55 protein-coding genes (1 of these 55 running past the window's edge) are annotated in these 57,671 nt (G+C 45.3%); 32 read left to right on the top strand and 23 right to left on the bottom strand.

Annotated elements, in window-relative coordinates:
- Together L865_RS0110630 and ppiC are read left to right on the top strand one after the other, a co-directional pair.
- On the top strand, window positions 1-34 hold the 3' end of the coding sequence (locus L865_RS0110630; RefSeq protein WP_028773223.1) for a hypothetical protein. The gene continues 272 nt to the left of window position 1, outside the view; the window shows 34 of its 306 coding nt (coding positions 273-306); its start codon lies beyond the left edge, outside the window; it ends in the stop codon at window positions 32-34.
- 149 nt (window positions 35-183) lie between these two features.
- A complete protein-coding gene (ppiC, locus tag L865_RS0110625; protein ID WP_028773222.1) occupies window positions 184-462 on the top strand; it encodes a peptidylprolyl isomerase PpiC in 279 nt (92 codons plus the stop codon).
- Between the two features lie 77 nt (window positions 463-539).
- Here ppiC and L865_RS23545 read toward each other — a convergent pair whose 3' ends face one another.
- The 3 genes from L865_RS23545 to rsgA all read right to left on the bottom strand — a co-directional run bounded on the left by L865_RS23545 (window position 540) and on the right by rsgA (window position 3,639).
- Window positions 540-1,319, bottom strand: coding sequence for an alpha/beta fold hydrolase (locus L865_RS23545; RefSeq protein ID WP_037470978.1), 780 nt, complete (start codon window positions 1,317-1,319; stop codon window positions 540-542).
- A gap of 24 nt (window positions 1,320-1,343) precedes the next feature.
- A complete protein-coding gene (locus L865_RS0110615; RefSeq protein WP_028773221.1) occupies window positions 1,344-2,351 on the bottom strand; it encodes a DUF2817 domain-containing protein in 1,008 nt (335 codons plus the stop codon).
- 145 nt (window positions 2,352-2,496) lie between these two features.
- Window positions 2,497-3,639 (bottom strand): ribosome small subunit-dependent GTPase A, encoded by a 1,143-nt coding sequence (gene rsgA / locus L865_RS0110610; RefSeq protein WP_084632517.1) that lies wholly within the window; start codon window positions 3,637-3,639, stop codon window positions 2,497-2,499.
- A gap of 503 nt (window positions 3,640-4,142) precedes the next feature.
- On the opposite strand from rsgA, the gene L865_RS23540 reads away from it, so the two are divergent.
- A complete protein-coding gene (locus L865_RS23540; RefSeq protein WP_051484554.1) occupies window positions 4,143-6,269 on the top strand; it encodes a GGDEF domain-containing phosphodiesterase in 2,127 nt (708 codons plus the stop codon).
- On the opposite strand, the gene L865_RS0110600 is transcribed toward L865_RS23540, so the two are convergent.
- The gene (locus L865_RS0110600; RefSeq protein WP_028773219.1) at window positions 6,266-6,631 is read right to left on the bottom strand and encodes a DoxX family protein; all 366 of its coding nucleotides are present in this window, start codon (window positions 6,629-6,631) and stop codon (window positions 6,266-6,268) included. The genes L865_RS23540 and L865_RS0110600 overlap by 4 nt on opposite strands.
- A 131-nt stretch (window positions 6,632-6,762) precedes the next feature.
- On the opposite strand from L865_RS0110600, the gene L865_RS0110595 reads away from it, so the two are divergent.
- The 8 genes from L865_RS0110595 to L865_RS0110555 all read left to right on the top strand — a co-directional run bounded on the left by L865_RS0110595 (window position 6,763) and on the right by L865_RS0110555 (window position 18,227).
- On the top strand, window positions 6,763-7,665 hold the full coding sequence (locus tag L865_RS0110595) for a LysR family transcriptional regulator (RefSeq protein ID WP_028773218.1): 903 nt from the start codon (window positions 6,763-6,765) through the stop codon (window positions 7,663-7,665).
- A gap of 86 nt (window positions 7,666-7,751) precedes the next feature.
- On the top strand, window positions 7,752-8,213 hold the full coding sequence (locus L865_RS0110590) for a DNA polymerase III subunit chi (protein WP_028773217.1): 462 nt from the start codon (window positions 7,752-7,754) through the stop codon (window positions 8,211-8,213).
- A gap of 37 nt (window positions 8,214-8,250) precedes the next feature.
- Window positions 8,251-11,112, top strand: a complete 2,862-nt coding sequence (locus L865_RS0110585; RefSeq protein WP_028773216.1) for a valine--tRNA ligase — start codon at window positions 8,251-8,253, stop codon at window positions 11,110-11,112.
- Window positions 11,113-11,560: 448 nt separating this feature from the next.
- Window positions 11,561-12,232 carry a cupredoxin domain-containing protein gene (locus L865_RS23535; protein ID WP_245608422.1) on the top strand — a complete coding sequence of 224 codons (672 nt, stop codon included), beginning with the start codon at window positions 11,561-11,563 and terminating at the stop codon, window positions 12,230-12,232.
- 47 nt (window positions 12,233-12,279) lie between these two features.
- Window positions 12,280-14,604, top strand: a complete 2,325-nt coding sequence (locus L865_RS0110570) for a GGDEF domain-containing protein (RefSeq protein WP_245608421.1) — start codon at window positions 12,280-12,282, stop codon at window positions 14,602-14,604.
- 12 nt (window positions 14,605-14,616) lie between these two features.
- Window positions 14,617-15,843 carry a hypothetical protein gene (locus L865_RS0110565; RefSeq protein ID WP_051484553.1) on the top strand — a complete coding sequence of 409 codons (1,227 nt, stop codon included), beginning with the start codon at window positions 14,617-14,619 and terminating at the stop codon, window positions 15,841-15,843.
- Between the two features lie 166 nt (window positions 15,844-16,009).
- Window positions 16,010-16,426 (top strand): hypothetical protein, encoded by a 417-nt coding sequence (locus tag L865_RS0110560; RefSeq protein WP_028773213.1) that lies wholly within the window; start codon window positions 16,010-16,012, stop codon window positions 16,424-16,426.
- Between the two features lie 268 nt (window positions 16,427-16,694).
- Complete coding sequence (locus tag L865_RS0110555; protein WP_028773212.1) at window positions 16,695-18,227, top strand: MFS transporter; 1,533 nt, start codon at window positions 16,695-16,697, stop codon at window positions 18,225-18,227.
- A 35-nt stretch (window positions 18,228-18,262) separates the two neighbouring features.
- Here L865_RS0110555 and L865_RS0110550 read toward each other — a convergent pair whose 3' ends face one another.
- The 3 genes from L865_RS0110550 to L865_RS0110540 all read right to left on the bottom strand — a co-directional run bounded on the left by L865_RS0110550 (window position 18,263) and on the right by L865_RS0110540 (window position 21,776).
- Window positions 18,263-20,302 (bottom strand): EAL domain-containing protein, encoded by a 2,040-nt coding sequence (locus L865_RS0110550; protein ID WP_028773211.1) that lies wholly within the window; start codon window positions 20,300-20,302, stop codon window positions 18,263-18,265.
- 139 nt (window positions 20,303-20,441) lie between these two features.
- Window positions 20,442-21,146: a pseudouridine synthase gene (locus tag L865_RS0110545; protein ID WP_028773210.1), complete on the bottom strand. Its 705-nt coding sequence runs from the start codon at window positions 21,144-21,146 to the stop codon at window positions 20,442-20,444.
- A gap of 3 nt (window positions 21,147-21,149) precedes the next feature.
- Window positions 21,150-21,776, bottom strand: a complete 627-nt coding sequence (locus tag L865_RS0110540; protein ID WP_028773209.1) for a helix-turn-helix transcriptional regulator — start codon at window positions 21,774-21,776, stop codon at window positions 21,150-21,152.
- 144 nt (window positions 21,777-21,920) lie between these two features.
- On the opposite strand from L865_RS0110540, the gene L865_RS0110535 reads away from it, so the two are divergent.
- Complete coding sequence (locus L865_RS0110535; RefSeq protein WP_028773208.1) at window positions 21,921-22,529, top strand: NAD(P)H-dependent oxidoreductase; 609 nt, start codon at window positions 21,921-21,923, stop codon at window positions 22,527-22,529.
- Window positions 22,530-22,553: 24 nt separating this feature from the next.
- Complete coding sequence (locus tag L865_RS0110530; RefSeq protein WP_028773207.1) at window positions 22,554-22,979, top strand: VOC family protein; 426 nt, start codon at window positions 22,554-22,556, stop codon at window positions 22,977-22,979.
- Between the two features lie 30 nt (window positions 22,980-23,009).
- On the opposite strand, the gene L865_RS0110525 is transcribed toward L865_RS0110530, so the two are convergent.
- The gene (locus tag L865_RS0110525) at window positions 23,010-23,756 is read right to left on the bottom strand and encodes an SDR family oxidoreductase (protein WP_028773206.1); all 747 of its coding nucleotides are present in this window, start codon (window positions 23,754-23,756) and stop codon (window positions 23,010-23,012) included.
- Between the two features lie 228 nt (window positions 23,757-23,984).
- On the opposite strand from L865_RS0110525, the gene L865_RS0110520 reads away from it, so the two are divergent.
- Entirely contained in the window at window positions 23,985-24,200 is a 216-nt protein-coding gene (locus tag L865_RS0110520; protein ID WP_028773205.1) for a hypothetical protein, read from the top strand.
- 62 nt (window positions 24,201-24,262) lie between these two features.
- Here the strand turns inward: L865_RS0110520 and L865_RS0110515 are convergent, their stop codons facing one another.
- Together L865_RS0110515 and L865_RS0110510 are read right to left on the bottom strand one after the other, a co-directional pair.
- The gene (locus L865_RS0110515; protein WP_028773204.1) at window positions 24,263-24,511 is read right to left on the bottom strand and encodes a hypothetical protein; all 249 of its coding nucleotides are present in this window, start codon (window positions 24,509-24,511) and stop codon (window positions 24,263-24,265) included.
- Window positions 24,512-24,626: 115 nt separating this feature from the next.
- Entirely contained in the window at window positions 24,627-24,854 is a 228-nt protein-coding gene (locus L865_RS0110510) for a hypothetical protein (protein ID WP_028773203.1), read from the bottom strand.
- 162 nt (window positions 24,855-25,016) lie between these two features.
- On the opposite strand from L865_RS0110510, the gene L865_RS0110505 reads away from it, so the two are divergent.
- From L865_RS0110505 to L865_RS0110490, 4 genes are all read left to right on the top strand, one after another.
- Complete coding sequence (locus L865_RS0110505) at window positions 25,017-25,577, top strand: YcxB family protein (RefSeq protein WP_245608420.1); 561 nt, start codon at window positions 25,017-25,019, stop codon at window positions 25,575-25,577.
- Between the two features lie 156 nt (window positions 25,578-25,733).
- The gene (locus L865_RS0110500) at window positions 25,734-28,463 is read left to right on the top strand and encodes a PAS domain-containing hybrid sensor histidine kinase/response regulator (RefSeq protein WP_028773201.1); all 2,730 of its coding nucleotides are present in this window, start codon (window positions 25,734-25,736) and stop codon (window positions 28,461-28,463) included.
- On the top strand, window positions 28,450-28,791 hold the full coding sequence (locus tag L865_RS0110495) for an Hpt domain-containing protein (RefSeq protein ID WP_028773200.1): 342 nt from the start codon (window positions 28,450-28,452) through the stop codon (window positions 28,789-28,791). Before L865_RS0110500 ends, L865_RS0110495 begins: the two co-directional genes overlap by 14 nt.
- On the top strand, window positions 28,788-29,951 hold the full coding sequence (locus L865_RS0110490; protein ID WP_028773199.1) for a response regulator: 1,164 nt from the start codon (window positions 28,788-28,790) through the stop codon (window positions 29,949-29,951). Before L865_RS0110495 ends, L865_RS0110490 begins: the two co-directional genes overlap by 4 nt.
- 29 nt (window positions 29,952-29,980) lie before the next feature.
- Here L865_RS0110490 and L865_RS0110485 read toward each other — a convergent pair whose 3' ends face one another.
- From L865_RS0110485 to L865_RS0110475, 3 genes are read right to left on the bottom strand one after another with little or no spacing between them, the layout of a single operon-like run.
- Window positions 29,981-31,078 carry an ACP S-malonyltransferase gene (locus L865_RS0110485; RefSeq protein ID WP_028773198.1) on the bottom strand — a complete coding sequence of 366 codons (1,098 nt, stop codon included), beginning with the start codon at window positions 31,076-31,078 and terminating at the stop codon, window positions 29,981-29,983.
- Complete coding sequence (locus L865_RS0110480; RefSeq protein WP_037470972.1) at window positions 31,078-33,309, bottom strand: dehydrogenase E1 component subunit alpha/beta; 2,232 nt, start codon at window positions 33,307-33,309, stop codon at window positions 31,078-31,080. The genes L865_RS0110485 and L865_RS0110480 overlap by 1 nt, the downstream gene beginning before the upstream one ends.
- 59 nt (window positions 33,310-33,368) lie before the next feature.
- Complete coding sequence (locus L865_RS0110475) at window positions 33,369-34,544, bottom strand: acyl-CoA dehydrogenase (RefSeq protein ID WP_028773196.1); 1,176 nt, start codon at window positions 34,542-34,544, stop codon at window positions 33,369-33,371.
- Window positions 34,545-34,791: 247 nt separating this feature from the next.
- Here L865_RS0110475 and L865_RS0110470 point away from each other — a divergent pair, with 247 nt between their 5' ends.
- From L865_RS0110470 to L865_RS0110450, 5 genes are all read left to right on the top strand, one after another.
- A complete protein-coding gene (locus L865_RS0110470; protein WP_028773195.1) occupies window positions 34,792-35,634 on the top strand; it encodes a LysR family transcriptional regulator in 843 nt (280 codons plus the stop codon).
- Between the two features lie 167 nt (window positions 35,635-35,801).
- Window positions 35,802-36,692 carry a MipA/OmpV family protein gene (locus L865_RS0110465; RefSeq protein ID WP_028773194.1) on the top strand — a complete coding sequence of 297 codons (891 nt, stop codon included), beginning with the start codon at window positions 35,802-35,804 and terminating at the stop codon, window positions 36,690-36,692.
- Between the two features lie 5 nt (window positions 36,693-36,697).
- Window positions 36,698-37,120: a DUF3019 domain-containing protein gene (locus tag L865_RS0110460; protein WP_245608419.1), complete on the top strand. Its 423-nt coding sequence runs from the start codon at window positions 36,698-36,700 to the stop codon at window positions 37,118-37,120.
- Complete coding sequence (locus tag L865_RS0110455; protein WP_028773192.1) at window positions 37,120-37,833, top strand: response regulator; 714 nt, start codon at window positions 37,120-37,122, stop codon at window positions 37,831-37,833. Before L865_RS0110460 ends, L865_RS0110455 begins: the two co-directional genes overlap by 1 nt.
- 21 nt (window positions 37,834-37,854) lie before the next feature.
- Window positions 37,855-39,141, top strand: coding sequence for an ATP-binding protein (locus L865_RS0110450; RefSeq protein ID WP_028773191.1), 1,287 nt, complete (start codon window positions 37,855-37,857; stop codon window positions 39,139-39,141).
- Window positions 39,142-39,158: 17 nt separating this feature from the next.
- On the opposite strand, the gene L865_RS0110445 is transcribed toward L865_RS0110450, so the two are convergent.
- Complete coding sequence (locus L865_RS0110445; protein ID WP_028773190.1) at window positions 39,159-39,434, bottom strand: DUF1289 domain-containing protein; 276 nt, start codon at window positions 39,432-39,434, stop codon at window positions 39,159-39,161.
- A 160-nt stretch (window positions 39,435-39,594) separates the two neighbouring features.
- On the opposite strand from L865_RS0110445, the gene L865_RS0110440 reads away from it, so the two are divergent.
- Complete coding sequence (locus L865_RS0110440) at window positions 39,595-40,131, top strand: DUF4136 domain-containing protein (RefSeq protein ID WP_037470970.1); 537 nt, start codon at window positions 39,595-39,597, stop codon at window positions 40,129-40,131.
- A gap of 60 nt (window positions 40,132-40,191) precedes the next feature.
- Here the strand turns inward: L865_RS0110440 and L865_RS0110435 are convergent, their stop codons facing one another.
- Both L865_RS0110435 and L865_RS0110430 read right to left on the bottom strand, forming a co-directional pair.
- Window positions 40,192-41,328 (bottom strand): HlyD family secretion protein, encoded by a 1,137-nt coding sequence (locus L865_RS0110435; RefSeq protein WP_028773188.1) that lies wholly within the window; start codon window positions 41,326-41,328, stop codon window positions 40,192-40,194.
- Window positions 41,329-41,330: 2 nt separating this feature from the next.
- Window positions 41,331-41,702, bottom strand: coding sequence for a DUF3302 domain-containing protein (locus L865_RS0110430; RefSeq protein WP_028773187.1), 372 nt, complete (start codon window positions 41,700-41,702; stop codon window positions 41,331-41,333).
- Window positions 41,703-41,977: 275 nt separating this feature from the next.
- On the opposite strand from L865_RS0110430, the gene purT reads away from it, so the two are divergent.
- Window positions 41,978-43,153: a formate-dependent phosphoribosylglycinamide formyltransferase gene (gene purT, locus L865_RS0110425; protein ID WP_028773186.1), complete on the top strand. Its 1,176-nt coding sequence runs from the start codon at window positions 41,978-41,980 to the stop codon at window positions 43,151-43,153.
- A 54-nt stretch (window positions 43,154-43,207) separates the two neighbouring features.
- On the opposite strand, the gene L865_RS0110420 is transcribed toward purT, so the two are convergent.
- From L865_RS0110420 to L865_RS0110400, 5 genes are read right to left on the bottom strand one after another with little or no spacing between them, the layout of a single operon-like run.
- Window positions 43,208-44,161, bottom strand: coding sequence for a D-2-hydroxyacid dehydrogenase (locus L865_RS0110420; protein WP_028773185.1), 954 nt, complete (start codon window positions 44,159-44,161; stop codon window positions 43,208-43,210).
- Window positions 44,162-44,176: 15 nt separating this feature from the next.
- Window positions 44,177-44,794 (bottom strand): outer membrane beta-barrel protein, encoded by a 618-nt coding sequence (locus L865_RS0110415; protein ID WP_028773184.1) that lies wholly within the window; start codon window positions 44,792-44,794, stop codon window positions 44,177-44,179.
- 33 nt (window positions 44,795-44,827) lie between these two features.
- Window positions 44,828-45,604, bottom strand: a complete 777-nt coding sequence (gene djlA, locus L865_RS0110410) for a co-chaperone DjlA (RefSeq protein WP_028773183.1) — start codon at window positions 45,602-45,604, stop codon at window positions 44,828-44,830.
- A gap of 56 nt (window positions 45,605-45,660) precedes the next feature.
- The gene (gene murU, locus L865_RS0110405; RefSeq protein ID WP_028773182.1) at window positions 45,661-46,347 is read right to left on the bottom strand and encodes an N-acetylmuramate alpha-1-phosphate uridylyltransferase MurU; all 687 of its coding nucleotides are present in this window, start codon (window positions 46,345-46,347) and stop codon (window positions 45,661-45,663) included.
- The gene (locus L865_RS0110400; protein WP_028773181.1) at window positions 46,344-47,348 is read right to left on the bottom strand and encodes an aminoglycoside phosphotransferase family protein; all 1,005 of its coding nucleotides are present in this window, start codon (window positions 47,346-47,348) and stop codon (window positions 46,344-46,346) included. The genes murU and L865_RS0110400 overlap by 4 nt, the downstream gene beginning before the upstream one ends.
- A gap of 157 nt (window positions 47,349-47,505) precedes the next feature.
- Here L865_RS0110400 and lptD point away from each other — a divergent pair, with 157 nt between their 5' ends.
- The 7 genes from lptD to L865_RS0110365 all read left to right on the top strand — a co-directional run bounded on the left by lptD (window position 47,506) and on the right by L865_RS0110365 (window position 56,477).
- The gene (gene lptD / locus L865_RS0110395) at window positions 47,506-49,827 is read left to right on the top strand and encodes an LPS assembly protein LptD (RefSeq protein WP_028773180.1); all 2,322 of its coding nucleotides are present in this window, start codon (window positions 47,506-47,508) and stop codon (window positions 49,825-49,827) included.
- A 125-nt stretch (window positions 49,828-49,952) separates the two neighbouring features.
- A complete protein-coding gene (gene surA, locus L865_RS0110390; RefSeq protein WP_028773179.1) occupies window positions 49,953-51,257 on the top strand; it encodes a peptidylprolyl isomerase SurA in 1,305 nt (434 codons plus the stop codon).
- A 5-nt stretch (window positions 51,258-51,262) separates the two neighbouring features.
- Complete coding sequence (gene pdxA, locus L865_RS0110385; RefSeq protein WP_028773178.1) at window positions 51,263-52,261, top strand: 4-hydroxythreonine-4-phosphate dehydrogenase PdxA; 999 nt, start codon at window positions 51,263-51,265, stop codon at window positions 52,259-52,261.
- Window positions 52,261-53,064, top strand: a complete 804-nt coding sequence (rsmA, locus tag L865_RS0110380) for a 16S rRNA (adenine(1518)-N(6)/adenine(1519)-N(6))-dimethyltransferase RsmA (protein ID WP_028773177.1) — start codon at window positions 52,261-52,263, stop codon at window positions 53,062-53,064. Before pdxA ends, rsmA begins: the two co-directional genes overlap by 1 nt.
- Window positions 53,065-53,116: 52 nt before the next feature.
- Entirely contained in the window at window positions 53,117-53,497 is a 381-nt protein-coding gene (gene apaG, locus L865_RS0110375) for a Co2+/Mg2+ efflux protein ApaG (protein WP_028773176.1), read from the top strand.
- Window positions 53,498-53,529: 32 nt separating this feature from the next.
- Window positions 53,530-54,354, top strand: a complete 825-nt coding sequence (locus L865_RS0110370; RefSeq protein ID WP_028773175.1) for a symmetrical bis(5'-nucleosyl)-tetraphosphatase — start codon at window positions 53,530-53,532, stop codon at window positions 54,352-54,354.
- A gap of 98 nt (window positions 54,355-54,452) precedes the next feature.
- Complete coding sequence (locus L865_RS0110365; protein WP_028773174.1) at window positions 54,453-56,477, top strand: methyl-accepting chemotaxis protein; 2,025 nt, start codon at window positions 54,453-54,455, stop codon at window positions 56,475-56,477.
- A gap of 67 nt (window positions 56,478-56,544) precedes the next feature.
- On the opposite strand, the gene L865_RS0110360 is transcribed toward L865_RS0110365, so the two are convergent.
- Window positions 56,545-56,931 carry a DUF3718 domain-containing protein gene (locus tag L865_RS0110360; RefSeq protein WP_028773173.1) on the bottom strand — a complete coding sequence of 129 codons (387 nt, stop codon included), beginning with the start codon at window positions 56,929-56,931 and terminating at the stop codon, window positions 56,545-56,547.
- Between the two features lie 99 nt (window positions 56,932-57,030).
- Window positions 57,031-57,513 carry a type 3 dihydrofolate reductase gene (gene folA, locus L865_RS0110355; protein ID WP_028773172.1) on the bottom strand — a complete coding sequence of 161 codons (483 nt, stop codon included), beginning with the start codon at window positions 57,511-57,513 and terminating at the stop codon, window positions 57,031-57,033.
- Window positions 57,514-57,671 lie beyond the last annotated feature (158 nt).

Genomic DNA, 57,671 nt, shown 5'->3' with positions numbered 1-57,671 from the left:
TTACCGTAAAACCACTTTGCGAGCTGCTAAATAGGCAGCCTAGAGCACACTGCAGCACAGTATCCTTCATACCAAGCATGTGTCTCACAGTGTGAGAAAATCCCCACCTACATCGCAGTGGTCAGCTTTTTACTGATATAATTAGCGGATCACTCACTATCGCTCAATACGGCTTTCACTATTATGGCAAGAACCGCTGCAGCATTGCATATATTGGTTAAACACAAAGAACTCGCAGAAGAGATCATTCAAAAACTCAATAAAGGCGCTAAGTTTGATGTGCTTGCCAAAAAGCACTCTAGCTGCCCGTCGGGCAAAAAGGGCGGTAGCCTAGGTGAGTTTAAAAAAGGCCAAATGGTACCGGCGTTTGATAAAGTTTGTTTTACCGGTGAGCTAATTACTCCACACCTAGTAAAGACCAAATTTGGCTGGCATGTGGTCAAGGTGCTGTATCGCACTTAAACTAGCACCATATTTATCAGCCTTAGCAATCTGTATATCTAGACTTTTTAGCAAAAATAAACAGTACATCGGCAGGATTATTGGTACTGCAGGATTTTTTGTAGCAGTAATTGCGGCTGATCTAAACTGATGTCATGGCCACAGCAGTCAATCTTTACTAGCTCGGTTTGGTAAAATTGGGCTAAGGCAGCGCTGCAACTGGGCATCACTAAGGCATCTTGGTTAGCCACCATCACATAGATTGGGCAAGAAAGTGCGTTGGGGGCATTAAATTTAGCGCAGGCGATTATCTGCCTGACACCATTAAAAAAGTGGCAATGTCGCTCGGTCCGCCACTGTGACCATTGCTGAATATAATCTATTTGATTCGCCGCTTTTAGACTGGTCAGTGCCAACACTAATCGCTCTACTGGGCTGACCTTTTTTGCACTCCCTCTAGCGTTAAGCTGTTGCATTACATGCCGCCAACACTGGGCTGCGCCAATAGCGATTAGCCGATCCAGCCGAAAGCGTTGATACCAGCCAGAGAGATTAGCGGCGCTGCTATTAAGCAGCACAACCTGCTTTATCATCTGTGGCTGCTGCTTGGCTAAACGCAGTGCAATCATCCCTCCCATTGATAGACCCACTATGGTCAGCTGAGGCACACTTTGACCTTGAAAGTGCGCCTGTATTTGCCGGGCAACTTGCTCGGCGTATTCATCAATACTCAAGGGGCTGCGCTGCTGGTAATAGTGGCCGTTACCCAGCACGTCGACACTCAAAACCTGACAACCGGCATCAATAAGCCGCTGCTCAAAACCATGCCAATGACGTTGGTCTCGCATTAGGCCACGCAGCAACACTACTTGCATCATTGTAGCTCCTAAGCACTGAGTGAATTAACGGTACCACACCCGCTGCGCATCATGATTAAGTGCCATAACTGATTGCGCAGGTAGCTTTTCCAATACGTTAGCATATGCAGATTCCATCAAGAACTGCATCAAAATCAAGTGCCGACGTAAAATACGGTCATGACGATGGGGCTTTTGTGGATTGAAATAGCCAGGGAAATTGAAAATTTGCCGTGGATTTTTGCGCACCCACGCCCACGAGCCCATCTCTAAAGTTAACGGAATAAACAAGCTATCGCTGCTGTTAGCAACACTCAGGTAGTCCCATATGTCACCATGGGTTTGATAAAAGTGATTTTGTGGCGCAAAACGATAGTAGCCGTGGTGCGGGTAACCTTTGTCAAACAGCTGCTTTAGATGGTAGATATAACCGGCATTCTCAAAGGGTTGCTTTGAATGCGCATAGGGAAACCAGATGTGATCAACCATACCAAAGCCTGAATGCACATCTAAACACACTAAGCTACTGCTGCTCTGTTGTAGGGTTTGCACATAATCGATAACCGCTTGGGTTTCCGCCTCTACTTTAGTACCGCGGTACCAAGGCAATTTGGGGGAAAATGTCTGCCCACCAACCATGAAAGTCACAGGTTGTTCAGAGTCTATGGGGGCGTTACGCATTAAGTCGACATTATTGCCATTACCACGGCTGCCACGCAAAAAACCGACCGGATTAACCACAGGTAGAAAAGCAATTCTGACATGGCGTAATAGCTGTTGTAGATGTGTATCCCAAGGCAGTCTATTAAGTAAATTATTGAGAAAAGCCAACACCACTTGTGCGCCGATTCGCTCAACGCCATGCACCCCACCGACAAACAGCACTGTAGGGCAATGATGTTGATTGCCCAGCTCTATGGCCGTTAAAGACAAAGGCGTACCACGGTAATGCAGATCCAATAAAGACTGATGCCTGAAGTGGTTTTGATGCTTAGCCACTAAACGTTTTAGCGTATCGATCTCAAATGCATGTTCAAACGAAAACTTAGCCATTATTCTCAAGACTTTATCGCCACTTTGACAATAAATCTAACTGTTCAATGAGACAGGTAAATGACAGTCCAAGAGAAAATTAGCCCCACAAGTTTAAACTTGTGGGGCTATAAAGTTGACGATAATTTGAACCCGCTAAGCGGCGTTAACCGCGCTTATGACTGCGCGCATCATCTTGAACACGGCGGTACATCTTACTTAAGCTCTTACCATGGGCACGTTTTTGCGCGATTGTGGCACCGTTAAGCGCTTGCTCTCGCAAGAGCTTTTGATAACTCACCAAACGGCGCTCATCTATTTGCCCTTGTACTATAGCCTGCTGCACGGCGCAACCTGGCTCGTTGTGGTGGCTGCAATCAGCAAAGCGGCACTGCTGAGCTAACGCCGTGATATCTGCAAAAGTATGGTTCACGCCCTGTTCACAGTCTGCCAGCTGCAACTCGCGCATCCCTGGGGTGTCGATAAGTAACCCGCCCCCTGCGGTAAAGTGTAGCGATCTACCGGTGGTGGTATGGCGGCCTTTCGCGTCATCTTCTCGAATCCCTGAGGTTTGTTGCGATGGTTTCACAAGCAAACTGTTAACTAAGGTCGACTTACCCACACCCGAAGAGCCAATTAACGCAACCGTTTTACCCCGGCTTGCATAACTGGCAAGTACAGCAACGCTTGCACTATCAAGACCATTAACCGTTTCAATAAGCAATTGACTATCGAGCTGCCTTAACTGAGTGATGTAGGCTTGCGTGTCGGCACATAAGTCTTGTTTTGTCAGCACTATCACAGGGGTAACGCCCGCCTCATTGACCAGTGCCAAATAGCGCTCAATACGGTTAAGATTAAAGTCTTGGTTGAGTGACGAGACAATAAACACCCAGTCAACATTGGCGGCAATCAATTGCTGCGCAATTTTACTGCCTGCGGCCTTACGGCTAAACAATGATTGTCGCTCAAACAGCTGTAAGAACTGCTGTTCAGAATCAAGCATCACCCAGTCACCAACCGTCATTGCAGGCAGTTGAGGATGCATGTTTAGCTTGTGGTCGCCTTGGGGAGATAACAGCTGGTAGTGTTGGCGATGATGACTAGTCACTCTGGCCAAAATACCGGTCTGAGTATCAATGCTGTTGTTTAGCTCTATCTCGGCAAGCTGAGTTTGCAACGCGCTATTCCAGCCCAATTGCTGCAATGTCAAAGCGGCACTACTTGCAGATGCTGATGTTGTTGTGGTTTTCGTTACGGTTGTTGTTTTGTTCGCGCGAATTGACGCGAAACGATCGAATTTTGTCATGGTGACCCCAGCGCAAAGCGCCTGAATATTACATTCTGGGATACTTAAATTAGGTAAGTTCCCCGGTATTAGTTATCTCAATGACCGGGCAATATGCAGCAGTTAACGACTTTGTCGACAGGACAAAACCGTGTCAATTAACGTGCGTTTGTTGCCCAGTTAAGGCTAACAACAATCATCAAATCTCCTTAATTACTTATATCAGTAAATATCATTTAGCTTAAGTTGGCGAATTTAGCAGCATACTTAGCCAATGGCTAGTCAAATTAGAAACTGCACTAAGCCTTTATGTAAACTATGTATATTCAGTCACACTTTGAAGCTTCCGCCCCAAAGCAGCAGCTACCGCTAAACATGAAGTTGCAAACAATATTTTCCACTAAGTAAAGCGAAAAGCGCAACCATAAACTAAACTCAATAATACTGTTTGATGTCATTTCAGCACGGACGCCACTGGACTTGTGTGAGTACCTTAAAGTTTTGCAGCTAAAGGATTAGTGACAATGAGAATAATCAGACCTACCCAGCCCCCAATCACCGAATTTAGCGGCATTTTAGAGTTGTTCCCCTACCCGGCTGCAATTTTAGATCTCTATGGCGTGATTGTGATGACCAATCAAAAATGGCAACAATTTGCCTGCCTTAAAGGCTTACAAGTTTCACAGTGGGTAGGCGCTAATTACTTAAACCTATTAAAACAGCAAGACAAAAACGCCGCTATTCTCCCCCAAGATGCTCACCTGCAGTTGGATCAAGTCATTGAACAAAAAGTGGATATGACTAAATACAGTTATACCTGTAAAAACAATGGCTGTGGCCACTTTTACGAAATGGTCACTAAGCGTTTTCAGTGTGAATGTCATGACTACTTGATTGTCAGTCACCAACAAAAGGAAAACCGAGACGAGTTAATCAATAGCCAACAAAGGTTGGCTATTGCCGCTGATGCGGCGCAGATTGGTATTTGGGATTACGATTTAAAACATGACCTATTGATTTGGGATGAATGGCTGTATCGAATATATGGTATCGATTCTTCTACCACCCAAGCAGTGTATGAGACCTGGGAAAATGGCGTTCACCCAGAGGATCTGCCACAAGCGATACAAGATTTCCAACGGGCAATCACCACCGGTGAGAACTTTAATAGCCAATTTAGGATCATTCGCGGTGACGGTGAAATCCGCCATATAGAAGCCTCGGCCAAAGTGATTAAAGATAACCAAGGTAAATCAACCCGCATTATTGGCTCCAATATCGATATCACCGATAGAGTCGCTTCAAATCACACAATTGAGCAGCTGTCCCACTATGACCCACTGACGAAGTTACCGAATCGACAATCATTGGAGCAAAAATTACTCCACGGCTTTACTAGCCTAGATAAACCCGGTTTTTTTGCCGCTCTACTACTGATTGATATAGACCATTTTAAAGAGGTGAATGATATTCATGGTCATCCTGTTGGTGATCAGGTGCTCATCAGTGTCGCAAAGCGCTTAAAAGCTAACATTGGCAGCGAAGACTATATTTGCCGCTTTAGCGCCGACGAATTTGTGATTTTTGTGCCGCACATCTCCGATAGTATCAACACCACCAAGCAATATTCACAAGTCTTTGCAGACAACATTCAGCACAGTTTTAGGCAGTCACTACTGACAAATCAGGGGCGCTTTAAGCTGACCTTGAGTATTGGCGTCACTTTATTTAACGAAGCACGCTCCAACACTGACGAACTGCTACAGCAAGCAGATTTAGCCTTGTATCAAGCCAAAAAAAGTGGCCGCAATAGTGTCAGTTTTTTCGCCGAGACCATGTTAGATTGCATGCTGGAAAAGAAACAGATGATGAGTGATCTGGAATATGCTTGTCGGCATCATCAATTTGAACTGCACTATCAAGGGCAGTTTTCGCAGCAACACGGGTTAATTGGCGCTGAAACACTGCTGCGCTGGCACCACAAATCAAAAGGGATGATTTCACCAGACCAGTTCGTTCCTTTACTCGAAGAGTCCGGATTAATTATCCCAACAGGAAAGTGGATACTCGAACAAGCCTGTCTGCAACTCGGAGACTGGGCAAAAGATGACAAATTTAAAAATCTCACCTTGTCTGTCAACGTGAGCGCGGTGCAGTTACTTGATGATCAATTCTGCCGAGATGTAAAACGACTGCTTGCCCTATACCATGCCCCCGCAGACAAACTTAAGCTGGAGATCACCGAAGGAATATTCATTGAAAATATCCAAGCAACCATTGCCATCATGGCGGAGTTGGCCGAGATTGGCGTCACCTTTTCACTGGACGACTTCGGTACGGGTTTCTCTAGTCTAAGCTATTTAAAAAGCTTGCCATTGTCGCAACTAAAAATAGATAAATCTTTTGTCACGGATATCTTGCACGATGACAACGATGTGGCAATCGCTGCAACCATTGTAACCTTGGCTAAGAGTTTAGGGCTTAACGTGATTGCAGAAGGCGTTGAGCTAGAACAGCAACAAGCTGTGCTGAAAAAAATTGGCTGTGAATGCTATCAAGGCTTTCTGTATCACAAGCCGTGTAGAATTGACGAGTTTAAGCAGCTCGTCAATCATTCTCTCCCTGCTCACGCAAATATGCAGCGCGCTTAAAACAGCGACAGTGATTCATTGAGCGCGAGTAGTGTGACAGACAGGCTTAAGGTCACTATTGCTGCAATGGCATTCTTGGCACTGTCATAGCGCAAATGACACGCTATCGCCCCAACTGAGACTGTCGCTATCACCATCGCGCTTATAGCGGCAATGATTGTTTGCGGCCACCACAAACCCAGTGCCGCAAGCATTTCAATTACCCCCACTAACCCCATGAACTGTCTATTAAAGCCATAACTTTTGAAAAATGCTAACTGGGTTTCAAATATCAACTTTTGCCAGCCAAACACTTTAACCGAACCGGCAAATACGAAGAAAACACTTAATAAACTGCTAAGCACTAATGCGACCGTTGTCATTGGATAACTCCCACTACTGATGAATTTGAACTCATTATAATCAAGAGTTTTTGTCGCAAATATAGGATTGATAGACTAGTATCTATTCCAAAATAGAATAGATATCAATGTAAGAAAGTGGGTAAATTGTCATGAACAAATTGGATGCTATGGTGGATTTTTCACGAGTAGTCGCCCTTGGTAGCTTTTCAGCTGTGGCGGCTGAGCGCCAAGTATCACAAAGCAGCGTCAGTAAAAAGGTCGCGGCACTTGAGCAGCATCTCGGCGTGCAGCTCCTAAACCGTACTAGTCGCCAATTAAGCCTCACCGCGGCCGGCGAAATGTACTTGAAGCAATGCCAGCAAATACTCACTAAACTGGCTGATATTGAAGCTGAGCTTCAACAAGGCAATGTCACCCCAAAGGGGCGGTTAAAGGTATCCATTCCGGTATCACTCGCCGAGTCGCTACTGGTTGAAATGCTCGCTCAGTTCGCCGCTAGCTATCCGGATATTGAATTGGCAATCTCTTTGAGCGATCACTATGTGGATTTGATTAGTGAAGATTTTGATGTGGTTATTCGCGCTGGTGAGCTAGATGATTCAAATCTAAAAGCGCGCAAGCTATTTAACAATCAAGCGGTATACGTTGGCTCAGCAAAGTATTTCGCCCAACATGGTATCCCTAAGCACCCCCAGGAACTATCTAGCCATCGCTGCATTGGCTATTCATTGTCACCTAGGTTAAGTAGCTGGCCCTTCACCCAATCTAATACCACAACTCAGGTCAGCATAAGACCAGCAATTAAGTGTGATAACGCCAATATGATCATGCAGTTGGCTATGGCAGGACAAGGGGTTGCCATGCTGCCCTATTGGATGGTTGAGCACGCGATTGCACAAGGAGCACTTCAGCAAATTTTTAGCGACTATCAAGGTTTAGCCATGCCGGTACATGCGCTTTATCTACGCAGCAGTCATACACCGTTGCGGATCCGCTGTTTTATCGATGACTTGGTGGCACATTTTAGCCATCACCCATCAAAAAGATGCTGAACTTAGCCCGCGTTTTAGTGTAAAATCCCCTCTTTCGTCAGTGGCAAAATGCCACTTAACCCAACTGATGCGATTGACACTACACTATGCCTAACGCCTTGTTTCATGTACTGCCAGCGCTAGCTCAGAATCCAACAGCCGATTCTTCAGCAGCCAAACAAGCCGTATATCGATTAGCTTGCCAGCTATCGCAACAAGCATATAGTCAGCAACAATGGGTGTATATTCACTGCCAAGATCAACAGCAGGCCTATGATATTGACGAATTATTGTGGCAATTTGAGCCCAGTGCTTTTGTACCACATAACTTAAAGGGCGAAGGCCCTACAGGCGGGGCGCCAGTTGAAATTGGCTTTGACAAGCTAGGCGCCAATAAAAATCGTCATGTTCTGATTAATCTTGCAGACCAAGCACCGCAGTTTGCGGTAAACTTTGCCCAGATTATCGATTTCGTTGCTAGTGATGATGCCCAAAAAGCGATCGCCCGTGATCGTTATCGACAATACCGCGATTTAGGTATTCAGTTGTCGACCGAAAATCATCAGTAGCACAACCATTTAATTAGTTTGAGAAGCACACGCTCCTATGGAAAAGACATACAACCCGCAATCCATTGAACAATCTCTATACCAACAATGGGAAGAGAAAGGTTACTTTAAGCCTCATGGCGATACGTCAAAGGGCAACTATTGCATCATGATTCCGCCACCAAATGTCACTGGTAGTTTGCACATGGGTCATGCTTTCCAAGACACTATCATGGATACGCTCACCCGTTACCAACGCATGAAAGGGAAAAATACCCTTTGGCAAGTGGGTACCGACCATGCGGGTATTGCGACTCAAATGCTAGTTGAGCGCAAAGTGGCGGCGGAAGAAGGGCTTAATCGTCACGATTTAGGTCGCGAAAACTTTATTGAACGCATTTGGGATTGGAAAAACCACTCAGGTGGCACCATCACTAAGCAGCTACGTCGCCTTGGCGCCTCAGTTGATTGGGATCGTGAACGTTTCACCATGGATGAAGGTATGTCTGAGGCCGTACAAGAAGTGTTTGTACGCTTGTATGAAGATGACCTTATTTACCGTGGTAAGCGTCTAGTTAACTGGGATCCTAAGCTACACACCGCGATTTCAGATCTAGAAGTCGAAAACAAAGAAAAGCAAGGCAGCATGTGGCACTTCCGCTACCCGCTAGCCGATGGCGCGTTAACAGCTGATGGTAAAGATTACCTAGAAGTTGCGACCACCCGTCCAGAAACAATGTTAGGTGACAGTGCCGTTGCCGTGCACCCAGACGATGAGCGCTATCAGTCACTTATCGGCAAGTTCATTCTACTGCCGATAGTCAATCGTCGCATTCCGGTTGTCGCTGACGACTATGTTGATATGGAGTTTGGTACAGGCTGCGTGAAAATCACCCCTGCACATGACTTTAACGATTATGAAGTCGGTAAACGCCACGCACTGCCCATGTTCAACATCTTGACCATTGATGCCGCAATTCGTAGTAGCGCTGAAGTGGTTAACACCGATGGCACCGCCAACAATGAGCTCGATAACAGTCTACCTGAGCGATACGCCGGATTAGATCGTTTTGAAGCGCGTAAGGCCATTGTTGCTGAGTTTGAAACATTAGGACTACTTGGCAAAATCGATCCCCACGGACTAAAAGTCCCTTACGGCGATCGCAGTGGTGTGGTCATCGAGCCACTACTCACAGACCAATGGTATGTGTCGGTTGCGCCAATGGCTAAAACGGCCATGGAAGCGGTGGATAACGGCGACATTAAGTTTGTACCGCAGCAGTATGAAAACATGTACAACTCTTGGATGCGTGACATTCAAGACTGGTGTATTTCACGTCAGCTTTGGTGGGGTCACAGAATTCCAGCTTGGTATGACGAAGCGGGTAAAGTCTATGTTGGCCGCGATGAAGCTGAAGTACGTGCCAAGCATAACTTAGGCAACGATGTTGTACTGCGCCAAGACGCCGATGTTTTAGATACTTGGTTTAGTTCCGCATTATGGACCTTCTCAACCTTAGGTTGGCCAGAAGACACCGAAGCACTGAAAACCTTCCACCCAACCGACGTGTTGGTTACAGGTTTTGACATTATTTTCTTCTGGGTAGCCCGCATGATCATGATGACCATGCACTTCATCAAAGATGAAAACGGTAAACCTCAGGTGCCTTTTAAAACCGTGTATGTAACAGGTCTCATCCGCGATGAAGCCGGTAACAAGATGTCGAAGTCTAAGGGTAACGTGCTTGATCCTCTCGACATGATTGACGGTATCGACCTTGAAAGCTTGGTTGAGAAGCGTACCGGCAACATGATGCAGCCTAAACTGGCGGCTAAAATTGAGAAAAGTACCCGCAAAGAGTTCAGTGAAGGGATTGAAGCCCACGGTACCGATGCATTGCGCTTTACATTAGCAGCAATGGCATCGACAGGACGTGACATCAACTGGGACATGAAGCGTCTAGACGGTTACCGCAGCTTCTGTAACAAGATTTGGAACGCCTCACGCTACGTGTTGATGAACACTGAAGAGCAAGATTGTGGTCAAGCTGGCGGCGAGATGCAACTGTCATTGGCTGACCGCTGGATCACCGGTTTGTTTAATCAGACAGTGAAGAGCTTTGATGAGCATATGGCCAGCTACCGTTTTGATTTGGCAGCCAATACCCTTTATGAGTTCACTTGGAACCAGTTCTGTGATTGGTACCTAGAGCTGACTAAACCAGTACTGCAAAATGGTACTGAAGCAGAGCAACGTGGTACGCGCCATACATTGGTGACCATCCTAGAAGCTATGCAACGCTTATTGCACCCAATGATGCCCTATATCACCGAGACCATTTGGCAGCGTGTTAAGCCGCTAGCTGGCGTTGAAGGTGATACCCTAATGTTAGCGCAGTTCCCGCAATATCAAGCGGAGCAAGTTAACAGCCAAGATATGGAAGATCTTGAGTGGGTTAAGCAAGTCATTACTGCTGTGCGTAATATTCGCGCCGAGCTTAACATCGCCCCATCTAAACCGCTTAACGCCCTACTAAAAGGTGTGAGCGCGCAAGATAAAGCACGTGTTGAAGCCAACCAAACCTTCTTTGCAACCTTAGCTAAGCTTGAGTCAATGACCATTCTTGCTGACGGTGAAGAAGCGCCAATGTCGACCACGCAACTGGTGGGAGAGATGGAACTGCTTATCCCTATGGCAGGCTTAATTGATGTGGCCAAAGAGCTGGCACGTATCGATAAGCAGCTTGAGAAAGTAACTGGCGAGTTTAAGCGTATTGAAGGCAAGCTATCTAACCAAGGTTTTGTAGCTAAAGCGCCGGCAGCCGTGATTGAAAAAGAACGTGCTAAGCAAGCTGAATATCAACGAGACATGGATAAGCTCATTGAGCAAAAAGCGGAGCTCGCTAAGCTAGAGAGCTAATTTGCTCACGCTAAATCGCTAAACATTCACTAAAAAAGCAAAACATCAGTTTTGCTTTTTTTATGTCTAGCATTTAACAAATCCATACCGCCGACATTGCAGCCACATAGACGATTCCACATAGGCCAACTTATCGCTGACGGCTCCACACTGACTACTCAACACTGACAGGCTTTCTGCTGCTGCGTAAACGCGGTCAACAAGCTGCTATCCAAAGCCACAGTGGGCAGCAGGTATAGCTTTGCCACCAAACCAGTCAGCGTTTTGAAGGTATAAATGCGTAGACCCATAGGTAGTAACAATTGATCATATTTTGCTACGCTTATAACAGCTTGAAATAATTATCATGATTCCCCGTTCTATTATCTCAAGCGGTACAGGTGAGTCACATCCAAGCTGGATAACTGACCTGATGAGGATTGGTATAACGGCATAATAAGAGGTTGTTGTGGGCAGCAAAGGTATCAAAAAATTTATCCCCCTCGTTGGCGCGATGATCGCAGCCATAGGGTTACCAGCATCAGCGACTGAAATCGTTGTACATAACGCTGACGGTGAGCCAATGTCAGGCATGGTGGTGTATTTACAAGCTGATGCCACCAACCAGGCGACCAAGGTTGACACAATCCGAGAACCGATTGAGATCCATCAGTACAACAAGCAATTCACCCCCTATATCACCGTGATTCAAAAAGGCTACCAACTGCAATTTATCAATGACGATGATATTACCCACCACATCTATTCCGCATCTGGACCAAAACGTTTTTCATTCAAGTTGAAAAAAGACAATGCCCAAAAACAGATGCTATTTGATGAAACTGGGCATATTTCTATGGGCTGTAATATCCACGATTGGATGAGTGGTCATGTGTTGGTGGTTGATACCCCCCACTTTGGTGTGACAGATGAGCAAGGTACTGTTAACTTAGAACAAGTAGCAGACGGACACTATCAAGTCGTTATTTGGCATCCACAATTACTCAGCCAAGATAACATCGCCACATCTGTTGGCCAGTGGCCATTGAGCCAAGCCATGACTATCAGTGTCGCCGCTCCCATGGCAGATATTCCGACCCAACAAAGTTTGGATGATTTTGAATTTTTGGAAGGATATTAACGTTCGATATGTTTAATCGAATTCAGACAAGGATTTTTGCGTTTTTCGTGATCTTATTGATCGCTGTGCAAGCGATCTCGTTTGCTATCACTTTTTACGCCAACAAACGCCTTGAGCAACAGCAACTGGGCAATCAACTGTCTATTGCTGAATTAGTCTTTAAATCTGAATACGACAATCGTAATTACTACCTGTCAGCGTTTGCCGAAACCGCTGCAAAAGACTTCGGTCTTAAGGAAGTCTTTATTGATAACGACCGCCGTAGCTTCTTAGTTGCCCTTAATAACCACCGTAAGCGCATCAATGCCGATCTTGCCATAGCAGTCGATAAACAAGGTAAAGTGATTGGTGAATTGCTGTTAACGCCCGCAGGCGTCGATCAAGGTAAAGTCAAAGTTGGCCCAGAGCAGGGTAACTTGTTTCGTTATCCCTTAGGCTCTGAATTTGACAACAACAGCCCACTTTACCCCTTAGGCGAACATGTCTATCAGTTAAAGTTCGCCCCCATTACTAGTGGCGCGGCTAATATCATTGGCTGGATCGGCTTTGGCTACATTATTGGAGATGAGCTGACCCACTCGCTATCGCAACAAACCGGCCTCAATACAGGCTTTATGCTAAGTGGCGATAATCAGGCTCAGCAAATCATTAGTTTATCTGCTGGCGAGCTGTCTACAAGCGACAGCCAAGTCCTCAATGACTTTATTCAGCAAGGTGTGCGTAGCGAAGAATATCAGTTATGGCAGGCTTTCTTAGGTGAAATTAAGGGCAGAAAGTTACACGCTTTTATGTACTTAAGCCGCACCGATGCACTTGAATCATCGCAAGCGCAATGGCTGCAGCAACTGATGTTGATTCTGCTGATGTTGCCGTTGTCGTTAATGGTTGCCTACATCATCGCCCGCGGCGTCACTAAACCGATTACCCAATTAATCACCCAAGCCCGATTTATTGCTAAAGGTAATTACCACACTAAAGTAGAGGTGGGTTCTAGCACTGAAATGCAAGCGCTAGCACAAGAGTTCACCGAGATGCAGCAAGCGATTTTAAGCCGCGAAAACAAGATTGCATTTCAAGCCTTCCACGATCCGCTCACCAATTTAGGCAATAAGAATGAGCTTGCAAGGGTCACCCAAGCTTGGTTTGAGCAAAAAATGCCACTGGCGTTATGTCAGATCAACATTCGCCGCATGACTGAAGTTAACGGCACCTTAGGCCATGAAGTCGGGGATAAAGTCATTGAAGAGGTGAGCCGCCGACTCAATAACTTCAACAATATTGACTTAGTGTGCCGTCTTAACGGCGACGAATTTGTCGTGGCAATCAAGCAAACCGAAGCCAAAGCGATCAGGAGCTTGATAGCGCAAATCCAGCAATCGATTGAAGCTGAGTACTGCTACCAAGATATCTCTTTGCATTTACAGCTGACTATCGGGGTTAGCTTTGTCCATTACCCAAGTGATTTAGAAACCTTATTGCGCCAAGCCGATACCGCACTGCAGCACGCCAAAAAGCATCGCTTAGATGTACAGATTTACCACCAGCAAATAGATGTAAATAGTGTCGACCGTTTGCAGCTGATCAACGAGCTAAAACCCGCTATAGCCAATGATGAATTAGTGCTTTACTACCAACCTAAGCTGAACCTATCACTGAACAAAGTCACTCATGTCGAAGCCTTAGTGCGCTGGCAACATCCCGATCGTGGCATGATCCCACCGGATACGTTTATCCCGATTGCTGAGCAGATGGGACAAATGAATGCCCTAACCCGCTGGGTCATTAATTCTGCATTAACCCAATACTTAGATTGGCAGGCACAAGGTGTGGACTTAGCAATTGCGGTGAATATCTCTGCAGAGAACCTTAAAGATCCGGATTTCTGTGACTATGTGCTAACAACTATTGCCAACAAAAAGGTGCCCATTGAGGCACTCACCCTTGAGATCACTGAAGATGCTGTGGTTGCCGATCCTGAAAATGCCATTAAGCAATTATCAGTGCTAAAACAGCACGGTTTGAAGCTGTCCATTGATGATTATGGCACCGGCTACTCTTCACTAGCCCAATTAAAACAGTTGCCCGTAGACGAGCTTAAGATTGATAAGTCATTTGTACAGAATCTGATGATCAATAATGATGACCAAATCATCGTCGCTTCCACATTGCAATTGGCCCACAACTTAGGCCTAGGCGTTGTCGCCGAAGGCATTGAAAACCAAGCCACACTCAGTTGGCTAACCGAACGTGGCTGTGAAATGGGCCAAGGGTTTTATCTATCTAAACCCATAGATGCGCAGGCATTGACCTTATGGTTGGCAAAGTCTGGCTATCAGCGTAAACGTCACAACACTGTCGTAGAACTCAATTAACAAGGGGCACGGATGAGATACTGGCTATGGATGCTATGTTTTTTAACTGCAGATATCACAGCTGCAGAACATAAGTTCAGCGGAGTACTCGATGTAAGAGCCAGTTATACCGACGGAATTGATTCCTATGTTGATGGTGGCCTAGGCAAGCTGCGATATGATGATGGTAGCCAATTTTCCATAGCGCAAGCGGGATTAACCTATCAATTGGCCCTAGACAATGGCTTAGCGGCGCACGTGACTGCTAATGGCTATTTAGACGGCGTACGAGATAGTCTAGGGATCACTGAAGCCTTCGTTAAGTATCGTGGTCTACCCTCGCAAAACGGTTTTAGAGTGCAAGCTAAATTAGGGTTAATGTATCCCAGTATTTCACTTGAAAATGTCGCCACCGCTTGGTCTTCCCCCTATACCCTCAGTTATTCAACCATCAATAGTTGGCTTGGAGAAGAATTTCGTCATATCGGTGCTGAAGTCACCCTAGAACATTTAGGGAAGTTCACTAACAGCCAGCATGATTTTGCCCTGTCAGCAGCGACCTTTCAGCACAATGATACCGCGGGGGCGATGTTGGCTTGGCATGGTTGGACAATGAGTTCGAGACAAACCTTGATTCAAGAAACTCTGCCGCTGAGTAATATGCCAAGCTTATCTGGCGGTACACTCAAAGATCAAGCAGCGGGATCAGACCCTTTTTTAGAACTCGATAGTCGTTTTGGTTACCACGTGAAAGGCAGCTGGCGCTACAAAGGCAAAGGCGAACTGTCTGCCGGCTACTACGACAATAACGCCGATACCTTAGTGTTTGAAAACGGCCAATATGCTTGGCGCACCCGTTTCTTTCATATCGACAATAAATGGCACCTCCCCTATAAAATACTGCTACTTGCTCAATATATGCGGGGCGATACTTTGATGCAGTCTCCCCAAGGCATTGACGTGGTAAACAACCAGTATCAGTCTGCTTACCTACTACTTAGCCGCCGCTGGCAGCAACATAGACTGACCTTGCGTTTCGAAAAGTTCGATGTAACAGATAACGACCTGACACCCGATGATGACAATAATGAAGACGGTTATGCCATGACGGCATCGTATCAATACCGCCTAAGTAAAGGCTGGTTTCTACAGGCTGAATACAACCGCGTTGACTCCAGTCGCGCCGCTAGAGTCGAACAAGGTTTGCCCTATGACTTGATAGAACAGCAATGGCAGCTAGCCAGTCGCTGGTATTTTTAATCGGCACGGCAATAGCGGCGCTTTACTCTACAATTCATCAAGCTCATTTCTGCCTGCGCACTATATTAGCGATCACACATTAATGCGATTAATTATCATTTAGCTTTAAAGCCAAGCAGAATATTGTTATATTGCTCTTCGCAATTGGGTTGGCTGAGGTGATATTGTGAATGCTAAAAAAGCACTAAAAAAGCTCAAAAAAAGTGGCAAAAAAGCCAACGAAAAAACCATTAAGCAACTTGATGCGTTACAGAAACGGATCATCGAGTTAGAGGTTGCTAACCTCGAATTACGCGACGAACTCAAACAGATGTCGCAACATGCCACTCAATCTACAACCAGCCAAACTTCAATGCCACAGATTGCAAGCCCTTCGGTGCCGGATAGCAATGAGCAGCGGTTAACACCCCCGCCTATTGCTAAAACTAAACCTGCGAAAATAGCAACTGTCACTCAATTGCTACCATCTGCTGCTCAAGTCCTAGTTGGCCAAGTCCCTTATAAAGCTTCACCATGTAAAAAATGCCCAGCCCTGTGCGGAGGCTTGTGCAAATGTGCAATGAAAAAACAGCGCGTCGGTTAAATAATCTTCGTTAAGCCTTTAAATTAACACTCTGTATCATAGCCCACCTACGACTTACTACGACGACTTAATTAACTTTGCCCTTAAAGATGCCGACAACATGAGATTTGCTCATTAAGTATCACAACAAGCGTACAAGTATGGATTTGGCGCTGTTCTTTTGCAGCAAATTAGGTAAAGTGTGGCAAGCACTCACAAGCGCTTAGCGTTCTGGCAAACTTGCTAGTCGCAAATAACAACAATAAACAACAAATTGTAAAGGATAACTATGAGCGACCCTAAGAACCCTTATGCGGATAATGATCTGCGTGAGGTAAAACAGCTCGGTATGTGGGCCTCCATTGCCAGTTTGAGCTATGTATTTTGGATTGTTGGCGGTATGGAGCTGGTCGAACGTATCGCATACTACGGCGTTAAAGCCAGTGCCGGTCTCTATGCTAAAGCCCCAGTATCGGAAGGTGGCCTGGGTATCAGCCTAAATGATTACGGTGTCATCATCGCAATTTGGGCATTTATGCAGACCTTTATTCCAGTTTTTACCGGCGGCATTTCTGACCGTGTAGGTTATAAAGAAACGATTTTCGCCTCAACAATCATTAAGATTGCAGGCTATTTAGTCATGGCATTTTTCCCAAGCTTTTGGGGATTCTTATTTGGGGCGATTTTGCTCGCGGGTGGTACCGGCATATTCAAACCCGGGATTCAAGGCACCTTAGTATTATCAACAGGAAGGCAAAACACCTCGATGGCTTGGGGTATCTTCTACCAAGTCGTTAATATTGGTGGTTTCCTTGGCCCGCTAGTTGCGGTACATATGCGCCAGCTATCTTGGGACAATGTGTTCTACGCCTGCGCAGCGATAATCTCTCTTAACTTCCTATTTTTGCTCGCATATAAAGAGCCGGGTAAAGAGGAGCGCTTAGAGCGTAAGCGTAAGATTCAAGCGGGTGAGATACAGCAACAAGCGCTTTGGAAAGATGCGTGGCATGAGTTGAAAAAACCTGTCGTTATCTACTATATGTTGGTGTTTTCTGGCTTCTGGTTCCTATTTAACTCACTGTTTGATGTGTTACCTATTCATATTGCTGAGTGGGTAGATACCAGTATCATTGTGACCTCATTGTTTGGTCCAGAAGGCACCTCAAACGGGGTGATCCAATTCTGGCTAGGTTTGGATAACACCGGTACCAAGGTTATGCCTGAAGGTATGCTCAACCTCAATGCAGGTATGATCATGACCTCCTGCTTCTTGGTTGCAGCACTAACCGCCAAGTATCGTATCACCACGGCCATGCTCGGTGGCTGTTTAATGAGCATCATCGCATTTTTCCTGATTGGCGCAACCAACGCAGCGTGGATGATGGTATTGGCCATCGCGATGTTCTCATTTGGTGAAATGATGATCAGCCCTAAAAAGAATGAATTTATGGGTAACATTGCCCCTGAAGGTAAAAAAGCCATGTACTTAGGCTTTGTAATGCTACCTCAGGGTATCGGCTGGACCTTAGAGGGCTACTTTGGCCCTAAGCTATACGAGATGTACGCGTCTAAAGAAATTTTCTCGCTGCAGTTACTGGCAGAGCGAGGTATGAGTGCCCAAGAGATCGAGGCGATTCCTCAAGGTGAGGCGTTTACTACGTTGGTGAGTTATACCGGCGAATCTGCACAAGCACTGACAACCTTACTATACAACACCCATGACATTGGCATGGCTTGGTATATCATTGGCGCCATTGGCACTATCTCCGCCGTTGGTATCTACCTCTACGGCAAGTGGTTACTCAAACTGCAACGAGCTTAACCACCGGATTAAAAAAGCAGCCAATGGCTGCTTTTTTATTGCTTAACCACAGCAGACGAAGTGCCAAGTTGCTGCGATAAAATCATGTAGCGCTTGGCCTCTTCTCGCGGCAACGCTTTGGCATAAAGCCATCCTTGTACATAATCGACACCCGCAAGCTTAACAAATTTGGCTTCCTCGGTCGTTTCCACACCTTCGGCAATCAGGCTAAACCCAAGGCTTTGGCACAACATACAAGTGTGCGAATAAAGCGTTCGCCCTTTAGGGTTAACAATGTTTTCTAACAGGGTTCTATCTAGCTTAATGCCATCAATTTTAACCTTGCTAAGTAAACTAATACTTGAAAAACCGGTACCGAAATCATCAAGCAAAATAACAAAGCCAGCGTCTCTTAGGCGTTTGATGCAGCTTTCAATACGTTCAAAATCAATCATGAATGCCGACTCTAGCAGCTCTATCTCAATCGATTGGGCATATTGACCGAGCTTTTCAAACAGCAAGGTTTGAATGGCTTCATCAATAATATTATTGGGATTAAGGTTGAGGCTAACCTTGGGGAAGAAATTACTGCCGTGCCATTTGAGCATATCTTCAGCCAAACGGTTTATCACAAAGGTATCAATCAAATTGGAATACCCAGCTTGGTCAAACTCCTCAATGAAATAGGGACCGACCACATTGCCTTCGCTATTTTTTAGTCGTAATAATGCTTCAAAGCCCACGGCCACATTATGTTCAACATCAACCTTAGGCTGATAATAGAGTAGCAACTCACCATTCAACACCTCTTTCATTGTCTTCTCTAAATTGCGATTGTGCTCAATGGATTGCTGCTGTTTTTGTGAGTAATTTTGCTCGGCAATTTTGTCGATATCGTGTTGAAGTTGTACCCGTTTAATCATGGTTGCATCAATGCTATTGACGCTTGAAATCAGATTAGAGCGCTTTACAAAAGGCAGGTATATCACTACACCTAAGGCGATTAATATCAGCTGCAGGATCACCACACTCAAGCCTTGGCCCGCAATAAGACCATTAAGAATAGTCGGGGTTACCCAGGGAAACCCTTGGCCGGTAAAGGCGATAAAGCCATGTTCTACAGCAAAATAGCCGATCAACATATTCAAACAAGGCACCAGTACAAAAGGCAATACTAGCCTAGGGTTAAAGATGATCGGCAGACCATAGATCAGTATTTCGTTAATATTGAACAACGAAAACGGTAATGAAATACGTGCAACGTTAATCGCATTACGATCTTCCGCTGCAATAAAAATAGCAATAAGCAAAGACAGGGTTGCCCCACTGCCGCCAAAGAGGACAAACAGATCCATAAACTGCGCGATAGTGAGCGCCGGAAACACCTGCTGCAATCCATTGTCGACGCCAACAACCAGCAGGTACGCATTATCACCATGTACCCCAAAACACCAAAGGATATGGGTGACGAGCACTCTAAAAAACACTTGGCTAAATAGGCCTGCCCCAGCCAACTGTTGTACAAAGGGCTCAAGTATATTTTGCGCTAGCTCACTCACCATCCACACACTGCTGGTCACCACAATAAAACAGATTATCAACGGCAGCAGCATATTCAAATGCTGTTTAAGGTAACCACTTAACGAGGTACTTGTCAGTATCTGTAGGCGCTCAATCGACATCACAAATTGCAGGCTATAGGCCATAACAATGGGAATTATCACGGCTCTGGGATCACCGAAAAACTGGCTAAAGCTCTCGCTGTCGATAGACACGCCGTGAACATGAATATGTAAGGCAATTAATGCGCTAATGGATAACGATGCCACGACGACGGCAGAAATATTGAGATATTTGGCAAAATGAAATGACAATGACAACATCGCCATTAACGGAAAAAATGAGGACAACACAATGCCGAACTCTCGCAGCCACGTATAAAAGGCATACTGCTGCCATTGCGGCTGCCACACATCGACTAACGCAAGAATTAACGCCATTAGCGAGTTTACAAAAAGAAATGGCAACAGAGCGATAAAGGATTCGCGAATCGCTATTAAGAATCGACGTTCTGCAACCTTTTGTGTGCCCGGCATGCTGTCCTAAAGTGTTTGTGGCTAACACTTTAAGTTAGTCTAAAAACAGCAAAATAGACAAATAACTCAATATAAACAGTGCAGAATATTGGTCGGCCTAAAAATCAGTAATATTGACCTCGATGGCACGACAACGACGCTAAATTTGGCTGACCTCGTCGGCGCTCAACATTCTGCTTTGGCCAACCTGCAAGCTGTCATCGAGGACAAGGTTGCCCACTGCAAACCGATGTAAACCAATGACTGGGTTTCTAAATCGGCCAAACATGCGCTTGATCTGATGATAACGCCCTTCGGTCAAGGTCACTATAGCGCTTGTCGTATCAATGATTTCCAATTGCGCCGGTTGAGTAACAATGTCTTCATACTCAAAATACATCCCCTGTGCGAAAGCCTCTACATAATCATCATTTAATGGATTTTGTAGTGTAACGCGATATCGTTTAGCCACCTTGTGCTCGGGCGCCATTAAACGTTTTGACCATTGTCCATCATTGGTCAATAACATTAATCCAGAGGTATTGAGATCTAATCGGCCTACGATATGCAGTTGCTGCTTGTCTTGATGGTCAATAAGGTCTAAAACGGTTTGGTGTTTATCATCAACCGTAGCGCTCACCACCCCCACCGGCTTATGCTGCATAAGGTAAACGGGCTGTTGCGCTTGCAGCACCTCATCGTGCAGACAGATATGACTAAACTGATTGATTTGCATGGCGACATCGCGAGCTACAACTCCATCGACGGTCACTGCACCTTGCGCCACAAGCAGGCGTATCTGTTTGCGCGGCAACTGTTGGTGTTGGCTAATGAATCGATCCAAGCGACTTCTATTTGATCTCATGGTTTAAGCGGTCAAGGGGGTTAATTTGTAGGCGCATCGTCTAGCACCTTCGATGATATGCTCTTCACGGCTAACACTCGCTAAGTCACCCAGTAAGCTCTGAAATAGTGCTAATTCGGAACGACAGAAATTTAGACAACCACTGGCCGCAGCACAAATAGGGCAATGATTTTCCAATAGCCAGTAGCACTGGCCATCAAACTCAACATTGGCCACATAGCCCTCTTCAGTACGAATTTGTGCTAACTCATTGAGTTTTCCTGCCAAGTCCGGGTGCGATTGCAGGCGTTGTGAATACTGCTTATAGCTTTGCTGCTCACGGTGAGCAATAAGCTGTTCTAAGCCACCGTCGCCAAAAACAGTGACCACAGACTCAATCAATTGACTGGTAAGATCATCATGTCGATCGGGAAAGAACTTATTGGTACTTGCTGTTAAAGCCCAATAACGTGTCGGTCGACCACGGGCGGCTTTTTTATCTTCAAAAACTAGCATGCCGTCGTCTTCCAATGACTGCAGGTGCTGACGCACTCCCATAGTCGTCAAAGCAAACTCGCTCGCGAGCACTTTAGCCGTCGTAGGACCATGCTGCTTAATATACTCAATAATACGTTCACTGGTTTTCTTCACATGCGTACCTGTTTCAGCCTATCGCTATAGGTCTATTATTACCTATTCACCACTTAAGTAAACTTTTTTATTTACTTTATACTTTACTTTATTAAGTAAAGCATTTACCTTATATAATATTAAGTAAATAAAAAGGATTACATAATGAACTTACTCATCATCAGTAGCAGCCAAAGAGCAGCCTCACAAAGCGACAAGGTAGGTCGATACTTAAGCGAGTCAGAGACGCAATTTGAACAAATTAACTATGTGGAATTATGTCGTTACCAAATTCCATTCTGGGATGGCAGTCAAGAAAGTAAAGCGGCATTAGGTAGTGATTGGAGTGCGCTAAATGATCTCGTTGCAGCCGCTGATGCCATGATACTCATAACGCCTGAATGGGGAGGAATGGCATCCCCCATTTTGAAGAATTTTTTATTGATGTGTGACAACCAAACCACCGCCCATAAACCGGCGTTGTTAGTGTCAGTGTCTAGCGGCATAAGCGGCGCCTACCCAATTGCAGAGCTACGAATGAACGCACTTAAAAATAATAAGATGATTGCCTTACCCGATCACCTGATCATTCGCGATGTCACCCAAATGTTAGAAGCAGATAGCAAGGATAATAGCCGCGATCAGCAACTTAGGCAGCGTATTAGCTACAGTCAGCATATGCTTTATCAGTACGCCCAAGCGTTAGCGGTTATTCGTCACAACCATCAGCACAAGCCCTACCCGAAACAACAAGAATACATTTACGGCATGTAATACCAATCAAACAAGGATAAGACTATGATTCATTTAGAGCACATTAATTTAGTAGTCAGAGACATACCAACAGCACTGAGGTTTTACCAAGCCGCCTTCCCACATTGGTCTGTGCGGGGTGGGGGAACGGGTAGCTGGTATGGGGTGGCACGTCAATGGGTACATTTTGGCGATGATTATCAGTACATTGCGTTTAATGACGATGGCGACAGTGATAACCGCGATTTAAGTGGCCATCAAGTCGGGCTAGCCCACTTTGCTTTTGTTACCGATAACTTAGATGCCATCATCGAAAGACTAGCAGCTGCCGGTTTTAACATCGACAAAGACGGTGCCGAAGATCCCTATCGCCGCAATGTCTACTTTATTGACTCAGATGGCTATGAGATTGAGTTTGTACAGTACCTAAGCGATATTCCTGCGCTGCGTAACCGCTACGATGAGTGCTAATTTAACTCAGCCTAAAAGCCATAGGTGCCGTTAACTGAATTTGCGTAGTACAGACAACGGCACAAACTTCAACAAACGATAGACTACTGACCAAGGCCAACTGGGCACATAACTATGACGTCGCTCCTGCTCTATCGCAGTGAATAGGGCTTTGCCACCGGTTTCAAGGTCGACAATAAAAGGTACTTTTTCCACTTTGGCGTTGATCTCAGTACGAATAAAGCCTGGGTGTATGCACGACACCTTAATAGGAGTGCCTAACATCTCAACCGCGAGACCTTCTGTCATTGAAGTTAATGCGGCTTTTGTTGCGCCATAAACTGTCAGAGCTCGCCTAAACCCCCTAGCGGCGCTAACTGAAGAGATAGTCACCAAATGGCCGGAGTTTTGCCTTCTAAAAATTTGCATTGCTGCTTCAGTTTGCGCTAAAGCGGCAACAAAGTTAGTCATTGCCGTTGCCTTATTGGCTTCAAATTGCCCAGTACCTATGCTGGCACCTTTGCCAATGCCGGCGTTAATAATGATCCGGTCCAGCCCGCCAAATTGCTCGGCTGCTTGCTCAAATACGCTGAAAACCGCTTGGTGATCATCAACATCAAGCTGCTGAATCAACACCTTTATACTGGGATTGATCTGCTTCAATTGGTGCTGCAACTGCTGCAAGTTATCTAGCCGTCTGGCACATAACACTAAATCACGACCATGTGCTGCGAACTCAATGGCCATCTGCTTACCAAGCCCCGAACTTGCGCCTGTTATTAGTATCCTTTTACGCATATCCATCCCAAACTGAACAATGACTCTAGAACCTAATGCTTATATAAGTAAATGTAAACCATTAAGGATTATATGACGCCAAAAAAAATTACAACTAAATATTGAGATTACAGTCGGAAATTTCGCTGAAAAGCATTATATAAAATCGTCATTAATTAAGTAATGATGGAGTTGAGTAACACTCAAAAATAACAATCAGAAATAACAACCACTACAAGGAATTAGTAAATGAATATCAAAAAAACACTCGCGTTAGCCGTCACTGCCATCGCAATCTCTACCGCAGTACAAGCTGCTTATTGGGAGTTTTCCATCTACTCATATGTCGATGACAATGGTGTTGAAGTCGGCCGAGTTTATATCCCGTGCTTTAACCGTAAAGCGGTCCTTACCGGTGTTAGAACCAGTAATAAAGTACTGGTAGAGCGCGGCGTGTGCGCATAGGGAACAAGTACCGCTAACGACGTCTGTTGGCGGTTTTTCAGTTCAAACTAAAACATAAAATGCTAGTAGAAATATATTAAGGCAGCAAACAGGACAACATAAAATACAATACCTAAAGCACAAACAGCATTAAAATCTTTACTTTTAATTCGCTTTTCTCGGCTAAAAATAGCAGGTAGATATAATGGCTTTTGTATTTTCCCAAAGGAAAATATCGCCAATAAAACCGCCCCTGTTGTATAAAACAACACGGACAAAACTAACTCCCATACAACCCAAAAAATCAGTTCTGCCGCAAACTGCGCCACCATGAGTCCTCCTTGAAATGATATTGTGTTACTGCGCAATTAAGCCAAATGGAACATTCAAACTAAAATGCACCGAAAATAAGTAAACTGAGCGTTACCTCTATCTTTAATTACCACGTTAGCCAGCCATATACTTGAGCAGCAGAAAAAATCCACCAAAGAAGCACAAACCAAATAACACCATCATGGTCAACGTCTTAGATTGGCACATCGATTTAACTAGCGCGAACAGGGTATCAGCTTCGAGTAAGTCACGACCCCAGCCACCAGCATGACTTTTGTTTCGACGCTCGATATTGGCTTGAAAACGGTGAGATTGCTTAGGTGTAGAAACGAAATTATCCATGTTTTACCTCTTCTGCTTCATTGCAAAAGCTAGCATAACCACACCAAGGTTAACCAAATAACAACAAATCATTAAACTTAATTAACAATGGGGCGAGGGACATTTGCGTTTATTTACTAAATGATGAAGTTGGCAACGATAGTCAAAGGTCTTTTGCGGCGAATGAAACACAGTATTTTGCAAGGACAAGCATTGCAGTTAAACTACAACAAACACTTTTACTCATTTTGTGTCATGACATCAGCATATCGCTATCAGCACCAATACACCCTAGATAAACACTACTACCTAGAATGCTTTGATCAATCAGTACCGACCGTTGAAGGCTATAAACCCTACACTAAAGCAATCGGATTTATTTTTGTGGGTACCGCATTGTTACTTACGGACACCAATGCCTATGCTTCTTGGTTTATTATTGGCTTGGGATTTATTGAGGGGCTCAGTGTCCGTTTCAAGCGTACATGGTGGTTATGGCGACAACTCATGAGCAAAGCGTCTGGCCACAGTGTGGATCTAACCATCGATGATGAGGGGATCACTAGCCAATCGGCCGTCATTACCCACACCATAGCATGGCAGCAGGTCAATCAAGTTATCACCACCAGCAAGGGCCTGTTGCTACAACTGGAAAAGGGCCAAACCTACTTATCAAATCAGGTGCTTGATGAGTCGGCAATTGCATTTATTCATCAAAAAGTCGCCGAGACAAAACCTGCGTAACACTTAACTATTGCCGAAGGTATTTCTTATCATTGAATTACCTTTGGCTAGATATAGTCGACATAACAGCATAAAAAAGGTGCTTATTCACAACGCAGTAAAATTTTGAACTGCTACACTTAAAGCCACACCCCTATATATGGATGTATATGGCTTATGTATCAAAAGTTCATGGATGATGACTTTCCCTTTGCCATGATGCTGTCCAGCGTTAATGGTGACATTATTGAGTGCAATCAGGCGTTCAAGTCCCAGTTTAACTATCAGTTTGATTCAGCGATAAAAACAAGTGTTACGTCGCAGCTTGTACCGCTGGGTGCAGCCTTTGCTAGCCAAGCTAGTAAACAATTTAGTGATTTGGTCCTGCAAAAAGATGGCTTGTTTATGTTCAAGCATGCCAACGGATGCACACGAGTACGAATATCAGCGCAATATGATCATCACCAGCACCACTACTTACTTCTATTTACGCCGCAGTCTTCTGATAAAGCTTGTCCACTACAACTAAATCAATTGATCGACAGTGCCAGTATTGGTTTGTGGCGATTTGACATTAAAACAGGGCAATTTAGCTGCTCGCAAAAAATGCTATCACTCCTTGGCCTCGAGCTTAACTGTCGCTATCAATGGCAAGAGTTTGTCGAACAGATTTGTCCTAATGACCGACACAAATTTGCCAGCCTAGCCGACCTAGCATCCGCCAATAGCAGCAACTGCTTTCAATTTAGTATGGAAAACAATCCTAGCAGTCTTTTCGAACTGCGCTGCAAGCACTTTAGCTATCAATCATCGTCAGAGCTCATCGGCTTAGTATTTGATAGAACTGAATCTAATGACATGCTGCAGGATTTGAAGAAACTGCACGAAGCGCGAGACTTAGCACTCGATGCGGGCAACATCGGTAATTGGCACGCCGAAATAGACCGTCAAGGTCAGTGGATGTGGAGCTGGGACAAACGTGCCAATGAGATGTGCGGTATTGCTGAGCATCGGCGCGGAGATATTAAAGCTTGGGTGGAACGTCTACATCCAGAAGATTGTGATCGGGTGTTTTCAGCAATAGAGCATTCCCTTGAAACGGGTGAAGCCTTTCACCAAGAGTATCGTGCTACCCATGACAATGGCGATATCGTCTACGTTGTCGGTAAGGGCCAAGTGGGTAAAAACGATCTCAATCAAAATAGCCGAATCGATGGGGTTTGTATCGACCAAACCCCGATTGTAGAAGCACAAAAGGCACTTCAAGAAAGCAATAACACCTTAGAGTCGCGAGTAGCGCAGCGTACAACGGAATTACAAAAGGCCAAAGAACTTGCCGAACGTGCCAGTCAGGCAAAAAGTGAGTTCCTGTCGATGATCAGTCACGAATTACGCACCCCGATGAATGCGGTAATCGGTGCACTTGAGCTGCTAGAGTTTACTGACGATTCTAAAGAGGCGGATGAACTGATCAATACGGCCTCCACTTCGGCAAACAACCTTATATACATACTCAACGATATTCTCGATATCAATAAAATTGAGTCTGGAAAGATGGATGTCGAACAAGCTGATTTTTGCATCTCAGAGGTCGTGCAAAACCTGCAACAGCTATTTGCCCCGACAGCCCATCGTCAAAATCTAGATTTTGTGATTAATGAAGACCCTGACATTCCAGCCTTGCTTGAAGGTGACAGTGTCAAAGTCAGGCAAATATTATTTAACCTGCTAAGCAATGCGATGAAGTTTACCCATTCAACTTCAGATGTAAGAGGCAAAGTTGGCCTCAAAGTATCCATTAGCGAACAAAATAGTGTGGTAACTAAGGTTCGATTCACGGTCACAGATACCGGCATTGGTATAGACAAAGACACTCAAAAACAGTTGTTTACTCCATTTACCCAAGCTCAAAAATCAACTACCCGAGAGTACGGTGGTACTGGGCTGGGCTTAGCAATTTGCGGCAAGTTGACCAATCTACTTGCAGGAGAAATTAGCTTGGAGAGCGAGCAAGGCAAGGGTTCCAGTTTCAGTGTTGAGCTGCCTTTCTGGCCAGCAAAATCAAGTGCCCCCGCCCCGGCGTTACTGCATCATCAAATAGCAGTAGTGACGTTACAGCATAATCCGCTCGATGCTCACCGAATCACCCAGTACTTAATCAATGCCGGTGCAAACGTCACCAAGGTTTCACTCGATGAGCTTTTTGATGCCGAGCAGCACTTCGACGCTGTGCTAGTGCTCAGCGGCAACTACACTGAAAGCCAGCAGGAGTTGGTGCAACTTTTTGGACAAAATGAACAAGCAGATAATCTATTGCTACTGATCCCCAATGGCGATAAAAACAAGCTGCAAAGCCTAATACCACTTGCCGTTAGCTTAAATCCTTTTCCGTTGTGTCAGGCACAGCTAATTCAAGCATTAAGCGACTCGATTAATCAGCGAGATACCATAGACTTAGATAACCTAGACTTGAGTTTTACTGACCTTAGCCAGCCGCAACAGACCACAGAAACTGCTCGTCAACATGCCGACATTTTGGTGGTAGAAGATAACCCACTCAATCAAAAGCTCATCGTAAAACAACTCAAGACATTAGGTTATCAATGTGACTTAGCTGAAGATGGTGTCGATGGCATTGCACTATGGCAAAACGATCAATACAAGCTTATTTTGACCGATTGTCATATGCCTAATTTAGATGGTTACGACATGTCTAAGAAGATTAGAAATCTTGAGTCATTAAGTAATAAGGATGCCATCCCTATTGTGGCCATTACCGGTGCAGCGATGAGCACTGAATTAGACTATTGCTATCAATCTGGCATGAATGATTTTGTCAGTAAGCCAATCCAGTTGCGCGATTTAGAAAAAGTGATGCAAAGGTGGTATAGCCATGACTCCTATTGAAAGCGTCATTTTGGATCGCAATATCCTAATCAGTCTCATTGGCGATGACCCGCAAGAAATTGCCGATTTTCAGCATCAATTTATCGCTCAGGCACAACAGAGCCTTAAAAAATTAGCAATGGATTTCAATCAAGCCGACTTTAATGGGGTAAAACAAGAAGCTCACTTCTTAAAAACATCGGCTAAAGCCATTGGCGCACTGCAAGTAAGCGATATTCTACAATCGATAGAACATGCCGCCATCGCTCACGATAAAGCGACCACTAAAAGCCTCATCTTGTCACTTAAACACGCGCTGCAAAGCTTAATTGGAGCGATTCAACAATGATGAAAAAATCCAATATTGCCAGCCGTCATCCTAAGGTGATTATGATTTATGATCACGAAGAAGACATTGTCGGTGCAGCGAGTATTATTTCGGAACAAGTACTAGACTACCGCACCCTCCCGGCAGATAGGCACATTAAAGATAGGTTGCAGGAGTTTAAGCCCAGTGTCATTTTATTTGCGATGAGTACCATTACCGACAGTATCGAGCTTTACACTAAGCTTATCGACGCTAAGGTCATTGATTTTATTCATTACAGTGTCTTGATGTGTAAAAACAAAGAATCAGGTATCGCCTTTCGTTGTTGCATCAAGAATGTGTTCGACAATTACTTTGTTTACCAACCTTTATACGAAAAATTTCGTCTCAAGGCGATAGTCCATAACGGCTTATCGATTACCCAATCCCACAGTCAATACCAGGGCCTTTCAGACGACCAGCTCGATGATATTGATGCCAGCTTAAAAACCCTCATCGATAGCGGCAGTGATTGTAGGCAGCACCTACTTGATTCAGTGGCAGAGTGTAAATCAGCACTTGCTGCCGCACCAGCAACCAACCACGGCATTAATAATGACCCGGAACAGATCATTGCGGCACTAAAAAGCCAACATATCGATCCACTGCTGGCTGATTTAGAAGACCAGATAAAGTCCGGTCTCGATGCCATGCTAGATCAAATGCTAACCAAGCAGTTAGCGTTAAAACAGAGTAATCGACGTCAGCAACCAAGGGAGAAAACCAGTAGCAACACCCTGAATGACTTGCTTGCCCCAGCGCCCATAACCAAAGCCAAGCGCCACAAAATTCTCGTCGTTGAAGACAATCACCTGTACCGAGAAATGATCGTTAAAGCCCTGCAACAAGATAAATTTGATACCGATGAAGCCAGTGACGGCATCACCGCATTGAAAAAGATTAAGGCGAATGACTACTCACTTATCCTGATGGATCTGTTCATGCCGAATTTGGATGGCATTAACACCACCAAACAAATCCGCGTGGTTAATAACGGGCAAGATATCCCGGCCATCGCGCTCACAAGCAATAATAACCGCGACTTAATTAAACGTTGGGCACAATTAGGGCTCAAAGGCTATATTCTGAAACCCTCAACCAAACAAGAGATTATTGCCGCGGTAAACACCACCATTAACTAATCGGGTGTATTGGCAGTGACAAAGTGCCTCTACGTAACAAAGTGCCGCTGCGTAATAAGATGACGATGCGCTTCATCACCCATAGAGATCAGTTGTGGCTGCTTAACTTGCGCCGTGCTAAAGCTGGCTTTATCTGCCCAAGCAAACCAATTGATATCTATCAATGACTGCGCAGTCGCGCCGCCTAAGGTGTTACCCGGCCCGAGTACAATCACTTTATCGGGTGCAAACTCCTTCACCGCTACCTGAATCGCGCGAGTAAAGTCATAGGGCTCGACCACCTGATTGCGCAGAGTATATTGATGCAACTGGCGTATATCGGTGCTGAGCGGATACCACAAGTGACCGCGACCATCGACCATCGGAATAGTGGGTGCTTGAAACAAGTGCACAGGTAACAACTCTTGACCTCGCTGCGAAATATCTTGCATCAGCGGCGTGTGAAATGCGCCATGATTATAAAGGCGCAGCGGATACTTATCGTCAATACTGGGCAACAACTCAACCGCTTGGCTCAAACCCGCTTCGTTACCAGCGATAACTTGATAACCACCTAGATTTATTGACAAATATAACTCGCAGCCGTCAATTTGGCTGACTTGGTGGATCACCTGCTCAACTGCCTTTTTCGCCTGTGAATTAACTTGCCAGTGCGCATCCATTACTGGGTAAATAATCTGCCCACCAATCAAACCATCTGCCATCATAGAGCCCATGGTGTTAATCACTTCAATCGCATTAGGCTGTGACAACGCGTCCGCGCAGGCCATCGCAATATACCAGCCCATCGAATTACCGGTCACGGCCACCACTTCATAACGGCTTTGATCGATATCCATAAAATCAGCTAAAGCACAGGCATAAATCAATGCAGAAGCATTCTCCCCAGGCGTATGCAACTTGAAACTGTATTTCTTGGCCTGATCTAATTCGCTGATAGCTGCCTGTTGTTGCTTAGCTCTAAAGTGGTCAATGCTTTCAACAAGCTGTTTTTTATCAGCATGGTACTTAACGAGGTAGCCCAGTTCAGTCTTGTTGTAGCAACCGCGTCCAGGTGCGACTACGACCACTCGCTCACGCTCAGCGCTACCATGTTTGCTCTGGTCACTATGGGGATTAAAGCTCATCAATTGGCCTCGTTCGAGTTAGAATCGGTTAACATAGCAAGCGCTTTAGTCATGATGTCGTTGCGACTTGGCAGTGGTAAGGTGGCCGCATCAGCCAGAGGAATAAAGCTGTCTTGTGCGGTGATACGTGCAAGCCTTGGCGTATCCCCCCCCAAATGCTCACGCAGTTCCGTACATATTTGCTCACTGATAGACCCGGTACGGCGACACTCATCAACAACCAATACATTAGTCGCCCCACTAATTTCAGCCGCTAACCCCTGGCTATTTAATGGTGCTAACCAGCGCAGATCAATAACGGAAACCTGCAAGCCCTGTTGCAATAGTGCTTGTTGTGCTTGGCGGCAAAGAAAGTAGCCATTACCGTAGCTGATCATGACCAATGCTTTGCCCTCACCCTCAACATGAAAATCCCCGCATCTCATCGGCACACTGGCAGCTTCGCTTTGGTAACTATGACTCCAGAGGCCATCGCCTTCTTGCAGCAAATCTCGAGTCATATAACGTGCGATAGGCTCCAGAAAAATCACCACTCGCTGCTCTTCTAGCGCTAACCGCACGCATTCACGCAACATAGCCATGGCATCAAAACCATTTGATGGACAGGCAATGATGACGCCGGGAATATCTCTAAATACCGCAAACGAGTTATCATTGTGGAAATGACCACCGAAGCCTTTTTGATAGGCAAGACCAGCAATGCGGATCACCATAGGGTTAGTAAATTGACCATTTGAGAAAAATGGCAACGTAGCGGCCTCGCCTCTAATTTGATCTTCAGCATTATGCACATATGCAAGAAATTGGATTTCAACAATCGGCAAAATACCATTGTGGGCCATGCCGATCCCCAAACCCAAAATGGAGGTTTCATCTAACAAAGTATTAATGACTCGGTTAGGACCAAAACGCTCAACCAATCTGGCAGTAACGTGGTAAACCCCACCTTTACGACCGACATCTTCACCGCATACCACGATATTTTTGTGCTTCGCCATCAATTCAGTGAGTGTTAAGTTAAGCAACTTCCCCATATGGATGGGCTTACCCAGTGATGCTTTGTCAGCTTGTAGCAACAAGCTAAGTTGCTGCTCATCTAGGTTTGGCGGTGATAGCCGATCACGCTTTGGCGGAATGATTGAGGCCATCACGTCGGCGGCACTCGTTAGTTTAGGCCGACTAACCGCAGCGTTAGCAACAGCATGGATTTGCGTTTTTAATTGCTGATACCGCTCAACAATCTGCGTCGCCGTCATCAGCCGGCTGTCAATGAGCTGCTGGGCAGTAACCAACAATGGATCTTGCGCTTCGTTGTCCAATATTTGCTGTTTGCTCATATAAGCAATTTCGGCATCACTACCCGCGTGCCCCATCAGTCTCACGGTACGAACATGTAAAAATACCGGAGTACGATGGGTACGGGCATAATCTGCGGCCGCTCGGCTAGCCTGATAGCAATCCAATATGTCACGGCCATCACAACGGATGTACTTTAATGCGGGCCGATTGGCAAAGTTTGCAGCAATCCAGCCTTGTGGCGTCGGTGTAGAAATACCTATGCCATTATCTTCACAGATAAACACTAATGGCATTGGCACATGTTGATATGCCGCCCAACAAGCCGCATTGATTGCAGTTTGTGCGCTTGCATGATTTGCCGATGCATCGCCAAAGTTACACAGCACCACGCTATCGGCAGCCATGTGAGCCGCCACAGCCACTCTTTCGGTGAGCGGAATACTCAGCGCTGCGCCTACGGCTTTAGGTAAGTGCGAGGCAATCGTTGATGTCTGCGGCGGGATATTAAGGGCTTTACTGCCAAGCACTTTATGACGACCGCCGGAGATAGGATCATCACTGGCGGCGGCAAAAGATAACAGCATGTCGTATAGTTGACTCTCACCGTCTAAATGACGACCACGCTCTAACATAAATGCGGCACTGCGATAGTGCAAAAAGGCCATATCATCGACCCGAAAAGCCAGTCCATAAGCCGCGTTGCCTTCATGGCCCGCACTGCCAATGGTGTAGAAGCCTTGATTACGACTGCGCATTTGCCGAGATTCTAAATCTAATAAGCGGCTTTTCAACTGAGATTCAAATAAGCCAATAAAGTCATGTTGACTCAAACCTAGCTTGCGATAGTCATGCCCATGGGCAATATCACTAAATTGCTGTTGATTAATGCGATCGATAAAACTGCGATCGATAGCGATAGCTCTGTCTTCCATACGAATCCATTACCTTGCTAATAAAGAGGAGCAAGGGAGCAAAGCTCCCTTGTTATCGATCACCCGAAGGCTTGAATGCCGGTTTGTGCCCGTCCTAAAATGAGTGCGTGAATGTCGTGAGTGCCCTCATAGGTATTAACAGCCTCAAGGTTCATAACATGGCGAATAACATGAAATTCATCTGAAATACCATTGCCACCATGCATATCTCTTGCAACTCGCGCAATGTCCAATGCTTTACCACAGGAGTTACGTTTTATCAGCGAGATAGCCTCAACCGGTAACTGGCCAGCATCCATTAACCGCCCAGCCTGCACACAGCTCAGTAAGCCTGTGGCTATCTCTGTTTGCATGTCTGCGAGTTTCTTTTGAATCAACTGTGTCGCCGCCAATGGTCGATTAAACTGAACTCTATCTAAACTGTATTGCCTTGCCGCATGCCAGCAAAACTCTGCGGCACCCAGTGCGCCCCATGCAATCCCATATCGGGCTTTGTTAAGACACCCAAATGGCCCCTTAAGACCGCTGACATTTGGAAGCAGGGCTGATTCGCTCACCTCGACATTGTCCATGACAATTTCACCGGTTATCGAAGCTCGCAGAGAGAATTTGCCTTCGATTTTCGGTGCACTTAATCCAGGCATGCCTTTTTCTAAAATAAAGCCCCGAATTTCACCGTCCAACTTAGCCCATACCACGAATACGTCAGCAATCGGCGAATTAGTGATCCACATTTTGGCTCCGTTTAACCGATAGCCCCCCTCAATCGCTTCCGCGCGCGTTTTCATGCCGCCGGGGTCAGAGCCAACATCAGGCTCTGTTAGACCAAAGCAACCGACCCACTCGCCTGTTGCCAATTTAGGTAGATACTTCTGTCGTTGCTCTTCGCTGCCGTATTCATGGATCGGGTGCATGACCAATGAAGATTGCACACTCATCGCCGAACGATAGCCACTATCTACCCGCTCTATCTCTCGCGCCACCAGTCCGTAACTGACATAATTTACATTCGAACACCCGTATCGCTCTGGCAGTGTCGCGCCTAACAAGCCTAATTCACCCAGCTCATTCATAATTTGCCTGTCAAAATGCTCTTGGCGATTAGCCATTAGCACCCGGCTCATCAATTTATCTTGCGCATATTCGTGCACACTATCGCGGATCATCCGCTCTTCTTCAGTTAAGAGTTGATTTAATTGCAGTGGATCAGCCCAGTCAAAATGTGCACGTGCCATGATAATTCCTTTGTTGATGTCGATTTAATAACCCAGCAAGTGATTACCGATGTTAGCGAGTAACGCCACGCCCTAGCAGCGAGTGTTTAATCCGTCCGTTATGCCAGTAATCAATAATCAGCAATAGCTACAATAAGGGGATTCTCGGTCAATAAAAAATATTGTTTTTCTTTGTCATTTATAGTTTTTAGCTATACCTTACGTAAAGGTAAATAAAATCAAACGTTGAGTGATTTTGGGGGCAGCGATGAACCTGCGAGCGCTAAAATATTTTGTCGCGGTATTAGAAAAAGGCAGTATTAGTGCCGCAGCGAAGCACTGTTATATTGCTCAGCCTTCGATTTCAACAGCCATTGTACAGCTAGAAAAACAGCTCAATAATCAGTTATTCATCCGTCATGGCAAAGGCGTGCGCGCCACTGAAGCGGGTTTACGGCTTTACCCTTTGGCGCAACAACTACTCAGCGAAGCAAAAGCCATTGAATCTTTGTTTAGTTCACCTCTGCAACGGGCAACATTCAAGCTGGGACTAATCCGCTCATTGGGCGTACAGCGGATGAGTCAACTACTAAAAGAATTTACCCACACGGCAAGTGATATTGAGCTCAGTTTAGTTGAGCCAAACGAGCCTGCTGACGCTAGAATTATTACTACGACAGATTTGGTCTCCACTGAGCATTTTGAAGCAATCTGGCACGATAACTACCTACTGGCGATTCCTGCCAGTTTTAGTCTCAGTTTACAAAGCAAAATACAGTTACAGAATCTTAACCAGCAGCCTTTTATTTATCGCGCCCCTTGTGAAGCCTTAGCAGAAATGCAGCAGTTAATGGATTTAGAGGGGATACAGCTGCAAATTCGCGCGCGTATTCAAACCATAGAGTATGCAGTTGGTTTGGTCAGTGCCGGAGTCGGCATCGCGCTTGTTCCCGATATTCCAGCCATTACTGAGCAGAAAAATATTGTATTTAAGACTTTGCAGGATATCGAATTAAAACGCACTGTAGGATTGGCACTCCCCAGAGAAAGGCAGCTCACTTCAGCACAACAATTCCTGCAACAAATCTGCCAACAACACAAAACCAAATAGCAGCATTAACACACAAAGTGGCAACATAATAGTCGTTACTGACAAACAATCACCTAGTTTGTGTATCAGTTTGCATCAGAAACCATTAAAAAACTGCCTAAGAGTGAGCGAGATGATACTCTGTTGCCGGATATGTTAATTCTGTGATGGGGTTTTGAGTAGCTGCTATGAAAAAGCTTAACCTGATTTTGCTCAGTGCAACTTTATTGTGCACACCACTGTTTGCCAGCGAGCAAAACTCTTGTGGTGAGTATAGTGAGTGTATTGCCATTGATCGTTGGGATATCGGTATTGCTGCTGGCTACGGTGAAAGATCTAACCCATTAAAAGACTACGATGATATTCCCATCTACCTGGCACCGACCATTGCCTATTACGGCGACAGTTGGTTTTTTGACAATGGTAATTTTGGCTATACCTTAGCAGAACAAGAAAAATATACCGTCAACCTAGTCACCAGCTTTAGTGCCGATAGCGCGTTTTTCTACCGCTGGGATCCATCTAATATCTTTATTGCTGGAACAAACTCGTTCAAACAACAAGTGAGCGCGATGCCAATGCTTGCTGACTCGAGTGGCAAAGACAAGCATTCTGCGTCAAAAACGGTTTTTAACGAACTAGAAACTCGACACTTTACACTTCTTGGCGGAGCCGAAGCATTTATTTACACTCGAGCTGGTATTATCAATCTCAGCCTTGCACATGACATGTTCAATGTGCATCAAGGCACAGAGGCCAACGTGAAATGGTTATATAACGTCGCCATTGAACAATGGAAGTTCGAATTAGCCGCAATACTGAACTGGAAAAGCGAAGAGATAGTGGACTACTACTACGGAGTGAGACCCAGTGAAAATATCTACTGGAGTGAACACTTTGATGCTAAATCAGCGATTAATCTTGGTATGGAATTTACCAGTCAGTTCGTAATGACCGAACATTGGGAGCTAGTGTTTTTAGCTCGCTACACTGATATTGCTGATGAAATAGCTGACAGCCCACTGCTCAATGAACGCTACTCGAGCACTTTTTTTGTCGGCACGGCTTATAGGTTTTAAGTGTAGTGCGTTTGTTTCATCCTTTATTGATAACTTGGTGTTTATTGTTACTGTCTTTATTTGGCAGTGATTTTGCGCAGGCCAATGATGATAAATTTGATCTAGGGCCCAGTTTAAATCTCTCACCTCAGTTTTGTATCACGTCAATAGACGATAATATCTGTGAACTAGATATCACACTCGAGTGGGATGACAGTGTGACACAAACAGTGTGCATATTATCTGATCACGAGGCGCTGCCTAAATGGTGCGCTCAATCAGCTGATATTCACTCATATAAGTTTTCAATAGAAGCTAGCAAGGACGTGCAATTTATCATGACTGATAAAGCCAGCAATCAAACATTAGCTGGTGTAAAACTCAAGGTCACGCCCGCCACTGAAAAGCAGGTGCGACGTCGCTACCGAAACCCATGGAGTTTATTCTAATGACCGAACCTCAATCGACCCATCGAGTCCTGTTGGTAGAAGATGATATTCGTCTTGCCAATCTGATTGTGGATTACTTAAAGTCGCATGGAATGCACGTAGAAGTCGAACGCCGCGGGGATACCGTTCTTACGCGTTTAATTAACTACAAGCCTGATATTATTCTACTTGATATCATGTTACCTGGCATGGATGGCTTGACCCTGTGTGAGAAACTACCAGACTACTTTGCTGGCCCAATATTATTAATGAGCGCTTTAGGCTCTAATGAAGACCAAATTAAAGGCTTAGAACTTGGGGCTGACGACTACGTAGTTAAACCTGTCGACCCAGCGTTACTCATTGCCCGAATCAATAACCTATTGCGCCGCACAGCAAAACCACCTCAAGTGGAATCGCACTGCTTAAGCTTTGGTAAATTGAGCATTGACCCTCATACTCAAGCAATTCGACTAGGTGAAACCGAAGTTGATCTGACGAGTCACGAATTCGAGCTATTGTGGTTACTTGCTTCGCAAGCCGGACAAGTACTAAGTCGCCAGTACATCTACCAATACCTGCTAAATATTGATTTTGACGGTAAAGATCGCAAAATAGATGTAAGAATTTCTCGCTTGCGTAAGAAATTAGGCGATAATATTGAAACGCCGTTCAGAATTAAAACGGTATGGGGCCAAGGCTACTTATTTGCGCCGGAAGCTTGGAACAACTAATTAACCAATATTGGATTTCGCTTGAAACGACTTTTTATCAGCCTTTACCTGCTACTGAGCTTAAGTTTTTTAGGTATTGGCTGGACGTTAGATAGCATATGGCAAAACAATATTGAAGACAGTGGCGACATGGATGCGCCGCTGATTGCCCTCGCACAGTTACTATCAAGCTTGCCAGAATATGAGCGCGATGAGTATCTACAAAAAATCAATCACAATCCTAGCTACCCGCTACGATTACTCAATCAATCCCAAGTTGCATTTGGTAAAAGCCAAGGCCTATCCTCTGACAGTATTCTAGTCACGCGTCACGATGATAATCACGAACTGCAATTTATCGCAGTCGACAGTCAAGTGCTGGTCGCTGGCCCGGTCGAGATCGATCCCCGTGGGCGCTTACGTGGCTTGTTTACCTTGTTCTTTTATCTGTCGCTCGCTTTTGTCGCCTTGATTTGGGTTTGGCCCCTATCGAAAGATTTAAAAACCTTGCGCCATGCCACTCGTAAGTTTGGCCAAACTAATTGGGATACCCAAATACAATTATCTCCTAGCTCGCAGGTACACTCTCTGGCCGATACTTTTAACGAGATGGCCAAACACATCAGTGCACTGATTGAAAATCAAAAGCACTTATCAAATGCAGTTTCCCATGAAATTAGAACGCCGCTCGCTAGGCTTAAGTTTGCCCTTGCCTTAGCACCGCAATACTGTACTCCAGAGTCTGACCCAGAAAGGCGTCAAGCTTTTTTAGATGACATGCAGCAAGATGTCAAAGAGATGGAGAACCTACTGCAGGAACTGCTGACCTACGCCAGTTTAGAGTCCAACCGCCAAGGGTTAGATTTTGAACGTTGTAATTTAACCCGCTTAACCCAACAAACTATCGAGCGCTTACGTGGCTTAGGGCCGCAAAATATTAGTATCAATACCGATAGAACCATGGAAGTGATGGGCGATCCATCACTTATTGAGCGCGCACTTCAAAACTTAGTCACCAATGCTCAACGCTTTAGTGAACATAATATTGACATCAGCCTGATTAACCAAGGCAATCGGATCTGCTTAACCGTAACCGATGATGGCCCAGGCATTGCGGAACAAGATCAAGAGATGATTTTCGAGCCTTTTTATCGCAGTAAAGTGGTGCAAAATGGCAACAAAGGCCACGGCTTAGGTTTAGCGATTATTAAACGCATCATGGAGCGTCATCAAGGTGAGGTGAAGTTATCTAGCCAACCGGGAAAAACGGCATTTACCCTTATTTGGCCTCATGTTGATTTACGAAAAAGCCCCCAACATAGCGAATAACGGCTGATTTTTCGCTATCAGTCTGGCTCTGGTTCTTCAAAATCAAACGTGGGAGTCGCAGACTGTCTGGCGGCAATAATTTGTTGCTTTTTCGCCTTCATTAACGCCAGCTGGCGTCGGCGCTTACGCTGTTTACACAGTCGAATCACATCATATTTTTTTGCATCAGAGAAATGTAACCAATTAAAGCGCTCATCTCGATTTCTTAAACATCCCTTACAGTAACCCTTAGCATCTGTTTGACAGATACCAATACATGGGCTGGGGATATCAAAAAACTCGAGTTGCTCCATAATGATAACTGACAGGCTCCGCGACCATAATAATCTATACTTTAACCATAACTGATTTATTAAGCCTTGGCTAAAAATTATCCGCTATTGAGCAAAAAACCTTGCATACTGAGCGCGTTAGCGCCACATTGAAACAAACACCTTGAGGATAATAAACGATATGAAACAACTTCTGGTTTGTCTTTTTACCCTATTATTTATAAGTGGTTGTGCGACTAAGTCACAGCAAGACTACGACACCAATTATGATTTCACCCAACTACAGCGTTTTGACCAATTAGCCGCAAGTGAAAGTAATGATAGGTTAAGCGCCGGTAGAATCGAGCAAGCCATACTAGAAGAAGTATTAGCAAAAGGTTTCGTGCTCGATACCAACAATCCACAGTTTCATGTGACATATGGCTTTAAAGTTGAAGACAAACCAAAAGACTCTAGCATGTCGATTGGGGTAGGCACCGGTACATGGGGCAGTGGCGGCGGAGTCAGTGTTGGTACCTCAGTTGGCGTACCACTTGGTAGTGACAATGTTAAGGTGCAAACCATTCAAATAGACGTTATTGATACTGAGACCAATCGACTGGTTTGGCGCGGTACCGATAAGTTTAACTTTGATGCCGGTGGAGAACAAAAAGCCGCCGATACCCGTAAAACCGTGGCGAAAATCTTAGCCCAATTCCCACCAAACAAAGGCAACTAAAGCCATTTATCCTAAAAAAAGAGGCGCAAGCGCCTCTTTTTTTATCGTTGTAGCGCTAGGTTAATGAAACAGATAGTTTAACCAGCCTTGCATCCGCAGAATGACCCGGCGCATCACAGCAACGTGGGCAAAGTGCTCAGTATAGATAGCTGCTTGACCCGCCACACCTGCAGGGAAACGGGTATTCATGTCATCGGCTTCTAAATCAATCAGCACGATTGAGCGGCCGCGAGGCATCAACGCCACACCTGAAACCAATAACCCCCGTGATTGCATTTCACCTTCTGCCATTGCAGGAAGAATTGTTGCAACCTTGCCCTTAAAGACTTCACCTGGGGCTGCATCAAGAATAATCTCTGCTTCATCGCCCTCTTTGAGCCTTAGCAGCGAGTTCTGCCAAAATGCGCCAGCGAAGTAACGCTCTTCATCTGGAATAAAACTCACTAACGATCGTAGCGGCATAGGCACGGCTATAATACCGGGGCGCAATAGCATTTGGGTCACCATACCATCAGCCGGCGCACGTACCACAGTTTGCTCAAGATCGAACAGGGCTTTATCCAGCTCAGCCTTAATGCCAGCCACTTTAGTATTCACGCCATCAACGTTAGACTCAAAAGCCAAGCGAGCACGTAATTCCTGCGCTTGAGCTGCAGAAAGCGACGCTTCAGAACCCAGATAAAGTTGGCGTTTGTTATCGAGTTCTAACTCAGTAAACGGAGAGTTAGCACCGCCACGTTTACGCCCTTTCTCATAACGTTCATAGGCCGATTTGGTCCGGTCTCTGTCTGCTACCGCACGTTCAACGCTTGCCAATGAGGTTTTCCACTGCGCTTCGAGCTGTGGCACTTCGAGTTCTGCTGCGACTAACGCGGCTTTCTTTTGCTGCACAATCGCTTCAAAAGGACGCGGGTCGATTCGGAATAACACATCACCTTTTTTCAGCGGCACATTAGGCTCAACTTCAACCTCTGTGACAATCCCTCTAACTGCAGGGTTAATAGGCACCGTAACGAAAATTTCTTTAGCAAAAGGCGTGTAAGGATGGTTGTAGTTCATTAACAGCACTAACGCACCAACAATGAATACCCCACCTAAAATAGCGGTAGGAACGGTCCACTTATTTAACGGGATCTTAAATACTTTAAATACGGCGATACAGATAGCGGCATAGGTAAGAATCAGTAGTAAATCCATGGTTATTTCTCTCCCGACTTATCTGCATCGCTAGCTTGTGTACCCGCGCTTAATGCGGCGACTTGTTGCTGCAGCTCAACTACCGTTTGATTGAGCTTTTTGACATCATCTTCAAGCTCTATCTCGCGTTTAGCCACATCATCAAAGCCCCAACCTCGGTCTTCTCGATACAATGTGGCCCATATCCATAAAAATGGCCAAATGGCATGAAGCGTAAATAAGCTGATCCAACCAGCGACATGTAAAGCATCTTGCTGAGGATGGTTGCGCTTTTTGGCTATTTCATAGGGAATATCATGAATCACAATAATTCCGTAGAAAATAAAAATAGCCACAAAAAATAACACACCTAACGCAAAGTAATCTAAGAACACTATTCGCTCCTTAAAAGTCGATATCGCAATCCTGCGACATTTAGTGGCTTTAGTTTTTTGTAAATAAAGGATAAACACCTTATTCAACATCTTCCCAACATTTGCCTAGCAAATCCAGCAATTTTTATCAGCATCTGGTCTTAGTTTGGTGATCTAACACACAGCTTCTATTGTACAAAAAGCGTTTGTCATTGCTTCACGCTATGATATTGCGCAACTGCAAACTGCTTTGCTGATAATCATTTTTATAACAAGTAACCGACAAGGTACCCACAATGATAGGCACCCCAAACTCTACAAATGCCACTCGCGCTATGCTGCTAGGCTGTGGCGAACTTGGTAAAGAAGTCGCAATTGAGCTGCAACGCATGGGCGTTGAGGTCATCGGTGTAGACCGCTATCCAAATGCCCCCGCAATGCAAGTGGCTCATCGTAGCCACGTCGTCAACATGCTTGACGCTAGCGCATTAAGAGCGGTGATCGAAGCCGAAAAACCTCATTACGTGATTCCTGAAATCGAGGCGATTGCCACCCAAACATTAGTCGAAATGGAAGCTGAAGGCGTCAATATTGTTCCCACAGCCAAAGCCACGCAACTCACAATGGATAGAGAGGGGATCCGTCGCCTAGCTGCGGAGACTTTATCGATTCCAACCTCACCCTATTTCTTTTGTGATACTGCAGAAGAATTTGAGCAAGCGGTGGCTGACATTGGCTTACCTTGCGTCGTTAAGCCGGTAATGAGTTCTTCAGGTAAAGGCCAAAGTGTTATTCGCCAAGCAAGTGACATTGACAGCGCGTGGCAATACGCGCAAGAAGGTGGTCGTGCCGGCCAAGGCCGAGTGATAGTAGAAGGCTTTATTGAGTTTGACTATGAAATCACCCTACTCACAGTCAGCGCTGTAAACGGTATTCATTTTTGTGATGCCATTGGCCATCGCCAGGAAGATGGCGATTACCGCGAGTCATGGCAGCCACAAGCGATGTCTGCCACCGTACTAGACAAGTCTCAAGCAATCGGTAAAAAAGTCGTTGAAGCACTAGGCGGCTATGGTCTTTTCGGTGTCGAGCTGTTTATTAAAGGCGATGAAGTGTATTTCTCTGAAGTGTCTCCGCGCCCACATGATACCGGTTTGGTCACGCTCATCAGCCAAGATTTGTCAGAGTTTGCCCTGCATGTTCGTGCAATTTTAGGCCTGCCTATTGCTAATATTGCCCAGCATGGCCCTTCAGCATCTGCAGTGGTACTCGCTGAAGGCACCTCAAGCAATATTCGCTTTGAAGGTGTCGAGCAAGCACTTACGCAAATTAATACCCAAGTGCGTTTGTTTGCGAAACCCGATATTGACGGACGCCGCCGTTTAGGTGTTGCACTGGCACGGGATAACGATATCGATAGCGCGGTGACCAAAGCGGTTAGCGCAGCCAGCGAAATTAAGGTTATTCTTTAACAGTTAGTACCTGTACTCAAAAAAATAGGGCTATCAGCCGATAGTCCTATTTCATCAATTGACCTGATTTTCAGGCGTGCCGGCCAAAAATGCTTGCAAATTGGCTACCGCTATCGCCATTAAGCTTTGCCGCGCTTCTCGGGTTGCCCAGGCGTTGTGAGGGGTAATATTGGCATGCTTCGCAGTTAACAATGGATTATTACTGCTTGGTGGCTCGGTCGACAAAACATCCAACCCTGCCGCAGCAATTTGACCTCGATTGAGCGCATTAGCTAACGCTTGCTCATCAACCAGCCCACCGCGCGCAGTATTGATCAGCATTGCCGATGACTTCATCTGTGCCAAGTTTGTACTGTTAATTATCTCCTGGGTTTCAGGGGTTAATGGGCAATGCAGTGATAAAATATCACTGTCTTTGAAAAGTTCGACTTGCTCGCACCAACGCACACCATCAGGCAGATCATGCTTTTCATTTGGTGTATGAATTAACACGGACATGTGAAATGCCACCGCAATGCGAGCCACTTGCTGGGCAATGGCACCGTAGCCCAGTAACCCAAGTGTTTTACCTTTTAATGATGTAAGTTGCGATAGGGTAAAACAAAAATCCTCACAAGTTTGCCACTGACCGCAACTCACCGCTTGGTGGTGGATAGCGACTTGTTGAGTATGGGCTAAGATGTGAGCAAATACCATCTGTGCAACCGCATCTGGCGCGTACGCAGGTACATTAGTTACTATAATACCCAGCTTGGCTGCAGCCTTAACATCAACCACATCAACACCGGTAGCCAGCACCCCAATGTAGCGTAATTTGGGTAACTGCTGCAGCAACTTTGCATCAAGTACGGTCTTGTTGGTTAAAATAATTTCAGCATCAATGGCTCTAGGCAATCGTTGCTGTTCAGCACTACGCTCATACACTGTAATATCTGCTAAATCAGCAAAGCCTTGCCAGCTGATATCACCAGAATTAAGGGTGTATCCATCCAACACAACTAAATTCATCGGGTAACTCTATAGTTAGAAGGTGAACTTTATCCCAGCATTCGCTTGACCTTGCCACATGGTTTCAGCATCAATCGTCCACTTACAAAAGCCGTCACTACAAAACAGACTACTGTCGCTGCTCATAAAAGTGCCATAGCCACGAACATCAGCAAACAGCGACACTGACGGTGCAACGACATATTCAACTCCGCCACCAAAACCAATAGAGAAGCGTGATTCATTGCTATACTGTCCGGCGGGGCTCATGTGGGTTAAACCTAAGCTCGCGGTGACGTAGGGTTTAAAGTCACCATTGGGGAAAAACAACGTACCACCGACATGAAAATAGTCCACTGTGATATCGGTAACCACTTGGTCGCTAAAATTACCACCAGTGCGTAAGTCTGAATCTTGGCGGCTATATAAAAAATAAATATTGCCTGGGTCTTTAGTATTAAAACCTAACATGACACCGTAGTTAGCCGACTCAGCAACTTTTAAAGTACCACTGTCTTCAGTTTCAGTCTCTACTACATCAAGCTCACTAGCGGCGAAACTATAACCACCAAAAGGAGCCACAAACAGTTCAGTGGCTTGAGCTTGACTCATACCTGCAGCGACAACGGCTACCATCAAATAACATTGTTTCATATGTAGTCCCTTATTGTACTAAGTGCATAACAACTAACGCATTCCCCGTTCAAGCTTTACTCTATCATAGGCAGCTTGAATGTCTTGTGCTTTTGTTTTTGCCAGTTCCATCATTTCTGCCGGCAGGCCTTTGGCAACTAACTTATCTGGATGATGCTCATTCATCAATTTACGATAGGCGCGCTTAATTTGTTGATCTGAACTGGTATCATCAACGCCAAGTACATTATAGGCATCTTCAATTGAGGTCTGCTTACCACCTTGCTGATGGAAGCTAAACTCAGCCTGCCAGCGTTTAAGTAACGAGTCTAGTTGCCCCGCAGTAAACCCCAGCTCTTTGGCGATTAAAGTTAATACACTGTGCTCTTTGGCATCAAGTTGCGCATCAGACAAGGCGGTTTGAATTTGAATCTCCAGAAACATCTGCAATAGCTCTTTGCGCCCCATCGACAATAATCGAAAGGTTTTTAAGCACGCTTTGATATCAAAATCCGCTTGCTTACCCTCACTAAATGCTTTTTGCGCTTCTCTGCGCGCATCACCACTAAGCTGCATTTGATCCATTAACATACTCGCCATGCGAATATCATTTTCAGTGACACGGCCAGATGCTTTAGCCACATGTCCCATCACTGCAAATGTGGTATTAAAAAACAGTGATTGGCGATCAGACCCTTTACCGACGATCCCTTCAAGTTCAGCGCGCTTTTTATCGTACAGGTGCCCCAACCATAAACCGATCAACGCACCGATGATTTTGCCAAACATAAAACCAATAGCGGCGCCAAAAAACTTGCCCCAAATTCGCATCTTACAACCTTAATTAAGTTTATCTAATTTTATATTTTGCTTGTGTTCATAATGATCTAGTTGAGCGCCACATGACGTTCAACAAGCGCTAAGCGCGCCAATGTGCCAACATCACACCAGTATTGTTGATAATGAATACCTGTAACCTCTTTGGCGGCAATCTTAGTTTTCAACAATGGCCCTAAAGGGCTTGCCCCACTTGGTAAGTCATCAAACAGTCTAGGCTGATAAATTGCCATACCAGAAAATGTCAGCTTGTTGCTGCCATCAAGCATCAATAAACTATCGCTTAGAGCAAAATCTCCCTCAGGATGATGTTCAGGATTATCAACTAACCAGAGGCAAGCTTGCTTACCGTTAAGCAGGCGCTCCGCGCCCTGTTGTATTTGCAGGCGGCTAATGGGTAAATCATCAATGAAAATGTCGCCATTTAAGACTAAGAATGGCTCAGGTCCTAACAATGGCAACGCCTGCTTAATGCCGCCAGCCGTCTCTAACGCGGTGGTTTCAGGGCTATATTTAATATTAACTCCAAAGCGAGAACCATCACCGAGGTATTGGGTGATTTTATCCCCCAGCCAAGCATAATTGATGACAATATCAGTAATGCCCAGGGTAGCTAACTTTTCAATATGATAGACAATGAGCGGTTTGCCATGCACCGGCACTAACGGCTTGGGTACTTTATCGGTCAGCGGTCTTAATCGCTCCCCTCGCCCCGCGGCTAATATCATCGCTTTCATTGCTGGGCCTCAAAATTCACCAATACTTTTTGCTCAACCCATTCTCCAAACGCACTGAGCTCTGAATACTTTGCTGCCACTTCAATAATATAGCTAAGGGTCATTGGTATATCAGCCATGTATGCCGGCTTATGATCGCGATAGTTAAGCCGACAAAAAATACCAGCCGCTTTGATGTGCCGCTGCATCCCCATTAAATCAAACCAGCGTTGATATTGAGCAAATGACGTATCTATTGAGAGGTATTGGTTATCAACGAGCAATTGGTAGTGCCTTAACATCATCTGCTCACGCACCTCATCAGGGCAGCGTGTATAGCAGTCCCGCAACAATGATACGGCATCATAAGTTACTGGGCCTATTACCGCATCTTGGAAATCGATAACTGCCAGCTGCTGCGATTGCACCATCAAATTACGACTATGGTAGTCTCGGTGCATACCCGCTGTTGGCTGCTCAAGCGCATTGGCTGTGAGCAAGGCAAAGGTGGTGTCTAACATCTGCTGCTCGGATGCTGACAACGCCAAGTTTAGATGCTCTGCTAACAGCCACTCAGTAAAAATAGTCAGTTCTCGTGCGACAAACTGCTCATCATATAGCGGCAGCGCCATTTGATTGCTTGAGGTAACCCCCATAATCGGTAACAACAAATCGATCGCCTGAGCGTAAAATTTTTGGCAGCTAGTGCGGTCAAGACAACTGAGCAATTGAGTGTCACCCAAATCGCTAAGGAGTAAAAAACCTTGCTGCAAGTGTTGCTCAATAACTTGTGGTGCCAATAGGCCTTGGCGTTGATATTCTGCGGCTAAGTCGATAAAAGGCTGCACAGGAGTTAATTCTGGTGGTGAGTCCATGGCGATATAACTGCCAGTTTCAGTATGAACGCGAAAATAACGCCGGAAACTGGCATCACCGGAAATCAGCTCAAGATGATGATTTGTACATAATATCGTCGCCAACCAGCTTTCTAGGGCAATAAATCTTGGATCTGACAAGGGCACCTCATGGCTCTTAGGCTAAAATTGCTTTATTATAATGCAAAATGGAAACAGCAATATAAGGTATTGTACCGACTTTTGCTGCAGTTGCAGTTATTTATGGATGCAACGTTTCTCTCCTATGACTTGTCTAGACTAAGAAATCAAAATAATTTAAACGATGCAAATCCGATATTTATTGGCTATCAGCCTTTTTCCCCAATTAGTCTTGGCAAACGAGGCTGCAGAACTAGATACTGCCAGCCAGTGTATCGTAGAACCTCCAGTTAAACGCTATATCCATGCGCCTGAATACGATACCCCGCTGAATTTACAGCAAATCAAGATTATTTCAGACAGTTCCTCAGCAAAAATGGGCGATAAAGCACGCTTTAACGGTGATGTATCATTTTCACAAGGAACTCGTCATATTGCTGCAGATACCGCTGTGCTCGACCAAGCCGAAGAGCGTTTAGATGCCAACGGTAACTTAGTCTTCCAAGATAGTATGTTTACGGTAACCGCTGAGTCTTTGGTTGCCCAAATGCGTACCAATAGCGCTACACTGAGTGGGGCGCAATATTGGATGCATGGTCAACAGATCCATGGTGAGGCAGAAAAGTTAGAGATCACTCCGGACAATAACCTTCATCTGAGTAATACCAACTTCACCACCTGCCCTCCGGGAGATACTTCTTGGTTGCTTGAAGCAGAAAAAATTAAAATCGATAGCACTGAAGAGTGGGGTGAGCTTTGGGATGCCAAGCTTAAAATTGGCAATGTACCGGTGTTTTATATCCCTTACATGACAATTCCGGTATCAGAGAAGCGTAAATCCGGTTTCCTATTTCCAACAATCAGCACCAGCACCACCAATGGTGTTGAGCTCGCGACGCCTTATTATTGGAACATAGCACCTGAATATGATTTAACCTTTACTCCCCATTATATGTCAGCCAGGGGCCTGTTCTTAAAAACAGATTTTCGCTATTTAGCAGGTGATGACCAAGCCGGGCGACTCAATGTCGAGTATCTTGGTAGTGATGGTATGTTAGACAGCAAAAAAGATCGCTATCTGTATCACTGGGAACATCAAGGTGCCATCAACAAAAATTGGCGGGTACTGGCTAACTATACTGACGTTTCCGATAACAACTACTTCAACGATCTCAGTTCAGACGTTAATCGCGCTACAGACAACCAGCTGTCTAGAATCGGTGAAATTGCCTATTTTGAATCTAATTGGGATGTCAGTGCGCGTGTACAAGACATTAAAGTGCTGGGTGAAGATGAAAAGCCCTATCAAGTCATGCCGCAAATTAATTTCAACTATCGCTCACCCGGCCTTTGGCATGGGCTAGATTTTGATTTTACGAGTGAAGCCACCAATTTCGCTCACACGGAAAACCAATATGCTACTGCTACTCGGTTGCATTTAGAACCTAGTGTGTCATTGCCTATTCATGGTCCTGCCGGTTCATTTACCAGTGAGCTTAAGTTACTGCAAACAAACTACTGGCAGCAGCAAAATGGTTACCTAGGAACCGATGAGCTCGATAGCAGTGTTAACCGTACTTTGCCGCAAGTGAGATTACATGGCCAAGTTAATTTTGAACGCTTCACCAGTATGTTTGAGCAAAACTACCGCCAGACATTAGAGCCACAGTTCCAATATCTCTACGTTGGCTATAAAGACCAATCAAATATTGGCATTTACGATACTGCCCAATTGCAAGAAGATTACCATGGCCTGTTTCGCGAACGTCGCTTCTCTGGGTTAGATCGCATTGCCGATGCAAACCAAATGACGTTAGGCTTAACTACGCGTTTATTTGATGAACAAAACCGTGAAAAATTTAAGTTCAGTATTGGTCAAATTTATTACTTTCAGGACAGTAAAGTCGGTATTGGTGATTTTACTTTCCAAGGTACGACTTACACCCAAGAAGCCACCTCTAACTCTGTGTTAGCGGCAGAGCTTAATACCCAAATATATAACGATTGGTTTATCGGTGGCGCAATCCAATACGACACAAAACTCAGTGAAAACAAAAAAAGTGAAGTCACCTTAGATTTCCGTCCAGGTGCCAATAAACTCATTCAATTTAGCTATCGATACGTTCCAGACTTGGTTAATAGCAACAATAATGAGTCTGTTAACATTAGCCAGACCGGTATGCGGGCGGCTTGGCCACTCACAGATAGCTTGTATTTAGTCGGCAACTGGTATTATGACCTTAATGAAAGCCGTTCTGTAGAGACCTATACTGGCTTTCAATACGAGTCTTGTTGCTGGGCAGTCAGGCTAAGTTATCACTATCGCATTAAAACCAATTATGATGATGACCTAAGTGATACTATAGAGAATCGCGAACTGTTCGAAAGTGGTGTGTACCTTAACTTTGTGATTAAGGGACTTGGCGGCTCAGGACCGCTCGGGGTCGCTGATATGCTTAACGATGGCCTATTCAACTACCGCAAACCGTTATACCTGAAAAATTAAATATGGTTAAATCGCATCAGTTGCGCTGAACCAAGAAGCTGACTTATAGTCCAACACTGATAATAGAATGAACTAGCTGGCGTAACTTAAGTACGCCAGCCCCATAAAGCCAAGGATTTTTGTGGATGAGACCCTGTAAAAAACTGATTTTTGCTTTTTTAGCACTGGCACTGAGCCAAACAACCGTTGCCTCAGCTAACTCGTTAGATCGAGTATCTGTGCAAATTAACGAAGGCATCGTGCTTGAAAGTGAAATTGTAAACATGGTGAAAACGGTTAAGGCCAATGCGAAAGCCGCTGGGCAATCGCTGCCCTCTGATGCAGCACTGCGCACTCAGGTAATAGAGCGCTTAATCATGACTCGCCTGCAAATGCAAACCGCAGATAGAATGGGCTTACATATTGGTGATTTACAGCTAGATCAAACCATCGAAAACATCGCCAAAGAACAAAAAGTGACGGTTGCTCAAATGCAGCAGCAGGTTGAAGCCGACGGCATGAGCTGGGGGCAGTACCGAGAGCAGCTGCGTGAAGAGATCACCTTAGGTGAAATCCAACGTATTCAAGTCCAGCGCCGTATTCAGGTTTCCTCTCAAGAGATCAACAACCTGGTTCAAATGATTGAAGAGCAAGGTATGCAGCAGGTTGAATATCAGATTGGCCATATTCTGATTGAAGTACCTAACAACCCAAGCAGTGAGCAGCTTGAGAGCTCAAGTAAGCGTGCTGATGCGGTACTTAAGCGACTTAACAATGATGCAGATTTCAAACAAACAGCAATTGCATCATCGGCTGGCCCCAAAGCACTAGAAGGTGGTGTTTGGGATTATATGAATGTCAATGAAATGCCAACACTGTTTGCTGAAGTCATGTCTGGCGCCAAAACCAACGACATTATCGGACCTATTCGTAGCGGTGCAGGCTTCCATATCATTAAAGTTATGGATGCACGTGGTCTACAGACTCAAGAAATAGATGAAGTGCGTTCTCGTCATATCTTAATCAAGCCTTCACCTATTCTGTCAGAAGAGCGAGCCAAAGCCATGTTAGATAGCTTTGTCACGCAGCTTCGCGCTGGCGATGCGGACTTTGCCACATTAGCTCGCCAATACTCTGAAGACCCAGGCTCTGGAACCAAAGGCGGTGAGTTAGGCTGGGCCGAGCCTACTGCCTATGTACCCGCTTTTGCTCAAACTTTAGATGCGTTAGAAATTAACGAAATCAGTGAGCCTTTCCGTTCAAGCCACGGCTGGCATATTGTCCAGTTAGAGGAGCGCCGGAAAACTGATGCAACTGATCAAGTGAATACCAATCGCGCACACCAGCTAATCTTCCGTCGTAAATTTAACGAAGAGCTACAAAACTGGTTAGATGAAATGCGCTCAGAAGCTTACATCGAAGTGTTCGATGAGAATTTTAATCGAGGTTAATCATATTGACGACCAAACGAATAGCTATTACGCCGGGTGAACCCGCCGGCGTAGGCCCCGATTTAGTCATCCAACTTGCTCAGCAGTCTTGGCCTGCTGAGCTTGTTGTTTGTGCTGACCCACAATTACTTAGCTCGCGAGCAAAAAAGCTTGGCTTACCGTTAGCATTGCAGCCGTTTCAGCCAGGGCAAGCACCGAAGCCTCAAGAAGCAGGAACATTGACCATCGCTCCGTTTTCACTTGTAAGTGAGGCCGAATGCGGCAAGCTTGATGAGCAAAATAGCGCTTACGTGGTCGAAACCTTGCGCTACGCTGGCGAGAAAAACATGAATGGTGAGTTTGACGCTGTGGTCACAGGCCCTGTGCACAAAGGCATCATCAATCAATCGGGTATTCCCTTTAGTGGTCATACTGAGTTTTTTGCCAATCAAGCCAATTGCCAAGACGTAGTGATGATGCTGGCAGCGCCAGGTTTGCAAGTCGCCTTAGTGACAACACATATTCCTTTAGCCTATGTGTCAAAAGCAATTACCCGCGACCGTCTGCATCAAATTATTAAGATTTTGCATACTGATTTGGTCAACAAATTTGCTATCCCCTCACCTAAGATTTATGTCTGTGGATTAAATCCTCACGCTGGCGAAGATGGCCACTTAGGCAGAGAGGAGATAGATACCATTATTCCGGCTCTTGAAGAACTTAGAGAGCTAGGGATGGAAATTGTTGGGCCATTGCCAGCAGACACCCTATTTCAGCCTAAATATTTACAAGATGCTGACGTGGTACTTGCTATGTACCACGACCAAGGCCTTCCGGTGCTGAAATCACAAGGGTTTGGTAATTCAGTCAACATTACCCTAGGCTTGCCGTATATTCGCACCTCAGTTGACCACGGTACCGCACTAGAACTCGCAGGCACGGGAGATGCTGATATCGGCAGTTTTGTCTGCGCATTGAATAAAGCCATAGAATTGGCTAAGACAAATGAGTCACAAGATAACTAATGAGTAATAAAGTCCATTTAGGCCATACTGCGAGAAAACGCTTTGGTCAAAACTTCCTCACCGACACCAATGTCATCAATCGCATTGTTGGTGCCATCGCGCCTGACAATGACCATGTGATGGTCGAGATTGGCCCTGGTCTTGCTGCGTTAACCGAGCCGGTTGCTGAAAGCATTGATAAACTTACGGTAGTCGAGCTCGACAAAGATTTGGTCGAGCGCCTTAAAGTACATCCAACCCTGAAAGATAAGCTTGAAATCCATCAAGGCGATGCACTGCAGTTCGATTTTAGTCAACTCATCAAAGAAGATAAGCAGCTGAAAGTATTTGGGAACCTACCCTACAATATTTCAACGCCCTTAATGTTCCACTTATTTGAGTTTGCAGAACATATTGAGAATATGCACTTTATGCTGCAAAAAGAGGTAGTACTACGACTGTCTGCTTCGCCTGGCACTAAAGCCTATGGTCGCCTAACGGTTATGGCGCAATACTTTTGCCAAGTGATGCCAGTGCTTGAAGTCCCGCCCGGCTGCTTTACCCCACCACCTAAGGTTGATTCGGCGGTCGTTAGACTGGTGCCATACAAGAATAAGCCATTCCCATGCAGCGATGTCGATGTACTGCGTCATTTGTGCACAACCGCTTTTAATATGCGCCGCAAGACCCTACGCAACAATCTTAAGCACATGTTAAGTGATGATGACTTTGCGCAATTAGGTATTGATTCTGGCAAGCGTCCTGAGCAAATTACCGTTGAAGAGTATGTTGCCATGGCGAACTTGTTCGCAAACAAATCATAAGTAGATTGATAGCCAACGAGGCTTGCCTCGTTGGTGCTTGTTAGGAAATCCAATGACTGAACTTGAATCCTCTATCCGCATCGAGGTAAAAACGCAATACATCGAAGAGCAGTCTGCCCCCGATGAAGAACGTTACCTATTTAGTTATACCATCACCATCGTTAACCTAGGCGATAAACCAGCGACCTTAAAAACACGCTGCTGGAGCATCACCGACGCAAATGGTCACCATAGTGAAGTTCAAGGTGCTGGTGTAGTGGGTGAAACGCCAACCATAGAGCCAGATGCAGCCTACCAATACACCAGTGGCACAGTCGCTGAAACCCCACTGGCTGTCATGCAAGGTTATTACGGTATGGAGTTAGATGACGGCACTGAATTTAAAGCCACCATTCCAGCATTTAGACTCGCCATGCCGGGGTTACTGCATTAATCGCAACGATAAAAACACTCAATAAGGGCCCAATGGCAACATATTTTGTAGGTGATATACAAGGCTGCTTTGATGAACTGATGGCAGTGCTCGATAAAGTAGATTTTAACCCGTCCCGAGATCAATTATGGGCCGTTGGTGACCTCGTCGCACGCGGTGAAGGGTCATTAGAAACCCTGCGCTATCTACGTAGTTTAGGTGAATCAGCCCAAGTGGTTCTGGGTAATCATGACTTGCACCTGCTCGCGGTACAAAAAGGCCTTAAACGCGCAAACCCAAAAGATAAACTGCAATCACTACTTAAGGCGAACGATCTTCCCGGGCTTATTGATTGGTTAAGGGCGCAACCACTCTACCGCTTTGATGAAAGCAGCAAACTGATAATGACTCACGCAGGTGTGCCGCCCCACTGGAACTTGCAGAAATTGCAACTACGTGCTGATGCCGTCAGTGAAGTACTACAATCAGATGACTACATAGAACACCTCATCTCACAAATGTACACCGATAATGTCGCTGACGATCGTGGTGACATGACCGAATTAGAACACCATATCTATTGCATCAACGCGCTAACTCGTATGCGTTATTTGCTCCCTAATGGCCATTTAGACTTCGCCTGTAAAATGCCACCAGAGCAAGTTGATGATCCGGCTCTTTCGCCTTGGTTTACCTATGCCAGTGAGACTCATCCAAAATATACTTTAGTATTTGGTCACTGGGCCGCCCTAATGGGTAATGTGCCGTCCGAAAGCCTACATGCATTAGATACTGGCTGTTGCTGGGGAGAGCATTTAACCCTGTGGCATAAAGAAGCAGATCAAAAAATTACCCAAAAAAGGTTAAAAAAGAGTTAAACTACCGAGTGATATGGCCGATATAAAAGCTAGCCGTTCGAGCCCTGAAATATAAAGCGTTTTTGTTAGGGATATAAAAATTACAACCGGAGTGCCCTATGAAATTGAATGTCGCCACTAGAGTCATTGGTGGATTTAGCGTTGTGACCTTGTTGCTGATAGCCCTCGGTATCGCCTCAATGCTAACAAACAATAATATTAAAAATAGTACTATTGTCCTCAAAGAGCTCAGCCTTCCTGCTTTAGAAGCCAGTAACAGCCTGATTTCAAGCATCTCACAACAAGAAAAACAACTGCTCACCGCCTTTCACAGTACGAAATCTTCACAGCTACCCGCCATTGAAAATACCTTTAACCAGCACGGCGGACGTTTTAGTGCTGAGCTTAACAACTTAAAAGGCATTGTGAGCGGGCAAAGCGGTGATATTGCAGGTGTTATCAATAAGGTTAACCAAAGCTACCAGCAGTTTAATAGTAATGGCTTAAAGATGATGCAGACGCGTGAAAATGCCTTAATCACCCAAGAGAAGCTCATCAATAAACTCGATGATTTAGAAATGGCGGCTGACGATACTGCCTCCTTGCTTCTTGACCTGATTGACCTTGAGCTCAGTGAAGACACCACAGAACAAGAAATTGCCGCCACAGCAAGTAATATTGAAAATAGCTTCAGCGGCATAGTCAGTAGCGCCATTGATTTGGTCAATGCCGAAGATAAGTCTAAGTACCAAACCATCAGTAAAGAACTTGAGTACATATTAAGTGAAGCTAAAAGCAAACTTGATTATTTAAGCCGTCACGCAGAAGGCACGGTTGATAGTGACATGCTCGACGATATCAGCACTGAAGCCGCCGCCGTACTTGCCATGTTAACTGGCAGCAACTCAGTTCAAAATATGAAAGGTCGCCAGTTAGACTTTGAAACTTCAGCATCTAACATGCTAAATCAAGTCGCCAATGACGTGGCGAGTGTCAGTAGCAACATGGAGACGTTAACTCGCTCAATCGAGCGTGTATCTACCCAAATTAGCGATGCCGCTATCGCCGATATTGATAGCGCAAGCTTTAATACTCTTGCCCTAGTCATTATCGCTATTTTGGTTGCCATTGTGGTCAGTATCGCCGTGGTTCGTCCGTTGACACGCTCACTGGGTAAAGTGAACAACGCGTTAAATATTCTTGCATCAGGCAATCTAACCCATAAGTTGGATGACAGTGGCCACGATGAATTTGCCGAGCTATCGAAGAACTGTAACCGTTTGGTTGATAGTCTACGCACACTGATCCAAGGTATTCTTGACCGTTCAAATCAGCTCGCTGCAGCAGCAGAACAAACCTCTGCTATTACTGCGCAAACGACAGCCGGTATTCAAGAGCAAAAAAGCCAAGTAGACCAAGTTGCTACAGCAACAACAGAGCTAAGCTCTTCTGCTGAACAGGTGACAAGTAGCGCAGATGATGCCCTGCATCAAATTAAACAAGCAGATGATGAAGCCCAGCATATGCGCGCCATAGCAGACGAGAATAAGCGCACTATTCTGGCCCTCGCTGATGAAGTCGCCAAAGCCGGTACGGTAATTAACAAAGTCCACTCAGACAGCGCCTCTATTGGTTCTATCTTGGATGTTATTCGTGGTATTGCTGAACAGACTAACCTGTTGGCACTAAACGCTGCAATTGAAGCAGCACGTGCCGGTGAACAAGGACGCGGCTTTGCGGTTGTCGCCGATGAAGTACGTAGCTTGGCTTCACGTACCCAAGACTCGACCCAAGAAATCCAGCAAATGATTGAAGTCCTGCAACAAGGTACTCAAGAAGCGGTTTCTGTGATGGAACTAGGCAGAGAACAGGCAAGCTCTTGTGTCGATAAGACTGAGCAAGCTAATGCGGCACTTGAGAGCATCAGTGAAGCAGTGCATCAAGCCCATGATTCTGGCACTCATATTGCCCATGCAGCCCAAGAACAAAACTTGGTGAGCCAGCAAGTCTCTGAGAAGCTTGAGCATATTGCCGCCATTTCAGAAGAAACAGCCACTGGTGCCGATCAAACTGCCCAATCCAGCCAGCAAGTGGCACAGTTGGCTGAGGAGCTACAAGCCTCGGTTGGCGAATTCAAGATTTAATAGACAAGCACCAACAAAAATGCCGGGCTAAGCCCGGCATTTTTATATCAAGACATAAAGTCGTAAATTAGCCGCCTGTACGCTCTTTAATCGCAGCAGCGATTTCACTGGCTCCGTGACCGTTAGCTTCTGCCCACTGTGAAATGGTTTGTCCATCGGCCTCAGCAGCTTGAAGATCTGATACTGAAAGGCGCTTAGCAACAAAAGTGCCTACGCTATTGGCGCCACTATTCATGGCTAAGCGCAAGATACTGTCACCGTTACATGAAACACCCGTATAGATATTGCGTAATTTAACGCGACTTTCTTTTAGCTTTTTACGTAAGCGGTTTTTGTCATCCGCTTGTACGTAGTTGCAGATATTCGCTGCAAGCTGGTCATTGGCTTGCGCCGCAGGCATCGATATTGCAGAGGCCGCAATAATCGCAGCAATCGTCGTAGGTAACAGACGCATCTGATACTCCTTAGTCTTTATTGTTTTTATCAAGTGAAGTTTTGCTACTCAGGTATCATCGCCCCACTTACTACGATGGAACAAATTTACTACCATAATTTAACACTTTTTTACTAAGTTGATAAAGCTATATTGTATGCCTTTGTCGTTTATTGCACTTTCTTCGCTAACTTTTTGCCAACTACCATCATCCCAAACCGGAAAGTGAGTATCACCATCAACATCAAGATTAATCTCGGTAAGATAAAGTATGTCTGCATGGGGAAGCATCGCTTGGTAAAGCTGACCCCCTCCCATGATAATTAGCTCATCGCAGCTACCGGCCACTTGCTTAGCCTCTTCAATGGAAGTAACACAAGTCACGCCTTCAATGTTAAGGTCTGCTTGCCTGGACAGCACGATATTGAGCCGTCCTGGCAAAGCCCTGCCAATAGACTCATAGGTTTTACGGCCCATTACGATAGGCTTACCCATGGTCATGGCTTTAAAGTGCTTTAGATCTTCTGGCAGGTGCCATGGCATTTGATTGTCTTTGCCTATCACACGGTTATTCGCCATTGCGGCAATCATTGCAATTTTCATTTATTCTCCCAATGCCACATCGTAGCTTATTGTTATTGTAACGCTATTCATTAGCGTGAATTATACCAATCAGTATAAACATTTAGTCACTCAGCGAGAGTTTAGCGGTTCTGAGGCAAGGCAACGAGTGAAGAGCATAGTTATTCTACGGTTAAGCT

This window comes from Shewanella waksmanii ATCC BAA-643, from assembly GCF_000518805.1.
Taxonomy (GTDB): domain Bacteria; phylum Pseudomonadota; class Gammaproteobacteria; order Enterobacterales; family Shewanellaceae; genus Shewanella; species Shewanella waksmanii.
This window is presented reverse-complemented; position numbering and strand designations above follow the sequence as displayed.

Coding starts and splice junctions, on each gene's coding strand:
- ppiC (WP_028773222.1), top strand. CDS start 184: ATGGCAAGAACCGCTGCAGCATTGCATATATTGGTTAAACACAAAGAA.
- L865_RS23545 (WP_037470978.1), bottom strand. CDS start 1,319: ATGATGCAAGTAGTGTTGCTGCGTGGCCTAATGCGAGACCAACGTCAT.
- L865_RS0110615 (WP_028773221.1), bottom strand. CDS start 2,351: ATGGCTAAGTTTTCGTTTGAACATGCATTTGAGATCGATACGCTAAAA.
- rsgA (WP_084632517.1), bottom strand. CDS start 3,639: ATGACAAAATTCGATCGTTTCGCGTCAATTCGCGCGAACAAAACAACA.
- L865_RS23540 (WP_051484554.1), top strand. CDS start 4,143: ATGAGAATAATCAGACCTACCCAGCCCCCAATCACCGAATTTAGCGGC.
- L865_RS0110600 (WP_028773219.1), bottom strand. CDS start 6,631: ATGACAACGGTCGCATTAGTGCTTAGCAGTTTATTAAGTGTTTTCTTC.
- L865_RS0110595 (WP_028773218.1), top strand. CDS start 6,763: ATGAACAAATTGGATGCTATGGTGGATTTTTCACGAGTAGTCGCCCTT.
- L865_RS0110590 (WP_028773217.1), top strand. CDS start 7,752: ATGCCTAACGCCTTGTTTCATGTACTGCCAGCGCTAGCTCAGAATCCA.
- L865_RS0110585 (WP_028773216.1), top strand. CDS start 8,251: ATGGAAAAGACATACAACCCGCAATCCATTGAACAATCTCTATACCAA.
- L865_RS0110565 (WP_051484553.1), top strand. CDS start 14,617: ATGAGATACTGGCTATGGATGCTATGTTTTTTAACTGCAGATATCACA.
- L865_RS0110555 (WP_028773212.1), top strand. CDS start 16,695: ATGAGCGACCCTAAGAACCCTTATGCGGATAATGATCTGCGTGAGGTA.
- L865_RS0110550 (WP_028773211.1), bottom strand. CDS start 20,302: ATGCCGGGCACACAAAAGGTTGCAGAACGTCGATTCTTAATAGCGATT.
- L865_RS0110545 (WP_028773210.1), bottom strand. CDS start 21,146: ATGAGATCAAATAGAAGTCGCTTGGATCGATTCATTAGCCAACACCAA.
- L865_RS0110535 (WP_028773208.1), top strand. CDS start 21,921: ATGAACTTACTCATCATCAGTAGCAGCCAAAGAGCAGCCTCACAAAGC.
- L865_RS0110530 (WP_028773207.1), top strand. CDS start 22,554: ATGATTCATTTAGAGCACATTAATTTAGTAGTCAGAGACATACCAACA.
- L865_RS0110525 (WP_028773206.1), bottom strand. CDS start 23,756: ATGCGTAAAAGGATACTAATAACAGGCGCAAGTTCGGGGCTTGGTAAG.
- L865_RS0110520 (WP_028773205.1), top strand. CDS start 23,985: ATGAATATCAAAAAAACACTCGCGTTAGCCGTCACTGCCATCGCAATC.
- L865_RS0110515 (WP_028773204.1), bottom strand. CDS start 24,511: ATGGTGGCGCAGTTTGCGGCAGAACTGATTTTTTGGGTTGTATGGGAG.
- L865_RS0110510 (WP_028773203.1), bottom strand. CDS start 24,854: ATGGATAATTTCGTTTCTACACCTAAGCAATCTCACCGTTTTCAAGCC.
- L865_RS0110505 (WP_245608420.1), top strand. CDS start 25,017: ATGAAACACAGTATTTTGCAAGGACAAGCATTGCAGTTAAACTACAAC.
- L865_RS0110500 (WP_028773201.1), top strand. CDS start 25,734: ATGTATCAAAAGTTCATGGATGATGACTTTCCCTTTGCCATGATGCTG.
- L865_RS0110495 (WP_028773200.1), top strand. CDS start 28,450: ATGACTCCTATTGAAAGCGTCATTTTGGATCGCAATATCCTAATCAGT.
- L865_RS0110490 (WP_028773199.1), top strand. CDS start 28,788: ATGATGAAAAAATCCAATATTGCCAGCCGTCATCCTAAGGTGATTATG.
- L865_RS0110485 (WP_028773198.1), bottom strand. CDS start 31,078: ATGAGCTTTAATCCCCATAGTGACCAGAGCAAACATGGTAGCGCTGAG.
- L865_RS0110480 (WP_037470972.1), bottom strand. CDS start 33,309: ATGGAAGACAGAGCTATCGCTATCGATCGCAGTTTTATCGATCGCATT.
- L865_RS0110475 (WP_028773196.1), bottom strand. CDS start 34,544: ATGGCACGTGCACATTTTGACTGGGCTGATCCACTGCAATTAAATCAA.
- L865_RS0110470 (WP_028773195.1), top strand. CDS start 34,792: ATGAACCTGCGAGCGCTAAAATATTTTGTCGCGGTATTAGAAAAAGGC.
- L865_RS0110465 (WP_028773194.1), top strand. CDS start 35,802: ATGAAAAAGCTTAACCTGATTTTGCTCAGTGCAACTTTATTGTGCACA.
- L865_RS0110455 (WP_028773192.1), top strand. CDS start 37,120: ATGACCGAACCTCAATCGACCCATCGAGTCCTGTTGGTAGAAGATGAT.
- L865_RS0110445 (WP_028773190.1), bottom strand. CDS start 39,434: ATGGAGCAACTCGAGTTTTTTGATATCCCCAGCCCATGTATTGGTATC.
- L865_RS0110440 (WP_037470970.1), top strand. CDS start 39,595: ATGAAACAACTTCTGGTTTGTCTTTTTACCCTATTATTTATAAGTGGT.
- L865_RS0110435 (WP_028773188.1), bottom strand. CDS start 41,328: ATGGATTTACTACTGATTCTTACCTATGCCGCTATCTGTATCGCCGTA.
- purT (WP_028773186.1), top strand. CDS start 41,978: ATGATAGGCACCCCAAACTCTACAAATGCCACTCGCGCTATGCTGCTA.
- L865_RS0110420 (WP_028773185.1), bottom strand. CDS start 44,161: ATGAATTTAGTTGTGTTGGATGGATACACCCTTAATTCTGGTGATATC.
- L865_RS0110415 (WP_028773184.1), bottom strand. CDS start 44,794: ATGAAACAATGTTATTTGATGGTAGCCGTTGTCGCTGCAGGTATGAGT.
- djlA (WP_028773183.1), bottom strand. CDS start 45,604: ATGCGAATTTGGGGCAAGTTTTTTGGCGCCGCTATTGGTTTTATGTTT.
- murU (WP_028773182.1), bottom strand. CDS start 46,347: ATGAAAGCGATGATATTAGCCGCGGGGCGAGGGGAGCGATTAAGACCG.
- lptD (WP_028773180.1), top strand. CDS start 47,506: ATGCAAATCCGATATTTATTGGCTATCAGCCTTTTTCCCCAATTAGTC.
- surA (WP_028773179.1), top strand. CDS start 49,953: ATGAGACCCTGTAAAAAACTGATTTTTGCTTTTTTAGCACTGGCACTG.
- rsmA (WP_028773177.1), top strand. CDS start 52,261: ATGAGTAATAAAGTCCATTTAGGCCATACTGCGAGAAAACGCTTTGGT.
- apaG (WP_028773176.1), top strand. CDS start 53,117: ATGACTGAACTTGAATCCTCTATCCGCATCGAGGTAAAAACGCAATAC.
- L865_RS0110370 (WP_028773175.1), top strand. CDS start 53,530: ATGGCAACATATTTTGTAGGTGATATACAAGGCTGCTTTGATGAACTG.
- L865_RS0110365 (WP_028773174.1), top strand. CDS start 54,453: ATGAAATTGAATGTCGCCACTAGAGTCATTGGTGGATTTAGCGTTGTG.
- L865_RS0110360 (WP_028773173.1), bottom strand. CDS start 56,931: ATGCGTCTGTTACCTACGACGATTGCTGCGATTATTGCGGCCTCTGCA.
- folA (WP_028773172.1), bottom strand. CDS start 57,513: ATGAAAATTGCAATGATTGCCGCAATGGCGAATAACCGTGTGATAGGC.